This is a genomic window from Lacticaseibacillus brantae DSM 23927 (genome assembly GCF_001436115.1).
In the GTDB taxonomy this organism is placed as follows: domain Bacteria; phylum Bacillota; class Bacilli; order Lactobacillales; family Lactobacillaceae; genus Lacticaseibacillus; species Lacticaseibacillus brantae.
Map to the genome: position 1 here is coordinate 518,090 of NZ_AYZQ01000001.1, position 57,265 is coordinate 575,354.

Annotated in this window: 63 protein-coding genes, 1 tRNA gene and 1 other annotated feature (2 of these 65 cut by a window edge); of the genes, 8 read left to right on the forward strand and 56 right to left on the reverse strand. The window is 48.1% G+C overall.

The window, feature by feature from the left end; all coding sequences use genetic code 11:
* The 12 genes from smc to FC34_RS02555 all read right to left on the reverse strand — a co-directional run.
* Positions 1–622: the start of a chromosome segregation protein SMC gene (gene smc / locus FC34_RS02500; protein WP_057893802.1), read on the reverse strand. 2,918 nt of this gene lie to the left of the window's left edge; 622 of the gene's 3,540 nt are visible here — the first part of the coding sequence; its start codon is at positions 620–622; its stop codon lies beyond the left edge, outside the window.
* A gap of 76 nt (positions 623–698) precedes the next feature.
* The gene (gene rnc / locus FC34_RS02505) at positions 699–1,397 is read right to left on the reverse strand and encodes a ribonuclease III (protein WP_057893803.1); all 699 of its coding nucleotides are present in this window, start codon (positions 1,395–1,397) and stop codon (positions 699–701) included.
* Positions 1,398–1,513: 116 nt separating this feature from the next.
* Positions 1,514–3,274 (reverse strand): oligopeptide ABC transporter substrate-binding protein, encoded by a 1,761-nt coding sequence (locus FC34_RS02510; protein ID WP_057893804.1) that lies wholly within the window; start codon positions 3,272–3,274, stop codon positions 1,514–1,516.
* Positions 3,275–3,360: 86 nt separating this feature from the next.
* A complete protein-coding gene (locus FC34_RS02515) occupies positions 3,361–4,263 on the reverse strand; it encodes an ABC transporter permease (protein ID WP_057893805.1) in 903 nt (300 codons plus the stop codon).
* Between the two features lie 13 nt (positions 4,264–4,276).
* Positions 4,277–5,236, reverse strand: coding sequence for an oligopeptide ABC transporter permease (gene opp4B / locus FC34_RS02520; RefSeq protein WP_057893806.1), 960 nt, complete (start codon positions 5,234–5,236; stop codon positions 4,277–4,279).
* Positions 5,236–6,189, reverse strand: a complete 954-nt coding sequence (locus FC34_RS02525) for an ABC transporter ATP-binding protein (RefSeq protein WP_057893807.1) — start codon at positions 6,187–6,189, stop codon at positions 5,236–5,238. The genes opp4B and FC34_RS02525 overlap by 1 nt, the downstream gene beginning before the upstream one ends.
* Before the next feature lie 15 nt (positions 6,190–6,204).
* Entirely contained in the window at positions 6,205–7,212 is a 1,008-nt protein-coding gene (locus FC34_RS02530) for an ABC transporter ATP-binding protein (protein WP_057893808.1), read from the reverse strand.
* A 277-nt stretch (positions 7,213–7,489) separates the two neighbouring features.
* On the reverse strand, positions 7,490–7,732 hold the full coding sequence (acpP, locus tag FC34_RS02535; protein ID WP_057893809.1) for an acyl carrier protein: 243 nt from the start codon (positions 7,730–7,732) through the stop codon (positions 7,490–7,492).
* Positions 7,733–7,790: 58 nt separating this feature from the next.
* On the reverse strand, positions 7,791–8,810 hold the full coding sequence (gene plsX / locus FC34_RS02540; RefSeq protein WP_057893810.1) for a phosphate acyltransferase PlsX: 1,020 nt from the start codon (positions 8,808–8,810) through the stop codon (positions 7,791–7,793).
* A gap of 21 nt (positions 8,811–8,831) precedes the next feature.
* The gene (recG, locus tag FC34_RS02545) at positions 8,832–10,871 is read right to left on the reverse strand and encodes an ATP-dependent DNA helicase RecG (protein WP_057893811.1); all 2,040 of its coding nucleotides are present in this window, start codon (positions 10,869–10,871) and stop codon (positions 8,832–8,834) included.
* Between the two features lie 99 nt (positions 10,872–10,970).
* Positions 10,971–12,638: a DAK2 domain-containing protein gene (locus FC34_RS02550; protein WP_057893812.1), complete on the reverse strand. Its 1,668-nt coding sequence runs from the start codon at positions 12,636–12,638 to the stop codon at positions 10,971–10,973.
* Between the two features lie 53 nt (positions 12,639–12,691).
* Entirely contained in the window at positions 12,692–13,054 is a 363-nt protein-coding gene (locus tag FC34_RS02555) for an Asp23/Gls24 family envelope stress response protein (protein WP_057893813.1), read from the reverse strand.
* A 193-nt stretch (positions 13,055–13,247) separates the two neighbouring features.
* On the opposite strand from FC34_RS02555, the gene rpmB reads away from it, so the two are divergent.
* Complete coding sequence (gene rpmB / locus FC34_RS02560; protein ID WP_057893814.1) at positions 13,248–13,433, forward strand: 50S ribosomal protein L28; 186 nt, start codon at positions 13,248–13,250, stop codon at positions 13,431–13,433.
* Positions 13,434–13,485: 52 nt separating this feature from the next.
* Here rpmB and FC34_RS02565 read toward each other — a convergent pair whose 3' ends face one another.
* The 11 genes from FC34_RS02565 to gmk form a co-directional block, all read right to left on the reverse strand.
* The gene (locus tag FC34_RS02565) at positions 13,486–14,151 is read right to left on the reverse strand and encodes a thiamine diphosphokinase (protein ID WP_057893815.1); all 666 of its coding nucleotides are present in this window, start codon (positions 14,149–14,151) and stop codon (positions 13,486–13,488) included.
* Complete coding sequence (rpe, locus tag FC34_RS02570) at positions 14,138–14,797, reverse strand: ribulose-phosphate 3-epimerase (protein ID WP_057893816.1); 660 nt, start codon at positions 14,795–14,797, stop codon at positions 14,138–14,140. Before rpe ends, FC34_RS02565 begins: the two co-directional genes overlap by 14 nt.
* Before the next feature lie 10 nt (positions 14,798–14,807).
* Complete coding sequence (gene rsgA / locus FC34_RS02575; protein WP_420805031.1) at positions 14,808–15,716, reverse strand: ribosome small subunit-dependent GTPase A; 909 nt, start codon at positions 15,714–15,716, stop codon at positions 14,808–14,810.
* On the reverse strand, positions 15,709–17,652 hold the full coding sequence (gene pknB, locus FC34_RS02580) for a Stk1 family PASTA domain-containing Ser/Thr kinase (RefSeq protein WP_057893817.1): 1,944 nt from the start codon (positions 17,650–17,652) through the stop codon (positions 15,709–15,711). Before pknB ends, rsgA begins: the two co-directional genes overlap by 8 nt.
* On the reverse strand, positions 17,645–18,391 hold the full coding sequence (locus tag FC34_RS02585) for a Stp1/IreP family PP2C-type Ser/Thr phosphatase (RefSeq protein WP_057893818.1): 747 nt from the start codon (positions 18,389–18,391) through the stop codon (positions 17,645–17,647). Before FC34_RS02585 ends, pknB begins: the two co-directional genes overlap by 8 nt.
* 11 nt (positions 18,392–18,402) lie before the next feature.
* Entirely contained in the window at positions 18,403–19,740 is a 1,338-nt protein-coding gene (gene rsmB / locus FC34_RS02590; RefSeq protein WP_057893819.1) for a 16S rRNA (cytosine(967)-C(5))-methyltransferase RsmB, read from the reverse strand.
* Positions 19,730–20,683, reverse strand: coding sequence for a methionyl-tRNA formyltransferase (gene fmt, locus FC34_RS02595; protein WP_057893820.1), 954 nt, complete (start codon positions 20,681–20,683; stop codon positions 19,730–19,732). Before fmt ends, rsmB begins: the two co-directional genes overlap by 11 nt.
* 11 nt (positions 20,684–20,694) lie before the next feature.
* A complete protein-coding gene (priA, locus tag FC34_RS02600) occupies positions 20,695–23,097 on the reverse strand; it encodes a primosomal protein N' (RefSeq protein WP_057893821.1) in 2,403 nt (800 codons plus the stop codon).
* 15 nt (positions 23,098–23,112) lie between these two features.
* Positions 23,113–24,294 carry a bifunctional phosphopantothenoylcysteine decarboxylase/phosphopantothenate--cysteine ligase CoaBC gene (gene coaBC / locus FC34_RS02605; RefSeq protein ID WP_057893822.1) on the reverse strand — a complete coding sequence of 394 codons (1,182 nt, stop codon included), beginning with the start codon at positions 24,292–24,294 and terminating at the stop codon, positions 23,113–23,115.
* A gap of 96 nt (positions 24,295–24,390) precedes the next feature.
* The gene (rpoZ, locus tag FC34_RS02610; RefSeq protein WP_057893823.1) at positions 24,391–24,633 is read right to left on the reverse strand and encodes a DNA-directed RNA polymerase subunit omega; all 243 of its coding nucleotides are present in this window, start codon (positions 24,631–24,633) and stop codon (positions 24,391–24,393) included.
* Positions 24,634–24,656: 23 nt separating this feature from the next.
* Positions 24,657–25,280, reverse strand: coding sequence for a guanylate kinase (gene gmk, locus FC34_RS02615; RefSeq protein ID WP_057893824.1), 624 nt, complete (start codon positions 25,278–25,280; stop codon positions 24,657–24,659).
* Between the two features lie 187 nt (positions 25,281–25,467).
* Here gmk and FC34_RS02620 point away from each other — a divergent pair, with 187 nt between their 5' ends.
* Positions 25,468–25,767 carry a hypothetical protein gene (locus FC34_RS02620; RefSeq protein WP_057893825.1) on the forward strand — a complete coding sequence of 100 codons (300 nt, stop codon included), beginning with the start codon at positions 25,468–25,470 and terminating at the stop codon, positions 25,765–25,767.
* Positions 25,768–25,833: 66 nt separating this feature from the next.
* Here the strand turns inward: FC34_RS02620 and recN are convergent, their stop codons facing one another.
* The 15 genes from recN to FC34_RS02695 all read right to left on the reverse strand — a co-directional run bounded on the left by recN (position 25,834) and on the right by FC34_RS02695 (position 36,584).
* The gene (gene recN / locus FC34_RS02625; protein WP_057893826.1) at positions 25,834–27,531 is read right to left on the reverse strand and encodes a DNA repair protein RecN; all 1,698 of its coding nucleotides are present in this window, start codon (positions 27,529–27,531) and stop codon (positions 25,834–25,836) included.
* 4 nt (positions 27,532–27,535) lie between these two features.
* A complete protein-coding gene (locus FC34_RS02630) occupies positions 27,536–27,988 on the reverse strand; it encodes an arginine repressor (RefSeq protein ID WP_057893827.1) in 453 nt (150 codons plus the stop codon).
* Positions 27,989–28,065: 77 nt separating this feature from the next.
* Positions 28,066–28,884, reverse strand: a complete 819-nt coding sequence (locus FC34_RS02635; protein ID WP_057893828.1) for a TlyA family RNA methyltransferase — start codon at positions 28,882–28,884, stop codon at positions 28,066–28,068.
* Positions 28,885–28,892: 8 nt separating this feature from the next.
* On the reverse strand, positions 28,893–29,747 hold the full coding sequence (locus FC34_RS02640) for a polyprenyl synthetase family protein (protein ID WP_057894138.1): 855 nt from the start codon (positions 29,745–29,747) through the stop codon (positions 28,893–28,895).
* On the reverse strand, positions 29,740–29,961 hold the full coding sequence (locus tag FC34_RS02645) for an exodeoxyribonuclease VII small subunit (protein WP_057893829.1): 222 nt from the start codon (positions 29,959–29,961) through the stop codon (positions 29,740–29,742). Before FC34_RS02645 ends, FC34_RS02640 begins: the two co-directional genes overlap by 8 nt.
* A complete protein-coding gene (xseA, locus tag FC34_RS02650) occupies positions 29,954–31,300 on the reverse strand; it encodes an exodeoxyribonuclease VII large subunit (protein ID WP_057893830.1) in 1,347 nt (448 codons plus the stop codon). Before xseA ends, FC34_RS02645 begins: the two co-directional genes overlap by 8 nt.
* Positions 31,293–32,144: a bifunctional methylenetetrahydrofolate dehydrogenase/methenyltetrahydrofolate cyclohydrolase FolD gene (folD, locus tag FC34_RS02655; RefSeq protein ID WP_057893831.1), complete on the reverse strand. Its 852-nt coding sequence runs from the start codon at positions 32,142–32,144 to the stop codon at positions 31,293–31,295. Before folD ends, xseA begins: the two co-directional genes overlap by 8 nt.
* A gap of 83 nt (positions 32,145–32,227) precedes the next feature.
* Positions 32,228–32,629, reverse strand: a complete 402-nt coding sequence (nusB, locus tag FC34_RS02660; RefSeq protein WP_057893832.1) for a transcription antitermination factor NusB — start codon at positions 32,627–32,629, stop codon at positions 32,228–32,230.
* Positions 32,630–33,061 carry an Asp23/Gls24 family envelope stress response protein gene (locus FC34_RS02665; protein WP_057893833.1) on the reverse strand — a complete coding sequence of 144 codons (432 nt, stop codon included), beginning with the start codon at positions 33,059–33,061 and terminating at the stop codon, positions 32,630–32,632.
* 16 nt (positions 33,062–33,077) lie between these two features.
* A complete protein-coding gene (gene efp / locus FC34_RS02670) occupies positions 33,078–33,641 on the reverse strand; it encodes an elongation factor P (protein WP_057893834.1) in 564 nt (187 codons plus the stop codon).
* Positions 33,642–33,717: 76 nt separating this feature from the next.
* Positions 33,718–34,776 carry a M24 family metallopeptidase gene (locus tag FC34_RS02675; RefSeq protein ID WP_057893835.1) on the reverse strand — a complete coding sequence of 353 codons (1,059 nt, stop codon included), beginning with the start codon at positions 34,774–34,776 and terminating at the stop codon, positions 33,718–33,720.
* Between the two features lie 66 nt (positions 34,777–34,842).
* Positions 34,843–35,133, reverse strand: a complete 291-nt coding sequence (gene rpmA, locus FC34_RS02680) for a 50S ribosomal protein L27 (RefSeq protein WP_057893836.1) — start codon at positions 35,131–35,133, stop codon at positions 34,843–34,845.
* Between the two features lie 29 nt (positions 35,134–35,162).
* The gene (locus FC34_RS02685; protein ID WP_057893837.1) at positions 35,163–35,504 is read right to left on the reverse strand and encodes a ribosomal-processing cysteine protease Prp; all 342 of its coding nucleotides are present in this window, start codon (positions 35,502–35,504) and stop codon (positions 35,163–35,165) included.
* 11 nt (positions 35,505–35,515) lie between these two features.
* Entirely contained in the window at positions 35,516–35,827 is a 312-nt protein-coding gene (gene rplU / locus FC34_RS02690) for a 50S ribosomal protein L21 (RefSeq protein ID WP_057893838.1), read from the reverse strand.
* Between the two features lie 27 nt (positions 35,828–35,854).
* Positions 35,855–35,924, reverse strand: a sequence feature (ribosomal protein L21 leader region).
* Between the two features lie 51 nt (positions 35,925–35,975).
* Positions 35,976–36,584 (reverse strand): TetR/AcrR family transcriptional regulator, encoded by a 609-nt coding sequence (locus tag FC34_RS02695; RefSeq protein WP_057893839.1) that lies wholly within the window; start codon positions 36,582–36,584, stop codon positions 35,976–35,978.
* Positions 36,585–36,650: 66 nt separating this feature from the next.
* Here FC34_RS02695 and FC34_RS02700 point away from each other — a divergent pair, with 66 nt between their 5' ends.
* Positions 36,651–36,890 carry a hypothetical protein gene (locus tag FC34_RS02700; protein ID WP_157052206.1) on the forward strand — a complete coding sequence of 80 codons (240 nt, stop codon included), beginning with the start codon at positions 36,651–36,653 and terminating at the stop codon, positions 36,888–36,890.
* 90 nt (positions 36,891–36,980) lie between these two features.
* Here FC34_RS02700 and FC34_RS02705 read toward each other — a convergent pair whose 3' ends face one another.
* Positions 36,981–37,235: a hypothetical protein gene (locus tag FC34_RS02705; protein ID WP_057893841.1), complete on the reverse strand. Its 255-nt coding sequence runs from the start codon at positions 37,233–37,235 to the stop codon at positions 36,981–36,983.
* A 62-nt stretch (positions 37,236–37,297) separates the two neighbouring features.
* Positions 37,298–37,371: transfer RNA gene (locus tag FC34_RS02710), tRNA-Arg, on the reverse strand.
* Between the two features lie 223 nt (positions 37,372–37,594).
* Between FC34_RS02710 and FC34_RS02715 the strand changes: the two genes are divergently transcribed.
* The 3 genes from FC34_RS02715 to FC34_RS02720 all read left to right on the forward strand — a co-directional run bounded on the left by FC34_RS02715 (position 37,595) and on the right by FC34_RS02720 (position 41,060).
* On the forward strand, positions 37,595–39,976 hold the full coding sequence (locus FC34_RS02715) for a Xaa-Pro dipeptidyl-peptidase (protein ID WP_057893842.1): 2,382 nt from the start codon (positions 37,595–37,597) through the stop codon (positions 39,974–39,976).
* 37 nt (positions 39,977–40,013) lie between these two features.
* The gene (locus FC34_RS09595) at positions 40,014–40,151 is read left to right on the forward strand and encodes a hypothetical protein (protein ID WP_157052207.1); all 138 of its coding nucleotides are present in this window, start codon (positions 40,014–40,016) and stop codon (positions 40,149–40,151) included.
* A gap of 75 nt (positions 40,152–40,226) precedes the next feature.
* Positions 40,227–41,060 (forward strand): class I SAM-dependent methyltransferase, encoded by an 834-nt coding sequence (locus FC34_RS02720; protein ID WP_057893843.1) that lies wholly within the window; start codon positions 40,227–40,229, stop codon positions 41,058–41,060.
* 36 nt (positions 41,061–41,096) lie between these two features.
* Here FC34_RS02720 and glnA read toward each other — a convergent pair whose 3' ends face one another.
* The 4 genes from glnA to miaA form a co-directional block, all read right to left on the reverse strand.
* Positions 41,097–42,437: a type I glutamate--ammonia ligase gene (gene glnA, locus FC34_RS02725; protein ID WP_057893844.1), complete on the reverse strand. Its 1,341-nt coding sequence runs from the start codon at positions 42,435–42,437 to the stop codon at positions 41,097–41,099.
* A gap of 27 nt (positions 42,438–42,464) precedes the next feature.
* Positions 42,465–42,809: a MerR family transcriptional regulator gene (locus FC34_RS02730; RefSeq protein ID WP_057893845.1), complete on the reverse strand. Its 345-nt coding sequence runs from the start codon at positions 42,807–42,809 to the stop codon at positions 42,465–42,467.
* Between the two features lie 136 nt (positions 42,810–42,945).
* Positions 42,946–44,202 (reverse strand): methionine gamma-lyase family protein, encoded by a 1,257-nt coding sequence (locus FC34_RS02735; protein ID WP_057893846.1) that lies wholly within the window; start codon positions 44,200–44,202, stop codon positions 42,946–42,948.
* Entirely contained in the window at positions 44,203–45,132 is a 930-nt protein-coding gene (miaA, locus tag FC34_RS02740; RefSeq protein ID WP_057893847.1) for a tRNA (adenosine(37)-N6)-dimethylallyltransferase MiaA, read from the reverse strand.
* A 63-nt stretch (positions 45,133–45,195) separates the two neighbouring features.
* Here miaA and FC34_RS02745 point away from each other — a divergent pair, with 63 nt between their 5' ends.
* The gene (locus tag FC34_RS02745; RefSeq protein ID WP_057893848.1) at positions 45,196–45,375 is read left to right on the forward strand and encodes a DUF3042 family protein; all 180 of its coding nucleotides are present in this window, start codon (positions 45,196–45,198) and stop codon (positions 45,373–45,375) included.
* A 49-nt stretch (positions 45,376–45,424) separates the two neighbouring features.
* Here the strand turns inward: FC34_RS02745 and FC34_RS02750 are convergent, their stop codons facing one another.
* From FC34_RS02750 to FC34_RS02770, 5 genes are all read right to left on the reverse strand, one after another.
* Positions 45,425–45,832, reverse strand: coding sequence for a rhodanese-like domain-containing protein (locus FC34_RS02750; protein WP_057893849.1), 408 nt, complete (start codon positions 45,830–45,832; stop codon positions 45,425–45,427).
* A 13-nt stretch (positions 45,833–45,845) separates the two neighbouring features.
* Positions 45,846–46,805, reverse strand: a complete 960-nt coding sequence (locus FC34_RS02755; protein WP_057893850.1) for an ROK family glucokinase — start codon at positions 46,803–46,805, stop codon at positions 45,846–45,848.
* Positions 46,795–47,031, reverse strand: a complete 237-nt coding sequence (locus FC34_RS02760; protein ID WP_057893851.1) for a YqgQ family protein — start codon at positions 47,029–47,031, stop codon at positions 46,795–46,797. The genes FC34_RS02755 and FC34_RS02760 overlap by 11 nt, the downstream gene beginning before the upstream one ends.
* Entirely contained in the window at positions 47,031–47,693 is a 663-nt protein-coding gene (locus tag FC34_RS02765) for a rhomboid family intramembrane serine protease (protein ID WP_057893852.1), read from the reverse strand. The genes FC34_RS02760 and FC34_RS02765 overlap by 1 nt, the downstream gene beginning before the upstream one ends.
* A 208-nt stretch (positions 47,694–47,901) precedes the next feature.
* Entirely contained in the window at positions 47,902–50,034 is a 2,133-nt protein-coding gene (locus FC34_RS02770; protein WP_057893853.1) for a peptidoglycan D,D-transpeptidase FtsI family protein, read from the reverse strand.
* A gap of 140 nt (positions 50,035–50,174) precedes the next feature.
* Here FC34_RS02770 and FC34_RS02775 point away from each other — a divergent pair, with 140 nt between their 5' ends.
* Positions 50,175–52,799, forward strand: a complete 2,625-nt coding sequence (locus FC34_RS02775) for a YfhO family protein (protein WP_057893854.1) — start codon at positions 50,175–50,177, stop codon at positions 52,797–52,799.
* Positions 52,800–52,892: 93 nt separating this feature from the next.
* Here FC34_RS02775 and FC34_RS02780 read toward each other — a convergent pair whose 3' ends face one another.
* From FC34_RS02780 to mltG, 7 genes are all read right to left on the reverse strand, one after another.
* The gene (locus FC34_RS02780) at positions 52,893–53,192 is read right to left on the reverse strand and encodes a HesB/YadR/YfhF family protein (RefSeq protein ID WP_057893855.1); all 300 of its coding nucleotides are present in this window, start codon (positions 53,190–53,192) and stop codon (positions 52,893–52,895) included.
* Entirely contained in the window at positions 53,189–53,833 is a 645-nt protein-coding gene (locus tag FC34_RS02785) for a response regulator (RefSeq protein WP_057893856.1), read from the reverse strand. Before FC34_RS02785 ends, FC34_RS02780 begins: the two co-directional genes overlap by 4 nt.
* Complete coding sequence (locus tag FC34_RS02790; RefSeq protein ID WP_057893857.1) at positions 53,830–54,897, reverse strand: sensor histidine kinase; 1,068 nt, start codon at positions 54,895–54,897, stop codon at positions 53,830–53,832. The genes FC34_RS02785 and FC34_RS02790 overlap by 4 nt, the downstream gene beginning before the upstream one ends.
* The gene (gene liaF / locus FC34_RS02795; RefSeq protein WP_057893858.1) at positions 54,894–55,613 is read right to left on the reverse strand and encodes a cell wall-active antibiotics response protein LiaF; all 720 of its coding nucleotides are present in this window, start codon (positions 55,611–55,613) and stop codon (positions 54,894–54,896) included. Before liaF ends, FC34_RS02790 begins: the two co-directional genes overlap by 4 nt.
* Positions 55,614–55,750: 137 nt before the next feature.
* Positions 55,751–56,227, reverse strand: coding sequence for a transcription elongation factor GreA (gene greA / locus FC34_RS02800; RefSeq protein ID WP_057893859.1), 477 nt, complete (start codon positions 56,225–56,227; stop codon positions 55,751–55,753).
* Positions 56,228–56,313: 86 nt separating this feature from the next.
* Positions 56,314–56,952 (reverse strand): uridine kinase, encoded by a 639-nt coding sequence (gene udk, locus FC34_RS02805; RefSeq protein ID WP_057893860.1) that lies wholly within the window; start codon positions 56,950–56,952, stop codon positions 56,314–56,316.
* 72 nt (positions 56,953–57,024) lie between these two features.
* Positions 57,025–57,265 carry the 3' portion of an endolytic transglycosylase MltG gene (mltG, locus tag FC34_RS02810; protein WP_057893861.1) on the reverse strand. The gene runs 917 nt beyond the window's last position, so 241 of the gene's 1,158 nt are visible here — the last part of the coding sequence; the start codon falls outside the window, past its right edge — the gene reads right to left on this strand; its stop codon occupies positions 57,025–57,027.

The following is a 57,265-nucleotide window of genomic DNA, read 5'->3' on the forward strand; positions in this document are numbered from 1 at the left end:
GCTCCCGCAGCGGTTCCACTTGCCGAGTCAATTCAGTCACAATATCTGAGACCCGATCGAGGTTGTCAGCGGTCGCCCCTAATTCAGCTTCAGCCCGCTGCTTTTGTTGCTTATATTTGTAAACACCCGCGACTTCTTCAATGATTCCCCGGCGTTCTTCAGGTTTACTGTTGAAAATTGCTTCAACCCGCCCTTGCGAAATAAAGGCAAAGCTCTCTTTGCCTAAGCCCGAATCCATGAAGAGTTCTACGATATCGCGGAGACGGACATTTTGTCCATTCAACAAAAAGTCGGTCTCGCCATCACGATACAGCCGTCGGGTGACGGTGACTGTTTGCGGTTGTTTTGGCAAATAGCCATCAGTATTGTCGAACGTCAAAATGACCTCGGCCCGGTTTAAAGGCGCGCGATCAGCCGTGCCGGCAAAAATCACATCACCCATCCGCTCACCGCGCAGACTCTTGGCACTCTGTTCACCTAGTGCCCAACGAATGGCTTCGGTAATATTGCTTTTGCCACTCCCATTAGGTCCAACGATGCCGGTTAACCCTGGGACAAACTCAATCAAGGTTTTATCAGCAAACGATTTGAACCCATTAATGGTCAACGTTTTGAGCTGCATTGTTCATACTCCATTTCGTCCATTAAGTTAAAACACCACGTCAATCATTACGATTAGCATGGTGTTTCGTCTGTCTTCACTTGCTTTCAAGCTGTGCCAAAGCTGCTTTGGCCGCAGCTTGTTCTGCCGCTTTCTTGTTTGTGCCCAAGCCGTGGCCCAATACTTTGCCATCCACTTCGACATCAACATGAAATTCGCGGGCATGCGCGGGACCATCCTCACCCAGCAGTCGATAGTTGATGGTAACTTCCCCCGATTGTTGAACAAACTCCTGCAAAGCAGTTTTGTGATCGGTGTCAGTTGAGAATTCTCCAGCATCAATTTTGGGGAAAATCACTTGTTCAGCGAACTTAATGACCGCTCCCCGCCCTTGATCAAGATATAGGGCGCCGTTAAAGGCCTCGAAAAGGTCTTCTAACAGTGTGAGCCGTTTACGCGCCCCAGCATTTTCTTCGCCTTTACCCAGTTTGATGTACTGATCGAAATGAGCTTCTTTTGAAAAAGAAGAAAAACTCTTTGTCTGCACAATGGCAGCCCGCATACGGGTGAGCTTGCCTTCGGGTAAATCTGGATATTTTTTGTATAAGTAGTCAGAAACGGTGAGTTCCATCACCGCATCCCCAAGAAACTCGAGCCGTTCATTATCACTCAGCCCCAGTTCTCGGTGTTCGTTTACATATGAGGAATGCGTGAACGCTTCGTCAAGGACAGCCAAATTGTTAAATTCGATGCCGTACCGTTGACGTAATTCACTAACGAATTCTGAAGCGACCATTGATAAGCCTCCTTTAGATATCTATTTAATTATACTAGAGACCATCAAAAAAGCCACCGTATTCGCAGGATTCAGAAAGTTTAATTTCCAAATTCTACGACACGGTGGCAATTAAATTACTTGGTCATCGCAACGTCAGCCCAGCTTGCGCTTGGAGCTAAACTTAAGTTCTTCACTTGAGGACTTACCGCGACTAAGGTCTTGGTGGTCAACGTTGGAATGACATAAGCTTCGTCGTGCATATATTGTTGCCATTGATTGAATTGATCAATCCGGTAACTGGTGTCAAAAGCCTTTTGGCTATCAATGTTGTTCAATAATTCAGTATTCTTCGCCGTCACAAAGTGCGTGAAGTTGAAAGGTGCTGATGCTGAGTACAAGTCTGATGGTGAAGGTTCTGAGGACAAGCTCCATGAACCATCAAACATATCATAATCGTTAGAACCGGAAGTCAACTTGTCTTGGTAAACAGAGAAGTCGACAGGCTTACCAGTGGCATAAACCACATGTAAACCAATTTTCTTGAAGGCTTGCATGTAAGTTTGGTTGATGGCATCGGTGTTGGAGTTACCAGTGGTGGTCAACCAACGAATTGTCATCTTCTTGCCATTCTTATCCGTCCGGTAACCATCGGAGCCCTTCTTGTAACCAGCATCGTCAAGTAACTTTTCAGCCTTGCTTAAGTCATAAGCGTAAGCCTTAACAGACTTGTCATGGTACTTACCAAAGGCAGCTGGAATTAAGGTTGAGGATTGTGAACCCGTGTTAGGGTAGATCTTCTCAGCGACTTGAGCCACGTTCATCGCGTAAGCCACAGCCAGCCGTAAGTTCTTGTCGGCGAAGAGTTTCTTGTCGTCCATGACATTAGTACTCTTAGCCGCATCGTACTTCCCTAAGTTAAAGGTCATGTAGCTGTAAGATAAAGAATCACGGCCGAGGACTTTGACGTTCTTGCTGTCCTTAATCTTGGCATATGATGTCGGTCCAATGCCCAAGTAGTCATACTTGCCCTGAGCAGCAGCTGTTGGCGCTTGGTTTGGTGAAATCACTTCAACAGTGATCTTACCCAGTTGCGGCTTGTCCCCGTAGTAATAAGTATTTGGTACCCATTCAATTGATTGGCCAGAAACCATCTTCGAAATCTTGTATGGTCCAAAGAAGATTGGATTCTTGCGGACCTTATCAGAAGAAATCAACTTATCGAAAGCCACATCCTTGAGATAGTGATAAGGTTCAGCATTTTCCCAGAAATAGCCATTCCCAGAGAATTTCATCCCAGGCTTCATTTCCTTGAACTTGATGACAACGGTCTTCCCATTCTCACCATCAGGTGTTGTAATCCCAGAAATATTGTCCCCAGATTTGCCATCGTGGTATTCGGTCAAGCCAACAATGTTCTGCAAAGCACCGGTGTAACGTTGGCTCTGTGATTTAGGATTGGCAATAATCTTATAGGCGTAGACAATGTCCTCGGCCACAAGTGGCTTGCCGTCAGACCATTTCACATTTGGATTGATTGTGATGGTTGCTGTCTTAGCAGAATCATCAAGTTTCAAATTAGCCGCCCCGCCGTCAACGATTTGATAGCTATCATTCACTTTAAATAAGGGCTCATTCCCAAATTGAGAAATGTCAGTATCAGTTGCCTCAGTTGACAGTTCATTGGCAAAAACACCTTTAAACGGAGAGACCAATTGATAACCGAACTTAAAGGTCGCGCCCTTAACGGTGGCCTTCTTGTTGGTTGTGGCTTGCGCCAAAGTTGAAGTTGATGAATTGCTGCTTGAGCTCGACTTGCTACCACTACCACAGGCAACTAACAAAGTTGTTAATGCAGAAACCAGGAGCAGACTGCCCACAAGGGTTTTCTTTTTCATGTGATTTCCTCCAAATGTAAATATTTGATGAATTTATAGTAACTTAACGATGAGGACTTTGCAACTATTTTCTCATAATTATTTCATTAGGTTCTTTGACGTGAGTCAGCTGCCCGCCGCAGCGCATTACCGAAAGCATTGATCGACAAGGTTAAGACCAAGAGCAGTAAGGCTGCTGGCAGCCACATCCAAGGCGAATTCAGAATTAAATCTGGATCGTTTGCATAGGCAATCATGGTCCCAAGACTTGGCGTATCAGGTGGTAGCCCAAAGCCCAAGTATGAAAGCCCAGTTTCAACCCCAATATTACCGGCAACCGCCAAGACGAAATCAGTAATTATTAAAGAGCTGATATTTGGCATCACTTCGCCAAACATAATCTTCCAGCTCGGTGTGCCTGATGTTTTGGCAGCGGCCACATAGTCACGTTCTGACTGAGACAGGACTGCACTGCGAATCAAACGAGTTGTGCCCATCCAACCAAAAGATGAAATGATCAAAATCAGTGACAAGGCATTAAAGTTAGGCACGATGGTGACTAAGATAATAATCATCAGTAAGGTTGGTAACACCATGAAGAAATCGACAACCCGCATGACAACTTCATCCAGAATGCCACCAAAGTAACCGGCAGTAATCCCGATAATAATTCCCAGAACTTCCGTGATCACCGCGACTGAGACCCCAATGCCAATAGAATTCCGGGCCCCGACAATCAAATACTTCAAAATATCACGGCCGCTACTATCTGTTCCGAGGATGTGCCCATTGACGCCAGGCGCGCCTAGACGATCCAAAATGTTGGCATCAACCAGGTCAGAATGTGGAATTACAAAACCGCCAATAATCGTCGTGAGTAAGATTAAAGCCACAACGACGACGGCAACAATGGCCCCTTTATCATGTCGAAGTTCCCGCAACACCACTTTGAACCCTGAAGGCGGATTGGCTGGGATTGTGACTGCTTCTGTATCAGATACTTTATCCATTCCGTAACCTCCTCTACTCTACTCGGATCCGTGGATCGACGATTGACATAATAATATCGGACAACAAATTCCCTAATAAGGTTAAAAAACCAAACAGCAATGTCAGTGACGTCATCGTCGCATAGTCCCGCGTGGTCATGGCATCAACAGCTAACTTACCCATCCCAGGATAAGAGAACACACTTTCAACGAACAAGGAACCAGAAATCAGGCCTGTAATGGTGTTCCCCATGAAAGCAGCAATTGGCAACAGGGAGTTCCGGAGAATATGTTTATTGAAAATCACCTTTTCTGGGACTCCTTTGGCGCGGGCTGTCCGTACGTAGTCTTCAATGGAGTTATCAATAATGCCACTCCGCAAGTACAGAATAATCCCGGTCGTCCCGAGAAATGCCTGCAAGATAGCCGGAAGCACCATATGATAGAGACGACTCATTATGTAGCCAACTCCACCGGAGGCATCCAACGCCACTGAACCGGTTGTTGGGAACCATTTTAATTGGTAGCCAAAAATCAGTAAGGCAATCAGATAGAAGACAAAGCTAGGAATCGCCATCACACTATAAGCATACAGAGAGATCCCAGAATCCAAGCGAGTCCCTTTGAACCGACCGGCTAACACCCCAAGTGGCACGCCGATTAGGTAGGTCAAGATCACCGCAAACAATGAAAGCCAAATCGTGTTGCTTGCCCGTTCAGCAATCAAACTGATGACCGGCCGCTTATACGCGTAACTCATGCCCAAGTCTCCGTGGAACAGGTTACCGATCCAACGGAAATATTGAGTCCACAAGGGATCATCCAAGCCTAGCTGGCGCCGTAAGCTGTCAATTTGCTTCGGATCCATCTGCGGCGTGATTTGACCAGAGAATGGATCCCCCGGCATAAGTTTAGCCAGAAAGAAGACGATCACGGACAGCAGCAAGATTTGCGGAATCATAATCAGAATCCGTCTAAGAATTGTTTTCCACATTAGCTTTGTCCCCCTTCAACAACAGGATCTTGGATGGCAACTGAATGGGTTGGCGAGACCTGCTTGAGGTCGAGCACCTTACCATCCGGGCCATAGTACTTCGATGATTCTTCTTGATAAAGGGCTTCAACGCGTTTCCGGTTACTCTTATCGATCATCCGCGATGCCGGCGTAATTTTTGGAATGGCAGACAACAACCGCTGCGTGTAAATATGTTGGGGATGTTGGTAAATGTCTTCACGAGTACCCACCTCAACAAAGCGACCCCGAGTCATAATCGCCATATTCCGACACATGTGCTTGACGACCCCCAAGTCATGCGAGATAAACAAATAGGAAATATTAAATTCCTTTTGAATTTCTTTCATGAAGTTCAAAACCTGAGCCTGAACAGACAAATCTAAGGCTGAAACAGGTTCATCGGCGACAATCAACTTGGGGTTGGTCGAAACTGCTCTGGCAATCCCAATCCGTTGGCGCTGGCCGCCTGAGAACTCATGGGGATACTTATACATCGCATCGGCTGGCATCCCAACAATATCGAGTAATTCCTGCACGCGCTTAGTCTCATCTGCCGGTGCCAAATGTTCAAAGTTTCGAATTGGTTCAGCAATAATGTCCTTAATCCGCTTCTTGGGATTAAGGGATGACAGTGAGTCCTGGAAGATCATCTGCACATCGCGATTGTATTGCAACTTCTTGCGATTTCGCGGTTTAGTGACGTCCTCCCCTTTATAGAGAATTTGACCACTGGTCGCCTTTTCCAACCCCACAATGGCTTTACCAGTTGTCGATTTACCAGAGCCAGACTCACCGATGAGCCCGTACGTTTCGCCCTCTTCAATGTCAAAGTTGATACCATCAACGGCCAGAACATGGTCCGTGACCCGATTGAAGAACCCCGAGCGAATGGGGTAATGAATTTTTAAATCCCGAATTTCAATTAATGCCATAATATCCCTCTCCCATTACGCTTCTGCTTCGTCATTAAAATGGAAAGTCTTGTAGCAGGTGCAGCGAACAAAGTGCCCAGGCTCAACTTCATGCATGGTTGGATGGGCTTCATGAGCGGATGCCGGAATCCACGGAATGCGCGCCGCAAACCGGCAATCATCTGTTTGCATGTGTTTCAAATCAGGCACCGTACCCTCAATCACGTATAAATCATCGCTGTCATTGTCCGCTTGGGGCATCGACCGTAACAAACTTCGGGTATACGGATGCAAAGGATGTTCAAAAATGGCTTGGACGGTTCCCTGCTCCACAATTTGACCCGCGTACATCACAGCCACGCGATCAGCTGTTTCTGCGACCACTCCAAGATCATGGGTGATGAGAATAATTCCGGAATGTGTCTCCTGCTGAATATTCTCCAATAAGTCCAAAATCTGGGCTTGAATGGTCACATCAAGCGCCGTCGTCGGTTCATCAGCAATCAGAATTGGCGGCTTGCAGGCAATCGCAATAGCGATGACGACCCGCTGCCGCATCCCTCCTGATAATTCATGGGGATATTGTTTGAACACGCGCACAGGATTGGGAATGCCAACCTGCCCCAACAGTTCAAGCACCCGATGATCACGTTCTTCTTTGTTCAACTTCGTATGATAAAGCAGGGTTTCACCAATCTGTTCACCAATCCGCATCAACGGATTCAGTGCGGCCAAGGGATCTTGAAAAATCATCCCAATATCGTTCCCGCGAATCCGGTTATACAAGGTTTCATTCAAGCCGACCAAGTTCAAATCGTTATATAGGATGTCACCAGTAATTTTGGTATTCTGCAAGTTATGTAACCCGATCACACTGGTGGCCAGGGTACTTTTACCTGAACCGGATTCCCCAACGATGGCCAGAATTTCATCGCGATTCAAGGTTAGATTCACATCTTCGACAGCATCATAGAAATCATCCCCAACACGAAAGGCGGTATGGAGATGTTGAATATCAAGAAGCTGATTTTCGGGTTTGTCCAAAGCAATTCCTCCTAGCTAAAATGAGGTAATAATGAGAATTTGAATTAATTGGCTTAATTATATAGAACGTGTTATTCAAAAGCAAGCCATTACCCACGGGAAACTCACGGAATCATCTGATGGTTTTCACATTTTAGTCGTAAAAATCTCGAATTGAATCTGCCATTTTAAGGAAATTATGAGAAAAAAGAAGTCTACTTTCGACTAGCAGCGAAAGTAGACTTCTTTTATTTGTTGTTTATTTTAACGACTCAGTCAATTCAATGTGACTGACACCTTACTTGGCGTGGTCGTGGATATAGTTAACTGCATCTTGCATTGTAATGATCTTCTCTGCATCCTCATCAGGAATTTCAGCACCGAACGTATCTTCGAGTTCAAGAACAAATTCAACAATATCAATTGAATCTGCATCTAAATCGGTCTTGAAATTCAAACCAGGGGTAATCTTGTCCGCACTGATTTGAAAATGATCCTGAATCAAACGAGAAATCTGATCAAAAATTTCTTGCTCGCTCATCGTTTTCCTCCTTGTTAATCACGCCTTATAGCATACCGGTTGGCCGTCCAAAAGGCAATCATTCTTCGGCCTTTTTCGGCTGAATATCATGACTTTCAAAGTAACTAACCACTTGAGGAATTGTCTGGGCTTTAACCATAGCTTCAATCTGCTTCACAGTATAATAAACCGCGTCAGCATCAGCACCGCCGTGGGCTTTGATTACTGGGGCCTTTAACCCTAACAACACCGCGCCACCGTATGAGCTGACATCAAACTTGCTGGCTAAACTGCGTAAGCTGCCTTGCAAGAATAGGCCACCTAATTTGCCTTTAACCCCACCATCAGTGATGGCATCCTTGACCAAGTGCAAAATGGTCCGAGCAGTCCCTTCGATTGACTTAAGGGCGGCATTCCCGGTGAACCCGTCAGTCACAACGACATCGGCCTTACCCAGGAGTAATTGGTCTGACTCGATATTCCCGATAAAGTTCAAGTCGGCATTCTCGCTGAGTAATTGATAGGCCTCTTGGTGCATAGCGTCGCCTTTGTTCGCTTCACTACCGTTGTTCAAGAGTGCAATCCGCGGATTAGTCACGCCCCGCACATCTTTAGCATAAAAATTGCCCATGATGGCATACTGCAACAGTTGGTAAGCCCGATTATCCGCATTCGCGCCAACATCTAACATCACAAAACCAGTGTCATTCGTCGTGCTTGGCATCGTTGGCATCAAGCCAGGCCGATCAATCCCACGAATCCGTCCAACAATGAAAAGCCCTGCGGCTAACAAGGCCCCTGTTGACCCCAGTGAGAAAACTGCATCAGCCTGACCATCTTTAACGGCTTGGGCCGCCAGAATCATGGACGCTTGTTTTTTACGGCGCACCGCGCGAACTGGTTCATCGTCACTCTCAATCTTTTCCGTAGTGTGCACGATCGTCAGTCGACTTGCATCCTTAATCAAGGGCTTAATTTTGGTTTCATCCCCGAAAAGTGTCACTTCTAAGTCAGGCAACTCATTCCGTGCCCGTTCTACCCCAGCAATCACCACGTCTGGCGCATTGTCGCCACCCATTGCATCTACTGCCAATTTCATTGTTCTGCCTCCAACTGGCGCTTAATCCAAGCTGCCATTTTTTTGTCGTATCGAATTGAGATAGCGCTGAATCATCTTGTGTTCAGGTTGCGCTAAAGTCGGGTCCTGCGCAAAGATTTGGCTCGCCACTTGCTGGGCCACCGCCAAGCTATTGAAATCGCCCACTGGATCACCGAGTTTAAAGCTAGGCAATCCTGACTGGCGATCACCAAAGATTTCACCTGAACCTCGCAGCTCCAAATCTTTCTCTGCCAGCACGAAGCCATCATTGGTTTCAGTCATGATGGTCATCCGTTCGACCCCTTGCTCATTTTTCGGATCAGCCACCAAGATACAATAAGCCGCCTGATGCCCTCGCCCAACACGACCGCGCAATTGGTGAAGCTGAGCGAGGCCAAACCGATCCGCATCCATGATTAACATCACAGTGGCATTAGGTACGTCCACCCCAACTTCGACAACGGTAGTTGAAACAAGTACTTGAATCTCGCCATCACTAAAAGCACGCATAATTGTATCTTTTTCTTCCGCCTTCATTTGACCATGCAACAGGGCGACTGAAACTTGTGGACCAAGTTCCCCCTGCAAATCGGCAAAAAGCTGCTCCGCATTTTGAAGATCAACCTTTTCTGACTCGGCAATCAAGGGGGTGATGGCAAATGCTTGGCCCCCCAATCCGAGCTGAGTCTTGATTGTATCCAAGGCCTGCCGAAACTGATTCTTACGAATCCAGGTCGTCGTAATCGGCTGGCGGCCAGCGGGCAGTTCATCAATAATGGACACATCCATTTCGCCATACGCCGTAATAGCCAGCGTGCGGGGAATTGGTGTTGCTGTCATGGAAAGTAAGTCGGGCTTTAAACCTTTTTCTTGTAAAATTTTGCGCTGGTTGACCCCAAACCGATGCTGCTCATCAATAACCACTAAACCAAGACTGTGGTAATTGACGGCCTTTTGGATTAAGGCATGAGTCCCAATGATGAAATCAATCTCACCACTTTCAAGGCCAGTCAGAATACTGCGCCGATCTTTAGTAGAAGTTGACCCCGTCAGTAGCGCAATGTTGACAGGAAATCCCTGAAACAAAGCGGTCAGTTTAGCATAGTGTTGTTCGGCTAACACTTCCGTTGGCACCATCAATGCGGCCTGATACCTGGCTGTGACTGCCGCGTACATGACAATCGCAGCGACGATGGTTTTCCCACTCCCAACATCGCCTTGGAGTAAGCGATTCATATGGGTTGGTGCCTTCATGTCAGCACAGATTTCATTAACGACTTTCTTTTGTGCGCGAGTTAATTCAAACGGTAATGTCGCAATTAAGGCTTTCAAAGCTTGATTATCATAAGGAATCATTAGCCCATTACTCGTAGCGTCGGTTTGCTGGCGAAGGGCCTGCAGTTGCAACTGGAACAAGAAGAATTCCCGGAAAACAGCACTCCGTCTCGCTGCCGAGGCTTGTTCAGGAGTTTGGGGGAAGTGCATCCCCGCCACAATTGCCTGTTCTGGCAACAACTTATACTTAGCCCGAATATCATCGGGAATCATCTCAGGTAAATTCTGGCCGTCGCGGTCATACGCTTGCTTCACCAGCTCAACTAGCCAAGACTGGCGCACATGCTTATTGACCGGATAAATGCCCGTAAATGATGGATGTTCACTATTTTGAGTCGCTAAGACTTTCATGCCTGTCAGTGTGTGACGTAATGCATCCCACTTGCCATAAACTGCGGCTTCGTCACCCATCTCGAACTTATCTTGCAACCACGGCTGATTGAAGAAAGTCACCAACACAACCGTGTGCTCAATCTGAATCTTGACATTCAAGCGGGTTTTCCGAGGGCCAAACCGGGTGACAATCGGTGCAGCCACTACTACCCCTTTCAGGGTCACTTTCTCTTGGTCGGCAATCTCGTCAATCGCCTTAACCTTCAAGTCATCGTAGCGGAATGGGAAATAATACAATAAATCGTAAATGGTCGTAATGCCCAATTCGGCCAGGCCTTCAGCGCGCTTCTCGCCCACACCCGATAATGTTGTGACTGCATCTGTCAACACCAGTTAACCCTCCCTTCGCAATCGGACGAAGGGGGTTGTAATCTAGCCTCTGCCAGATTACAACCCCTCTCCTATCCGAAACTTATTATCGTGCTAAAGTCACTATTCCACAGAGACCAAGTATGGATAAACTGGTTGATCCCCATGATGGATTTCAACTTCTAAGTCGTCATTGTCTGCGGTGATGGCATCAGCAATCGCATTGGCCTCGTCTTCAGAACCGTCTTCGCCGATGATGAGGGTAATAATCTCGCTATCGTCGGAGAGCATGGCTTGAATCATCGCAATCGCCGCCGCCTGTCGATCAGGATTGGTAATCTTGATATCGCCATCAATAATCCCCATCCAATCGCCATCGTGAATTTCTAGGCCGTCTAAGGTCGTATCCCGAATTGCCTGCGTGACTGAACCGCTGACAACATTTTGCATGGCTTCAGACATTTCAGCTTGGTTCTCAGCTAAATCAGCATCCGGATTGTAACCCAGTAGGGCTGTCAATCCTTGAGAAATTGTCCGACTACGAACCACTTCCACATTCACATCAGCAGCCTTAGCCGCCGCATCAGCCGCCATGAAAATATTACTGTTATTTGGTAAAACTAAAACGTTCTTTGCGTTAGCCCGCTTAACGGCATCCAAAATGTCATTGGTACTTGGGTTCATGGTTTGGCCACCGTTTAAGACATAGGTCACCCCAAGGCTCTTAAAGAGTTCAGCTAAACCATCTCCGGCCGCGATGGAAACGACGCCGATTTCTGCTTGTTCAACAGGCAAGTCGGCCGCTTCTTCATCGCGTTCAATGATGCTTTCATGTTGCAGTCGCATATTGTCGACTTTAATCTTCATCAAATTCCCGAATTGTTGCCCATAACGGAAAACTGTGCCTGGATGTTCAGTATGGACGTGGACTTTAACGACTTCATCATCTGCCACAACCAACGTGGAATCACCCAGGTCATCAAGGTAGTGCCGGAAGGTTTCATAATCGAAAGGCTTCTTGCCATCCCCTTGACCCAAGGCCACCATCATTTCGGTACAGTAGCCATACACAATGTCTTCAGGATTCAATTGTGATTGGGCCCCTTGCCGGTGAGTCGCGTTGACCATTTCGTTCATCTCTGCTTCATCAGGCACATAAGCGTCGCTGATATTCTCACCAGAAAGGCCTTCTCGGAAACCTTCATAGATGAAGACAAGCCCTTGACCACCAGAATCGACCACGCCGACTTCTTTCAAGACGGGCAATAGATCTGGCGTCTTGGCTAAGGCCCGTTTAGCACCCTTAACGACGGCGCTCATCACAACGATAGCGTCATCGGTGTCAGTGGCGGCCTTCAAGCCAGCCTTTGCCCCTTCACGAGCAACCGTCAAAATCGTGCCTTCAACAGGCTTCATGACCGCCTTATAAGCCGTCTCAACTCCAGCAGCGAACGCATCCGCTAAATCTTGAGCGGTGAGGGTCTGCTTTGGTTCCACAAACTTGGCAAATCCACGGAATAATTGGGAACTAATCACCCCAGAATTCCCGCGGGCGCCCATCAATAAGCCTTTACCAAGACCTTTCGCCAGTTCACCCACGTGATCGGCGTCATTTTCAAGCACTGCTTTAGCACCACTTTGAAAGGTGAGATTCATATTCGTTCCGGTATCCCCATCGGGAACTGGAAAGACATTTAATGAATTCACGAATTCAGCGTTTTTGTTAATGCGGTGAGCAGCAACCCGAATCATGTCTTGGAATTTGCCCGCATTAATTTCAGTTACTTCCACAAAAAAATCCTCCTTGTTAGACGTCAAAAAAGGCTGCCCTTTTTGGCGAAAACCTAATCACCTAAGACTTTAACGCCTTGAACAATCACGGTGACAGTATTGGCCGTTACGCCCAACATCGTTTCTAGATTGTACTTGACCTTGTCTTGAACATTCCGGCACACTTCAGAAATCTTGGTGCCATAGCCGACAATAATATTCACCTCAACGTTGACGCCGGCGTCTTCTTGACGCACGACCACACCGCGAGCGTAGTTTTCTCGATTTAAAATGTCATTTAAGTTATCTCGAATTTGGTTCTTGCTGGCCATGCCGACAATCCCATAGATATCGGTAGCCGCGCCACCAACGATTGTGGCAATCACGTTATTTGCAATATCAATCGTGCCGAGCTTGGTCTTAATTTTTACTGCCAAAGTGATACCCTCCTAACTTTGCTTACACGTAAGTTTAGCATAGGGGGTGACCTTTTGAAAGATTTGACGGGTAAAATCAGTAGCTGTCAAGTAATTTTCCTTTGCAAAAAATCTTGCATTCGCCGCTGGCCTATGATAAGTTATTTGAGTGAGAAATTCGAGGGCAACCTTGAACAAGCAAGGAGGTCATATCATGGCAAAAGATGTTATTACCGGACGTCATACAGTATTTGGTAACAAGCGTTCCCACGCCTTGAACTCAAGTCGTCGGAGCTGGAAGCCAAATTTGCAAAAAGTTCGCATTTTAGTTGATGGCAAGCCAAAGCGCGTATGGGTTTCCGCACGTGCTCTTAAATCAGGTAAAGTGACTCGGGTTTAATCCTGAGACTAAAAAAAGCGCCCACCCTTTACGGTGAGCGCTTTTTTTGTGTTCAATTGTCGGTTTGCTGGCCGCGTAGATCCCGTGAATAGATAACCGCCACGATGCCGCGCTCAAACTGAATGGTCGCCGGCTGCTGACCGACAAATTCGTTTGAGGCGAAGCTATATGGCGCTTGATTAGACCAATCGGTTAATGGATATTTCGCCCCACTGATTGTCAGGTGGGCCACTGCCATCATCGGCACAATGCCCAAATAGCGATAATCATTCTGCGCTCTTAATTGATGCTGACCCGGGCGATAATAATCGACCCGATTCTGACGGTCCACAAAGTGAATATTCTCAACATTAGCCAAAAATCTGCTCTGTAATGGGACAAATAAGTTGGACAGCAAATGGTCAAGGCGCCCACCCGTCGCGCCATAAATCGTGACTGCATCGGCGCCGTACTGGTCAAAGGCCAGTTGCAAGGCTAATTCCGTGTCGGTGTCGTCTTTTTCGGGAATTGAATAGTGGATGTCACTAACGGCCGCTTCAACTTGGTGACGCTCAGCGGCCGTTAAGGAATCAAAGTCCCCCACGGCAAAAGCCAATGGGAGGTGCTGCTGAACTAGGTGGAAAGCCCCCCGATCTGCACCAATCCACGGATAATTGCTGGGTAACTGCTCAGGCAGACTGCTATTAGGCCCACCAACTAGTAGGTTAAAGTTTGTCATGCTCAATCGCCTTTAAGGTATCAATTTGGGCGGCCGGATCATCGGCATTATAGATATAAGAGCCCGCCACAAAGATATCTGCACCGGCATCAAAAACGATTGGAAGGGTTTGATCTGTAATCCCGCCATCGACTTCAATCGCAAAGTCCAAATCGGCTTCACTACGCATGGCAGCGAGTTGGGCCACTTTATCCGCCATATCGGGCAAGAAAGCTTGGCCACCAAAGCCGGGATTAACCGTCATGATGAGCACCTGGTCGACCAGACTCAAGATGGGTTCAATCATCGTCAGTGGTGTGCCAGGATTGACCACCACGCCAGCCTTAACGCCGTTTTGGTGGATAAGTTGCATGGCACGATGAATGTGTGGGGTTGCCTCCACGTGCACCAGTAAGGTGTCAGCACCTGCCTGCGCAAATTGAGGAATCCATTGCTCTGGGTCGTCGACCATCATGTGCACATCCAAAGGCAAACTCGTCACCGGCCGGATAGCCGCGACCATGCTTGGTCCAAAGGTTAAGTTCGGCACAAAATGACCATCCATAACATCAACATGTAACAAGTCAGCGCCACCGGCTTCGACAGTTTGAATGTCACGAGCCAAATTGGCAAAATCTGCGCTCAGAATTGAAGGTGCAATTTTCATCATAATCCCCCTATTTCTTATAGACTGGTCGTTTACCAGCCAGTTCATCCCGAAATTGTAAGTAATTATCATACCGACTTTTCATAATCGTGCCCGCCTCAACACCAGCCTTAACCGCACAGCCGGGTTCGGCCACGTGCTGGCAACTGCGGAACTTACATTGATTAGCAATCGCGGCAAAATCAATAAATCGATCTCTTAAGGTCTCCAAATCGACGTCGAGTAGGCCCAAAGAAGAGAACCCTGGGGTGTCAGCCACTAAGCCCCCGTCCACTTGGAAGAGCTCCGTGGTCCGCGTGGTATGTTTCCCCCGGTTCAAACTTTTACTAATTTCACCAGTAGCCAATGCTAAGCCTGGTGCCAAATGATTAATCAACGTCGACTTACCGGCCCCGGTTTGGCCGGTGAAAATCGTCAAGCGATCGGCGAAATTAGCCCGCACTTGATCCAAAACGGCTGCATCAAAGGCCGGTTGATGACTAAAAACGTCATAGCCCATCGCTCGGTAGCCTTCTAAAGCCTGATTGATATGGGCGAATTTCTGCGCGTCGATTAAATCTGTTTTGGTGAGATAGATTTCTGCATGAATCTGCTTTCCTTCCAAGTACACCAAAAAGCGATCTAATAGGTTCAGTGAAAAATCAGGTTCCGCGGCTGCAACCACCAGAATGGCTTGATCAATATTAGCCACCGGAGGCCGCACCAAGGCATTCTTTTGAGGCAATACTTTCAGCAAATAGCCTTCATCATCGTCATAACCGGGAATGAATTCGGCAAAATCTCCCACTAAGGGCGTAATTTTTTGTTGCCGCAAATTGCCTCGGCCCCGCGTTCGATAAACGGTGCCATCATGTTCAATATCATAGTAGCCACTAATAAGTCGGATAATCCGACCCTGCATCGTTTCTTCTTTAGTCATCAGTCACATTGTCCTCTGCTGCGATTTCTTGGCCATCTCGCAAAATCTTATAACTTCCCGCTTGTCCGGGGTTCAAAATAAAGTGCAAGGTGACGGTCTCATCGCTTGTAATGGTCATTTGTTTATATGGTGACGACATAGAATGTTTGCTGTCAGACAAATAAATCACAACCTTATTCCCAACACTACCACTTGTTGATGCATCTGGGGCAGCATAAGGTATCGTCACTTCTTTATCAAATTCGCTGGTGCTACTACTTGAACTCGACGCACCGTCTTGCCCTTTGGACATCACAACCGTTAACACGTCACCTTTGGTCATGCTGGCGCCGCTGCCTGGGTCTTGACTGATTACCGTGTCCTTAGGCACAGAATTTGAGAAGGCCTGACGTAAATTCAACTGCAGCCCCATTTCTTCGGCATAACCTTCGACACTTTTCTGATTGTAGCCTGACAGATCTCGCAATTTAAATTGTCGTGGTCCGGTGGAGACGGTAAAGGTGATAGTCGTGGTTTTGGGATCAACAGCCCGACCAGCATCAATATCTTGGTCGAGGATTGTGCCTGCCGGCTTGGTACTGGTCTTGCCACTGCGTTTAACAGTGAAATTACGATCAGTCAAATCCTGCTTAACATCCGCGTATTCGAGCCCCGTGTAATCCTTTAAAGTATACATCCGAGGACCGCGACTCAGAACAATGTCAACTTGGCTACCACTTTTGACACTTGTATTGCTGCTAGGATCACTGGAAATAATGTGGTTCTTGGCGACTGAATCTGAATATTTCTCAGTCGATTGGCCCAGCTCCAACTTGCGGGCCTGCAAGACACCTTTGGCCTGACTCACGGTCAGACCTGTGATATCAGGAACGGGAATATCGCGATTCCCGCTGGCGTAGGCTGCGCCCAAACCAGTCAAGACCAGTAAGGCGACAATGATGGCTGTAATCCAAGGCCAACGGCGGCGCTTTTTCTTGTTTGGTGCCGGGGTAGGCTCAGTCGGTTGATCAGTCGCCGGTTCTTCAAGTAAGTCAGGCGCCACCTTAGGGAGAATTTTAGTCTCATCCAAATTGGCCGCTGGCCCCGGTTTAAATACTGGTTCACTCGCCCGTCGAGCGCTGAGGGCTGTCGACAGGTCAGAGGCCATGGCATCAGCGCTTGAATATCGGTCAGCTGGATTCTTAGCCGTTGCCTTGAGGACCACATTTTCCAGGGCCTGGGGAATCCGCGGATCAAAAGCTCTGACGGACGGCATCGGAGTCTGAAAATGTTTCAACGCGATTGAGACGGCTGAGTCACCTTCAAATGGGACTGATCCCGTCAACATTTCATACAAGATGATGCCTAACGCGTAGATGTCACTTTGACGCGTCGGCATACTCCCACGTGCTTGCTCTGGTGAAAGGTAATGAACCGATCCTAACATTGAGTTTGTTTGCGTCATGGCATTATCCGCCAAAGCAATCGCAATCCCAAAGTCGGTAATCATCGCATTGCCATTAGCATCAACCAGCACATTTTGAGGTTTCAAATCCCGATGAATCAAGTGATGATCGTGCGCGAGTTGTACCGCCGACAGAATCTGAGTCATCATGTCGACCACTTGCTGATACGGAATTGGGAAATGCTCTACGATGTATTTCTTGAGGTCGGTTCCTTCAACGTATTCCATGACTAAATATTGCTGGCCGTGGCTTTCACCGACATCATAAATGCTGACAATATTGGGGTGATTGAGTTGAATGGTGGCCATGGCCTCGCGTTGAAAACGACGGACTGTGTCCGGATCATTTTGCAAATCCAACCGCAACACTTTGACCGCTACATCGCGATCTAAAATTAAATCATGGGCCAAATAGACATTGGCCATTCCCCCTTCACCAAGTGTCTTGATTAGGCGGTAACGGCCGTTGAGTGTAATTCCTGGCTCAATCATCACCTAACCTCCCTTCCTGATGAATGAGTAAAGCAGTAATATTATCTGTCCCGCCGGCAGCGTTAGCCATCAGAATGAGTTCTTGGGCTTTAGCGCCTAAAGACATGTCTTCGCGTAAAACACCCGCAATCTGAGGATCACTAACCATATTGGTTAAGCCATCTGAACACAACAGCAAATAATCGTCTGGTTCCATGTCGTAAATGGTCACATCGGCGTCAACATCATTGTTCACACCCAGCGAGCGGGTAATGACGTTTTTCTGAGGGAATCGCGCCGCTTCTTCTGGCGTCAATTCACCGCGTTTAACCAACTCATTCACCAAACTGTGATCTTCGGTGATTTGCATCAGGCGTTGCCCGCGATATAAATAGGCGCGCGAATCGCCAATATTAGCCACCAAAAACCGCGTGCCACTGATGATGGTCGCGACAATCGTCGTCCCCATCCCCAATAAATCTCGGTATTGCTGAGCCTTTTCTAAGATGCGCTCATTTTCTTGCTGTAACTCAAAAATTAGCCATTTCACGATCGCTTCAATGTCTGTCGTGGTCGTCTTCTCAAAGTCAAACCCGACATGTGAGACGGCCATTTCACTCGCCACGTCACCGCCGCGATGGCCTCCCATCCCGTCAGCCACTAGGGCTAACTTAGCCCCGGCTTGGTTAGAAAACACGCCGACGTAATCTTGATTATTTAACCGTTTGCGCCCGACATCGGTCCGGTAAGCAAATTCCATCACTGGTCCTCCTAGTGCTTTTTACGCAAGGTCGCGATGAAGAAGCCATCGGTCCCATAATCGTCTGGAAAAATTTGTAAGGCGGGGGCACCATGCGTCTTGAGTGGCGAGTCTGTGTGGACACTCACCTGTTCAAAATCAGGATGCTGCGCTAAAAATCCTGCCACCACATCTTGGTTCTCCTGGGTGACCATGGTACAGGTGCTATAAGTCAACAGGCCACCGACCTTGAGAGTTGGCGCCACACTATCTAAGATCGCCAATTGAATTGTCTGTAAATTCAGCGTGTCTTGGAATTGCTTCTCGTACTTAATTTCTGGTTTCCGTCGAATCAAGCCCAAGCCTGAACACGGGGCGTCAACGAGAATCTTATCAAAGCTCTCAGCCTCGAAGGTCTCAGCCACCTTACGGGCATCCAAAGCCTGGGCACTAATCCGATCAGCTAAGCCCAAACGCTGCGCATTTTGCATAATCAAATTAACTTTGTGGGGATGCAAGTCAAGGGCCGTGACATGACCGCCGGCTTCTGGTTCTAAGTATTGCGCCAAATGGGTCGTTTTCCCACCTGGAGCAGCACAAGCATCGAGCACTTGGTCACCTGGTTGTACTTGCAGACTCGGTGCAACTAGCATGGAACTTTCATCTTGCATGGTGTAGTCACCAGCCGCAAATTCGTCCGTCCCGGCCAGGTGGCCACCAGGGGCAATTAAACCGACAGGTGTCAGCACGCTATCAGCAATATCAGGAATTTGATCGACTAATTCATGCTGTAATGCCGGTCGAGTTGTTTTGGTTGTATTCACTCGAATTGACGCATGGGCAGGCTGATTAATCACATCGAGAATCTGTTCAGTCTTAGCCTGGCCGAGTTGGGCCACTAAAGTCTCAACCAACCATTCAGGTGTGCTACTTTCAATGCTCAACCGAGTCAATGGGGCTTCAATTTGATCAAAACTGGGAAGTCCTTGGCGTTCAATTGCCCGCAATACGCCAGTGACTAATTTGCCCACACCCACGTGCCCACGCTGCCTGGCAATCTCGGTTGTATCAAAGAAAATCGCCCGATTCGGGACTTTATCCAGGTAAACCATTTGAAACACTGCCGTCCGCAGTAACACTTTCACCCATGGCTGTAACTTCTTATCGCCAACAAAAGGTTGCAAAAAGAAATCGAGCGTCAATTGGCGCTGAATCACGCCATATACAATTGTCGTCAATAAATTCCGATCGCGATCACTCAAATTATGCTCACGAATCGTTGCGTCCAAGGTTAGATTGGAATAACTGCCTTGATTGACAACTTTACTGAGAACAGTAACCGCCAGATTTCGAGGATTATCAGGCTTCATCTGTAATCACCTGATCCCCAACTGCCAGCCCATGGCCGGCGCCGTTTAAGAAGGCAGCAATCGGTTGTTTCGCTTTGCCGGCGGGTTGGACTTCATCAATCGCCAACACGGTGCCTGCCCCGGCCGCCAGATACAAGTGCTTTTTGTCGACTAAGACGACTTGGCCAGGTTTGAGAGTAGTCGTTTCGCTTAACGGCGTCGTTTGCCAAAGTTTCAGCCGCTGACCATTAAACCAGACGTAGCCACCGACCGCTGGCCGGAGGGCGCGGACCCACTGGTCAACCGCTTTAGCCACTAAGGTAAAGTCGAGTCGTTCTTGCTCTTTGGTGATATTCGGTGAAAAAGTGACCAAATCAGGATCTTGTGGCGTCTTAGTGGCTGTTCCACCCATAATCTTTGGCAAAGTCGCTAAGAGAAGATCCCGGCCAATCACACTGAGCTTATCAAAAACAGTTCCGGTGTCGTCAGTCGCAGTCAACGGCAAAGTCGCTTGCGCATACATGCCACCAGCATCCATCGCTTTAACCATTTCCATAATGGTCACACCCGTTTCAGCATCACCGTTAATGATACTGTATTGAATCGGAGCGCCACCACGATATTTCGGCAACAATGACCCATGAACATTCACTGGGGCAATCTTAGCCGCGTCCAAGAAACGTTGCGGCAAGAATTGCCCGTACGCTGCGGTAACAATGAAATCCGGATTCAAGGCAATTGCTTGATCCATTTCTTCACTGCCGCTGAGTTTTTCAGGTTGCAAGACCAAAAGATCATGCGCTAAAGCGGCCTCTTTCACGGGTGTCATTTCCAACACCTGTTTACGGCCAACTTTGCGATCGGGTTGGGTTAAGACGGCCAGAATATCATAGTGGGCTTCGATAAGTCCTTCCAAGATAGGAACACCAAACGCTGGTGTGCCTAGAAAAATTACTGATGTCATTAGCAAGTCTCCTATATGAATGATTGAGGTTCCCGATCAAAACTAATTTGAAATCCTTGGCGGCTGCTGGTTTGAACTTGGTCACGCAGCGTGTTCAAAACTGTCACCAAATGATCGGGTTGTTTGTATTTCAAAACGATTTGATAGTAGTACCGATTCTTCAATCGAGCGATTGAGCCCGGCGTGGGACCAAGCATGATGGTGTCATCCCCCAGGGCGCTTTTCAACGACTTCGCCAAACTGAAGGCTGCTTTAGCCGCTTCATTCTCGTCTTCGTGACTAATGGTCGCTTTGACCGTGTAATAGTACGGTGGATAGTCACCTTGATGCCGCAAAAACATTTCTTGTTGGTAGAACCCTTCGTAATCATGATGCTGAGCAAATTGAATGGCATAATGCTCCGGATTAAAGCTTTGGATAATCACTTCGCCTGGCTTATCTGCCCGCCCGGCGCGACCACTGACCTGAGTGAGCAACTGAAAGGTATGCTCACTGGCCCGAAAATCTGGTAATCCCAACGCGGTGTCTGCATTAATCACCCCAACTAGAGTCACATCCGGGAAGTCCAAGCCTTTGGCAATCATTTGCGTCCCTAAAAGAATATCGGCTTCATGCTGCCCAAATTGTTTCAGCAGCTTTGCATGAGCCCCTTTTTTCTTCGTTGTATCGACATCCATCCGCAGAATTCGAGCCTCAGGCAATAACGTCTTCAGCGTGGTTTCAACTTTTTGCGTCCCGGTGCCGTAGTAGCGAATTTGGCGGCTCCCACAATTGGGACAAGTGGTTGGAATAGCTTCTTCGTGCCCACAGTAATGACACTTGAGCCGATGGGTATCCATGTGCAAAGTCAGTGAAATGTCACAGTTGGGGCACTTCTTGACGAAGCCACAATCACGACACATGACAAATGAGGAGAAGCCCCGGCGGTTCAATAGCAACACGCTCTGCTCGTGGCGGTCGAGCCGTGTTTGCAAAGCTTGCAGCAGCGCCGGGGAAAAATCGCCTTGAAGTTCGGCCCCAATTGCTCGCATGTCAACGATTGCCACTTTAGGCATGGGGCGCTGATTAATCCGATTCGGCAAGTTCAGTAATGTATAGACCCCTTTTTGGGCTCGAGCCCGCGATTCCAAAGCCGGGGTAGCACTCCCTAAGACCAGCGGAGCGTGGTGAAACCGCGAGCGCCAGGCTAAGACATCGCGAGCATGATAGCGAGGATTATCTTCTTGCTTATAACTGGTTTCATGTTCCTCGTCCATAATGATGACACCAATATTGTCTAACGGCGCAAAGGCAGCCGAGCGCGCCCCAACGACCACTTGGACCTCATGGCGCGCGATTCGCCGCCATTCATCGTATTTTTCACCGTCGGATAAGCCTGAATGTAAGACCGCTACCTGTGAGCCAAACCGGCCCTTGACTCGATTAACCATTTGAGGGGTCAAGGCAATTTCTGGCACTAACATCAGGGCGGTTTTACCCGCTTGCAACGCAGCCGCCATTGTTTGCAGATAGACCTCGGTTTTACCTGAGCCAGTGACCCCTTCCAATAAGAAGGTTTCAGCGCGATTAGCTGAGACCGCCGCCACCACTTGATCAACCACCTGACTTTGGTCCGCAGTCAATGTCTTAGGCTGGGTCGCCGGAAATTGTTCTGGGTAAGGATTGCGATAAACCTCTTGTTCGGTTAACTTAAGCCACCCCTTCGCTTTGGCCTGGTTGAGTTGAGCACGGGAGAATTCAGCCGCAACCTCTGTTGTCGTGGGGCGTTTCTGAGAGTTGGAGAAGGCCAACAAAGCATCGAGCAGGGCAATTTGTTTGGTGGCACCTTTGCGAACTGAAGCCAAGAATTCATCATGATTGGCTTCGGTCACCAGGGAGTCAATTACTATGACATGTTTCGCGTGCCCTTTCTTAGCGACCCGGTACACTGTCTCAACCTCACCGGCCTGTTCGAGCGCCATGAGTTGTTTCAGTTGCACGATATCGGTGATGTCGGCAATATTTAATGCCGGTTGTTGACCAAACATTGCCTGAACTGCTTCAGAGTGAGCGACAGGAATGGCGAGCTTTTCCATATTGGCCTTCATCATGGCGGGCAACATTGTTTGAATACTGGTAATCCGGAAGGCAAAAGTTGAAGTGGCAAGCCAACTCGACAATGCCAACATTTCCGGCGTCAGGACCGGAGCAAGATCAATCACAGAGACAATTGGCTTCACCTCGCCCGCAAACTCGGGTTCTTCAGCTAAGTCTACGACCATGCCAGTCACTTCACGCTTGCCCTTACCAAAGTTCACGACAACTCGCATGCCCGGTTTAACGACAGCCGCTAGGTCGGCTGGAATCAAATAGTCATACGGCTGGTCGGTTTGCATGGTTGGCACATCCACAATCACTTTTGCAATGGCTGCCAAATGCCCACTCCTCTCTTAGTTATCTTGTAAGATGATCTCCAAAATCTGTTTTGCAATCGTCAATTTATCGTTTTTCGGTAACGGCAGAGGCGGCTGCTCAGGTCGAAGTAACGTGACCTGATTGACATCGACATTAAAGCCTGAATCTGGTACCCCAACCTGATTCGCCACAATCATGTCCGCACCTTTTTCGGCTAATTTCACACTGGCGTTGTGAATTAAATCGGTTGTTTCAGCCGCAAAACCAATCACTTTTTGGCCAGGGCGTTTCTGATGACCTAAGGCAGACAGAATATCGGGATTCTTGACTAAATCCAAATGAAACTCATCATTGTCAGCGGTTTTCTTAATTTTATTGGTGGCAGTCGTCACGGGGCGGAAATCTGCCACAGCGGCAGCCATCACCACGATGTCAGCAGGCTGCGCTAACATGGCTTGCGCCAATTCCTGTGCCGATTCGACTGAAACAACTTGCACATTTGGCAAAACTGGCACGGCTTTAGTGGTGACCAAAGTCACTTCAGCGCCAGCGGCAGCAGCAACATTGGCTACAGCTGCGCCCATCTTACCGGACGAATCATTGGTGAGATAACGCACTGGATCGAGCCGTTCGCGCGTGCCACCGGCGGAAACAAGCACTCGTTTGCCTGTCAGGCCAGTCAGGTCAGCCTGCGCATTGACCCACAGCTGAATAATCTCAGGTTCAGGCATCCGTCCAGGGGCTGCATAGCCTTCTGCCAAAAAGCCAGTCGCTGGAGACAAAACCTGGACCCCTTGGTCAATCAAATGGGCAAGATTTGCCTGCGTCTGCGGGTTGGCCCACATATGATCATTCATCGCTGGCACAATCATCTTAGGCGCAGTCGTAGCCAACAAAGTGGTTGTCACCACATTGTCCGCCAGACCCATGGCTAACTTGGCAATCGTGTTGGCCGAGGCGGGGACCACAATCGCGATATCCGTCCAGCGGGCCAATTCAACATGAGCGACGTGTTCAGGATGTTCAAAGCTGTTGGCGTCAGTTAAGACAGTTGCTTTCGTCAAAATCGCCAAGGTGTCTGCCGTAACGAATTGTTCGGCCGCGGCTGTCATGGCCACTCGCACCGTGTCGCCCTGCTTAATAAATAATCGCGCCAGCAGTGGCACCTTATAGGCAGCTATGCCACCCGTCACAAATAAAGTGATATGTCGTCCCATCTCATCGCGTCCTTTACCGTTTATGTTGACCATTATAACAGAAAAACAACGGGCATTAATGATGGATAGCCACCACTAATGCCCGTTGCGTATAATTTAATCTTGATGATCAAGTTTCTCGGCGTCACGTTCAAGCATCTTCGACGTTGGGTCGATGATAACATCGCCCTCAGCAATTTCTTCCAATGCCTGACCGACAGTCTTAGGTGACTTGTAATCACCTAACATTTTAATCGCGCCAGATTCGATTTCATGAGCCCGCTTCGCTGCCAGAACAGCCAAGGAATAACGGGAAGGAACGTTGTCTAACAACTTATCAATAGAAGGATATGTAATCATGGATAATGGTCTCCTTTATGGTCTTAAACCTGGTCGGCGTGCTTCAGCATGCCTTTATAGCGATCAATCACGCGCGGAACGCGTAAATGTTCGCTTTCGATAATCTTTTCAATCCGATCAACTGCTAAACTTACTTTATCATTTACGACAGCATAATCATAGTTTTCCATCATGGCAATCTCTTCACTGGCCGTCTTAATCCGCTTATCAATCGTCGCCGCATCATCAGTGCCACGATTAGTCAGGCGTTGCTTGAGTTCAGCCAAATCAGGAGGGGTTAAGAAAATGAACACCCCATCAGGACACTTCTCACGAACTTGCATCGCACCCTTGACTTCGATTTCAAGCAGCACATCGCGGCCTTCATCCAGAGTTTGATTCACGTATTTGAGCGGCGTGCCGTAATAATTGTCAACATACTTCGCGTACTCCAGCATGCCACCGTTAGCAATTTCCGACTCAAATTCAGTCTTGGTCCGGAAGTAATAGTCCTGCCCATCGACTTCGCCAGGCCGCATTTGCCGCGTTGTCATTGAGACTGAGTATTGAAAATCACGAAAATCATCGGCCAACATCGCTTGGCGCACAGTTCCTTTACCGACCCCGCTGGGACCTGATAAGACAATTAGCATTCCCCGTTCGGGCATGTTCTTACCTCTTTCGTTTTTGGTTTAATGACCATTTTGCACTTTTTTAAGCCTAATTTCAAGCCTTTCCTGAGCTTAACGCCTTGATTCGGCCAGGGCCCATTTTTTTGCTGCAAATAGTGCTTGCTTTTGGGAACGTCTGTTCGTATAATGAAGATACAAACAAACGTTCGGAGGCAAATTAATTATGGAAAACAAAGCCCGCAACCTATCTTCTGTCAGTCAAGCCATTCGTCAAACTTATCGGGACTTCTTTGATCTCAATGAACCCCAAGCCGTCATGCCATTGGCTCAGCGCGAGCTCTTTGTTGACCAAGCCTTCGAGCGGCACTATCGAATCGCCATGTTTATGGCCAACCAAGAGCAACCCATCGCTGGTCATCTAGTTCGCCGTCTACGCGATGGTCGCTTTCTTCTGGCAGAATTCCAAAGTAATGTTACTGCCATCATCGATCTCGCCCAAGTGACAGCTATCCAACGCGTTTAATTGCCCTAAAAAAATAGATCCTGTGTTCTGACACCACTGTCAGCACAGGATCTATTTTTTTAGGGTTCATTGTGCTGCCAAACTTTGACGCGTTTTAGCTGCCATTGCCAGTAATTCCTCAGCATGTTCGCGCGTCAGGGTGGTAACTTCACTGCCCGCTAACATGCGCGCAATTTCATCCACTCGCGCTTTAGCAGACAGCTTGTCAACGCTTGTGGTCGTGCGGCCGGAATGGACTTGCTTTTGAATCAGATATTCGTGGTCGCTCATGGCCGCCACTTGGGGGAGGTGCGTAATACAGAGCACCTGCGAATGCTGGGCAATTAGACTAATTTTGTTCGCAATTGCCTGGGCAACTCGGCCAGAGACCCCTGTATCCACTTCGTCAAAAATGATGCTAGTCACACCATCAGTCTGCGCAAAAATAGTTTTTAACGCTAACATCAAGCGTGACAATTCACCGCCTGAAGCAACCTTCGCTAACGGTTTGGCGGCCTCACCAGGATTGGCTTGAATATAAAACTCAAGGGTGTCTAACCCATCAGGTCGAATCACTTGTTTTTGTTCGAAATGGACTTCAAAGACTGTTTTCTCCATGTACAACGACTTCAACTGATCGTGAACGGCGTTTTGGAGCGCAAGGGCAGCCTTGTGGCGAGCCTGCGACAGTTGTTGGCCCACGGTGAGTAAATCTTGCCGCAATTGATTGACCTGTGTTTCAAGATCACCCTCCCCTGCTTCATTTGCCTGCATTTGGGCTAATTCAGCATGAGCCTTGGCGCCATAAGCGATAATATCACTCACCTGATCGCCATACTTTCGTTTCAGTTGGGTGATCAAGTCCAAACGTTTCTCAATCACGTCTAGTCGTTCGGGATCCCACGCCAGTTGGTCCATTTGCCGAGACAAATCACCCTGGGCTTCCTGCAACCCATAATAAGCACTCTGCAAGGCGGTCGCGATGGCGGCATAATCTGGATTAAATTGGGCAATACCCTGTATCGACTCCATCGCATTGCCAATCGCGTCAATCGGACTAAAGTCTTCGCTGTCGAGCAGTTCATAACTCGTTTGCAGGGCGTCACTGACTCGTTGAAAGTTAGCCAATTGGTCGCGTTCTTGGGTTAAGGTCACATCTTCATCGGCCTGCAAATCGGCGGCATCAATCTCGCCCACTTGAAACTGCAGCATATCCAAGCGTTGCGCCCATTCTTGCTCGTTGGCTTGTTTAGTTTGAAGCGTTTTTTTCGCTTGTTGATAGGCAGTATACGCGGCTTGGTAAGTTGTCAATTGCTGATGAACAGCGCCATCCGCGAATTGATCTAACAAGCCAAGGTGCGTTTCAGGATGCATTAGCTGTTGATGCTCATTTTGACCGTGAATATCGACTAAGGTTTCACCGATAGCTCGCAACGTCGAGGTATTGACCAGCCGGCCATTCACCCGACAGACGTTGCGACCGTTAGGATAAAGATCCCGTTGGAGCAGAACCGTTTCATCGTCCGTATCAAGGCCAAACGCAGCTAACTGCTCATTCGTGCGGGGATTAGTCGTCGCATCAAATAAACCCTCAAGGCTTGCCTTAGCGGCACCAGTCCGGATGAAATCTGTAGACCCCCGACCGCCCGCCAGCAATCCAACCGCATCAATAATAATTGACTTACCAGCACCGGTCTCCCCAGTTAGCGCGGTCATGCCGGCATCAAAACTCAACGAGAGCGACTCAATAATCGCAAAATCATGAATTACCAATTCTTGAAGCATGTTTTCACCTCGAAATCTGCTCAAACTCCGCAAATAAAGCCTGCGCATCAGCAGGCGTCTTGCAAACAATCAGAATTTTGGCATCATTACTCACCGTCGTAAAAATCCGAGGATCAGCGAGCTGATCAATTAAATCTCCAATTGCTGGTGCAGTCCCTGGCTGAAAGCGTAAGGCGAGCATTTCATTTTGGCGGTCACCGGCCAGATAAGCACTGGCAAATGTCCGCTGCAATTTAGCTAATGGTGGTAATTGCGTCTCTGGGGGCAAACTATAGCGATAGTGACCAGCAGTTGTTGGCACTTTAACAAGTTGCATTTCTTTGATATCACGAGAAATCGTAGCTTGAGTGACAGGAACGCCCTCAGCGGCCAAGGCTGAAACGAAGTCTTCCTGCCGCTCAATCACCGTTTCAGTGATGAGTCGTCGAATTTGTGCTTGTCGTTGTCCTTTGTGCATGTCTGATCACCCTTTCGTTGCGCCTAGCATATCGTACCACTTATAAATATGCCACTAAAACGCATAATTATTCAAGGCTATCGGGCATTGAGTTCCGCATAGGCTGCCTGCATGACGCCTTCAACGCTAACATTTTCGTCCAGAATACCAGTTTCGCCGCCGTTACGAAGATGAATGAGGAATTCGATGTTACCCTCGCCCCCCTTAATCGGGCTGAAGTCCAGTCCCAAAACGTCGTAACCGTGCGCCAAGCTGAAATCAACAATCATCTGCAAGACCTGACGATGGACAGCTGGATCTCGAACAATCCCCTTTTTCCCAACATTCTCCGGCCCAGCTTCAAACTGGGGTTTAATCAAGGCTACCGCATCGCCACCAGGAATGAGAATCGCCTTGAGTGGCGGCAGAATCAATTTCAGCGAAATAAATGACACATCCGTCATAGCAAATTCAACTGGACCCAACGTGAAATCTTCTGGTTTACTGTAGCGGAAGTTGACGCGCTCCATCACTTCAACCCGCGGGTCTGCACGCAATTTCCACGCCAACTGATTGTAACCAACGTCCAGCGCATAACTCATTTTGGCCCCATTCTGTAAGGCCACATCCGTGAACCCCCCTGTGGAGGCCCCAATATCAAGCACCGTTTTGCCAGTCAAATCAATCCCGAAACTATCCAGGGCCTTCGCTAATTTAAGGCCACCGCGACTAACATATGGCATTGTCTTACCCTTCACGTGCAAGACGCTGTCATCAGCAATTTTGACACCTGGTTTGTCCAAGCGTTCATTGTTTTGGTCATACACTTCGCCAGCCATGACTGCGCGCTTCGCCTGCTCTCGAGATAAAAACAGGCCTTGTTCTACTAATAAAACGTCAACTCGTTCTTTTTTCAACTTGTCCCTCACTTTAAATAATTTAAAAATTGTTGCAGGGGTGTCGCATCGACACTCAAACGGGCCAAAGCGGTTTGCGCCAATCGCACCTGTTCCGCTAACGCCGCTTGCGCACCTTCCAGGCCCAGCAATGAAACAAAGGTATTTTTGGCTTCTGCGACGTCTTTATTGGCTGTTTTGCCTAGCATTGCTGTTGAGGCTGTCACATCAAGGATGTCGTCATGAATCTGAAAGCCTAAACCAAAGGCCTGGCCAAAAGCACTTAGCGCCTCAAAGTCGGCGGCACTGACCTGAGCCAGCGTGGCGCCCATTTGAATGGCTGCCAGCAACAAGGCCCCAGTCTTTTGTTGGTGGAGGCGTTTCAAGCCGGCTAAATCTAGCACGACATGTTCCCCATCCAAGTCGCGCACCTGCCCTGACACCATCCCATGGCTGCCCGCGGCCTGTGCCAACAGCGCCACTAACCGGATTCTCAGGTCTGCCGCAATATCACTTGTCGCAATGATGCCAAACGCGTCCGTTAACAAGGCATCCCCCGCCAGAATTGCCTGAGCTTCACCGAACTGTTTATGACTGGTTGGCTGACCTCGGCGTAAATCATCGTTGTCCATCGCCGGTAGATCATCGTGAATCAGCGAATAAGTATGCACAAATTCCAAACCTGCAGCGGCCGGTAAAGCGGTCGTCACCGAACCATTAAAAAGGCTGACCACAGTGAGTAACAATAGCGGGCGCACGCGCTTGCCGCCAGCATTAATCGAATACGCCATGGCAGCTTGAAGATGGCTGTTGTCGATCTGGCCAAGTTTCTGGGCCATAAAGGCATCCAACGCTTGCAAAAGTGCTGACTCGGCCTTAGTCATTGTTTGGGTCAAAGGCGACTTCTTGGTCGTCTGTGGTCATCATCTTAGTGACCGTTTCTTCGGCTTGCTTGAGGGTCTGATTCAACTGGTTACTCAAGGTAATCCCAGTTTTGAATTGGGCTAGTGCTTCCTCAAGTGGCACATTTCCTTGTTCCAAATTCGTGACAATCGTTTCTAATTTGGTTAAATTCTCTTCAAAAGTTGGTTCACTCATCTGTTTTAGTCTCCTTTACTGTCACTGTTGCGGTCCCATCCGTTAAATGAATGACGGCGGTTTGCTTTGGGTGCAAATCGGCCACTCGCTTCAGCATGTGATCTGACTCATCTGTGACATAGGTGTAGCCACGACTGAGAATTTTCAAAGGGCTAAGATAGTCCAATGCTTCAATCGTTGTCTGTACCTGCTTTTTAGTCGTCGCCAGTTGGGTTTGCATGCTGCGTGTCAACCGGGCCGAAGCCGTCTGGACTTGCTGACGGAGTAGGACCACCTGCTGCCGGAGTTGTGTTGGACTCAGCCGCTGCTGGGCTAACCCAACTCGATGTTGTTGCTGACTGAGTTGTTGCAGCATAGCATTCCCCAACCTAACCCGCAATTGATCGACATTTTGCGCATACTGTTCGTAAAGCCGTTGCGGTTGGGTCAAAACAACGCTATTCGTCATCCGATTTAAGCGCTCCTGTTGCGCCCGAATGCGATTTGTCATCGCCGTACTCATCCTGGTTTGACTCTGCTGGATAAAATTCAATGTATCAACCAGCGTCACCGGGGTGACTAATTCCGCGGCGGCTGTTGGCGTTGCTGCCCGCGCATCGGCGACATAATCAGCAATAGTGGTGTCGGTTTCATGCCCAACCGACGAAACAATTGGCATAGGCAGATCTAACATCGCTTTGGCGACGCGTTCTTCATTAAATGGCCAGAGATCTTCAATCGAACCCCCACCACGACCAATAATGACCGCATCAAAATCAGCTCGCGCTCGAATACGCTGTAGCTGGGTCACCAGGCTGTCGGCGGCTTGATCACCTTGAACCACCGCCGGATACAAGACAATTTGCGTCAGCGGGTAGCGGCGAGCAACGGTCGTCATGATATCTTGAATGACAGCCCCACTGGGACTTGTCACCACAGCGACACGTTTGGCGAATCGAGGTAACGGTCGCTTAGGTCGGTCAAACCAACCTTGTTGCTGTAATTTCTGCTTCAGTTGCTCATAAGCCTGGTACAAAGCCCCCACGCCATCTGGTTCCATGTGCTCAATCACAATTTGATAATCACCAGAAGCCTCGTACATAGTCACACGGCCAACCACCAGGACCTTCATCCCCTCTTCAGGGCGAAATTTCAACTTATCAAAGGCACTCTTAAACATGACCGCTTTAATTTTTGCGTGGTCATCCTTTAACGAGAAATACTGGTGACCAGGTCGAAGACGGAAGTTTGAAACTTCGCCCGTCAAATAGACCTTGGCGAGATACGGATCTAAATCAAACTTTCGCTTAAGATATTGGCTGAGGTCACTGACACTCAGATACTCGCTTGCTTCAACCATTTAATCGCTTCTTTGCTAAATTGACTGTTTGGATCATGAGACTGGCAATCGTCATTGGTCCAACCCCACCTGGAACAGGTGTAATGGCACTGGCAATCGGTTCAACGTTGGCAAAGTCAACGTCCCCAACCAGTTTGTTCTCAGCATTCCGATCCATGCCGACATCAATGACAACTGCACCTGGTTTCACCGCCGCTGCTGGAATAAATTCAGCTTGCCCAATCGCCACGACCAAAATATCGGCGGTTTTGGTCAAGGCAAATAAATCTTGCGTCTGACTATGCGCAATGGTCACTGTGGCATTAGCATTTAGCATCAAGCCCGCTAACGGACGGCCAACGATATTGGAACGGCCGACAATGACAACCGACTTACCAGCGACGTCAATCCCATAGGCGGCCAATAATTGCATAATGCCATAGGGCGTCGAGGCCACAATACCCGGCAGATTCGTCCAAAGGCGGCCCATATTCATTGGATGAAAACCGTCAACATCCTTGTCGGGGTCAATGGCTTGAATGACCGCTTGCGCATTGATTTGGTCAGGGAGAGGCAATTGAACTAAGATGCCATCAATGCTGGGATCCAAATTGAGCGCATTCACTTGATCCAGTAGCTCCTGCTCACTCGTTGAAAACGGCAAATGATAGATGACCGAATTAATTCCCAAACTCTGAGCTCGTTTTTCTTTATTACGCACATAAATGGCACTCGCAGGGTCATCACCCACTAGCACCACAGCCAAGCCGGGCACCACGCCTTGGCCAGCAAGGGCGTCCACTTGCGTTTTCAAGTCTGCCATTAGCGCGTCGGCAGTTTTTTTGCCGTCTAAAATGGTTGTCATTCTGCACCACTCCTTATTCCAAAAAAGGCTGGCCAAAACAAATGTTTTGCGCGCAGCCTCTAGAGAGTCAAACTCTTGTTTTATTAATCAGCCGATTTTACATAATGAGCCAGGATGCCATTAACAAACTTGGCGCCCTGGTCATCATCATATTTCTTGGCTAACTCGATTGCTTCGTTAATCGCAACGCGATCGGGCAAATCAGTTTCATATTGAATTTCATACAAGCCCAACCGCAAGACAATAAGCGCAGGCTTACTCAACCGGCTTAATTGCCAACCGGCTTTCAGGCGACTCGTAATTTCTGAGTCCAGCGCTGTTTGGTTATCCAATACACCAGTAACCAACGTCTGTAAATATGGAGACGGCGTTTCATCTTCAGGGAGCACCGCCGTATACACGGCGTCACGATCCGCCTCAGGATTCGCGTTTAAAGCAAACAACGCTTGAAAAGCTGCCTCGCGCGTTTCGTGTCGACCTAACATTTATTCTTCATCCTCAGTTTCGTCATCTTTGAACAGATCTTCTGGGTCAATCTTGGCCGCCTTTTCAGGCACAACGCCGACGACATGAACATTCACTTCAGCCAATGTTAAGTCGGTCATATACATCAATTGTTCGCGCAGGGAAGTCTGCATCGCCAAAGCAACCTTGGGCACAGAAACCCCGTAGTTTAAATAAACATACACATCAGCAATAATGCGGTCTGCTTCAACAGTCAGGTTCACACCTTTACCATGGTTAGCGCGACCAAACCATTCGTTAATCGATGCAGCTAGTGAACCGCGCATTTGATAAACGCCATCAACTTGCACGGCAGCAATACCTAAGATTACTTCTAAAACCTCAGGAACGATTTCAATGGTGCCTTGAGCGTCTTCGCGGTTTGCTAAGATAATGTTTGTTTCTTCAGCCATACTCCTACCTGCTTTCTTATGAGTTCGCGCGGGAAATATACGAACCGTCTGTCGTGTTAATCGTCAACACATCGCCAACATTGATAAAGAATGGCACTTGAACCACTAAGCCAGTTTCAAGAGTCGCTGGCTTGGAACCACCTGATGACGTATTCCCACGAATACCAGGGTCAGTAGCGGTCACTTCTAAATCAACGGTATTCGGTACTTCAAGTCCCAAGGTTTCTGCACCGTGCATAATAATTGAAACCGTCATGTTTTCCTTCAAGTACTTCAATTCATCCCGAATTTCGTCACCTGGTAAGGTCAATTGATCATAGGTATCAGTATCCATGAATACGTAGCTGTCACCATCTGCATAAAGGTATTGCATTGATTTGGTGTCAATTTGTGCCTTTTCAACTTTTTCAGTGGAGCGGAAGGTCTTTTCTTGAACGGCACCAGTCCGCAAGTTCTTCAAGGTTGAACGCACAAAAGCGCTCCCCTTACCTGGCTTAACATGTTGGAATTCAACAATGCGCCACAAGTCGCCATCGACTTCGATGGTTAAGCCGTTTTTAAAGTCATTTACAGAAATCATGAGAATCCTCCATTGTCGTTTAAAACCTACAACAACTATAGCAAGCACACTACGGTCTTGCAAGCTGTTGCTGGTATCATTTAATGATTAAAAGTTCAGGTGGTGCTTGGGGTGAAAGCTGCCGGCTTCCCGCTGCAGTGATGAGGAAATCATCCTCAATGCGGATGCCACCAATCCCAGGTAAATAAATCCCGGGTTCAATCGTTTCAACGTTACCAGTCGCCTGATTGGCGTGCTTATACGGCCGCCAAGCGCCGGGCCCTTCGTGAATTGATAACCCAATTCCATGCCCGGTGCCGTGCCCAAAATACTTGCCATAGCCAGCCGTGTCAATCACATCACGCGTCGCTTTGTCGATGGCTTGACCAGTGACACCTGGAGCCAAGCTTTTGGCGCCTGCCTGTTGGGCCGCAAAAACAATTCGATACGCTTCAATTAAGCGCGTATCGGGTGCACCCACGGCAAAAGTCCGCGTGATGTCGGCCATATATCCCTGGTATTGCGCCCCAAAGTCCAAGGTAACCACATCACCTACAGCAATGATTTTGTCCGTAGCGGCGCCATGAGGCATGGCGCCACGGGCACCAGAGGCGACGATGGTTTCAAAGGCAACGCCCTCAGCCCCTTGTTCGCGCATAAAGAACTCTAGATCATTGGCCACCGCTTGTTCCGTCATTCCCGGCCGAATCGTTGCAATCACATGTTCATAACCAAGCATCGTGATATCAATGGCTTTTTGCAATAAGGCAACTTCGCCTGCATCCTTCACTTCGCGAATCTGGCCGACCAAGTTGGTGGTAGCCACCCAAGTCCCATGTTGGGACATCGCCGCATAATCACTGTAGCTCACGGTATCCTCAAAGCCAATCCGGTGTAATCCGTCGCGATCGATTAGGTCGGCAATCGTTGCTGTCAGCCCTTTCGTCTGAGTCATAAATGGCGTCTTAGTTTGCAGTTTGGCCTGCTCAACAAAGCGACTATCCGTAATCAGTAAGGCGGCATCTGGCGTGACCAGTAAGTAAGTCTCTTCACCAGTGAAACCTGTCAAGTACCGGACATTACTCTGCTCAGTGACGACCATACCGTCGAGCGCCTGTCTGGCCATTTGTTGCTGAAGTTGCGCAATGCGTGTCATTTGAATCCCTCCCACCTGAATATGAACAAAAAGGGTACCCCGTCGCCGGGATACCCTCATCCATAATTATTCAGCTTTAGCGGCTGGATATACGGAAACCTTCTTCTTATCGCGACCGAACCGTTCAAACTTAACGATCCCATCAGCAGTAGCAAACAAGGTATCATCACCACCACGGCCAACGTTTTCACCTGGGTGAATCTTTGTTCCGCGTTGACGGTAAAGAATATTACCAGCGACAACAAATTGACCATCGGCACGCTTGCTTCCCAAACGACGACCAGCAGAGTTACGGCCGTTAGAGGTTGAACCGCCCCCCTTATGGTGAGAGAAGAATTGTAAATTCATCATTAACATATTCGTACACCTCCGAAACAGTGAGTTTTTTATTTTTGCCTAGTTTCAAGTGAGAGATAATCGCCGTATTGCGCTTGGATACTTTGCAAAGAAAGCACCATGTTCTCGAGAATAATCTGGACAATATGCATCTGCTCGCCAGTCAGTTCCTGATCAACAGTCATCTGTAAATGACCACCGTTGACTTCATCAGCATCGACGGTCGGTTCAAAGCCTGCGAGGGCTTCAATCCCATTAACGGCACCGATTGAAACAGCTGACACCGCCGCACACACGATATCCTTACCGTAATCACCAGAATCGGCATGGCCGGTTAAGGTGAAACGGTCGATATTCCCTTGTTCATCACGTTCAATAACAGACTTAATCATCTTTACCCTTCTTAGGCGTTGATTGCGTCAATAACAACCTTTGTATATGGTTGGCGGTGACCCTTCTTTTGATGGCTGTGCTTCTTAGGCTTGTACTTGTAGGTAACAACCTTCTTTTCGCGCCCTTGCTTTTCAACCGTCCCAGTAACCGTTGCGCCATCAATGGTTGGTGTGCCAATCTTGGCATCGCCTTCACCACCGACGAGGATTACTTGATCAAAAGTAACTTTTTGGCCAGCTTCAATTTCAAGCTTTTCAACGTAAAGTGCTTCGCCTACTTCAGCTTTGTATTGCTTACCGCCTGTCTTAATAATTGCGTACATCTTGTGCACCTCCTATGCCCTAAGGCTTAATCCCCTGAGTACTCGCCAAATTAGGTGCTATGCTTTAAAACCTAATGATGAGCGGTTGCAGTCGTGGGGTGACAAATACAACGAAATGAGTATATCAATTCTTGGCGTCCTTGGCAAGCTATTCGCCAATAAAAAAGCCATTCAGACTTTCGGCACCCGGAATATGCAACATACTGATTTCTTTAAACAACTGGGCAAGTGCCATTGGTGACTCTGGATCTTCTAAAATCGCCCAGCGCCACGCGAAATCGATGAAATTGGTACTCAAGAACCGGGTTAACATCTCCAGTGGCAAGTGATTAATGATGTCTGGGATTGCGTTAATTCTCGTGAATTCGTTGATATACCCCATCAAGAGTTGCTTGAACCCGGCCAAGAAGCCTTCACGGTCAACGTTGATTAACGCGAGCAGGTCCAAGCGGTGCTGACTCAAATAAAAGAATGCGCGCTGCAAATTAAAGACCGGATAGTCAGCATACTGATCTGAATAAGTGTAAGTGACACACGCTTCAAAGAGACCTTTGGAGGCCGTTTCGATGGCAGCGTCCAAAAACGTCGCTTTATCAGGATAGTGCAGATAGAAAGTACTCCGTGTCACACCTGCCGTTTGGGCAATCAAAGCAACTGTCAATTGATCAAAATCATGGGTTTGATTCAAAAGCGCGAGTAACGCCTGATAGAGTTGTCCGCGCGTCTTTAGCGTTCGGCGATCTGTTTCAGTAGCCAAAAAAATGCCTCCTGCTCCTTGGTTGCTTGTTGACCACCGGTTCTTCGTTTATACTTTCGCCAGGAGGTGTTTGCAACGTTACTTGCTAGTTTAATGGTCTTAATTCTCAGTGCTGGGTTGTTATTTGTCACCACAACCCAGATTAATCATCCGCTGAATTTGGTCGTCGATGTGGTTATTATCCTTGGACTGACCCTTATCAGTAGTCATTTCTTTGGGTTAATCAGCTGGTTTACCATCTGCTACTTCATTGTGATGATTCTCGTCGTCACCGGCCTCTATTTCTGGCGGGCGCGCACAGTTTAACTTAGGGCAATCATCTTGGAATCATTTGAGCCTTTGACAATGATGTCAAAGGCTCTTTTTTTTGCCGCTGTTTCAACCGCTGAAACCTATTTAGTTAGCTTGGCGTTTCGTAGCTTGAAATTCATACCGGACCACATCGCGGAAATTATATTCGCGACCGTCAGCGGCTGTAAGACTGCCGCGTTTGTCGCGAAGTTGCTGCAATAAGGTATCGTGGTTCTTCATATTGTCTTCAGTGACATCGACTGGTAATTCAAAGGTTGTGCCATCAGTAAAGGTAATGTAGAAGTATTCGAAAGTTTGTTTCTTGGCCTTAAGCATTTGTTTCATCGTTTTTTTCTTCATTATAATCACCTATCTCCTATATTTGGCGCACTGTCATCCAACTAGCGCAGCGCGGCAGAAAATGCTGCAGATGGGATTCGAACCCATGACCGATGGTTTAGAAGACCATTGCTCTATCCAACTGAGCTACTGCAACGATTAGAACTATTTTAGTATAGGTAACACGCTAGTTACCTGTCAATGCTAATTACGCAATGGTATACTATGGTCCTTGGCAGGGGCAAGGGGTCTCAGACAAAACTAATCATTTGTCTGGGGCCCCTTTTTCGTCTGGTCGCATCAATCAGGAAAGTGCTTGCAACTCCTGGGCGATGTCAGTACACTAAATTTAATCATATTTTAAGAATAGAGGCATTGTGATGAAATTGAATCAGTTTGCGCGCTTAGACCCCGATTTAGCGACAAAGCGTCAGGAATTAGCTAAGATTGGCCTGCTCAATTCGACCATTCAAGAGCTTAATCGTTGTATTCAAATCGTCTATCCAAAGCTTTTCCCTGAAGCTTACTCAAAAACAGCTAAACATGAAGCAATGGCGGCGATTGCCGTCACCGCAGACCAAGACTTAGCCTCTTGGTTGGCAACAAACCCGACGCACATTTCCCGATCTGCTTTTTACACAGCGGCTCTCCAACTTTTGGGGTTTGAAGCCGGCACCGATTTTGATTTAGACGCTCCGCAGAAATTTATGGATGAAACTAAATTACCTTATGTAGCGGCCGACATTCAGACCACAGAAGATTTCGTCAACGCAATTTATTTACTTTTAACTACTAGAACCCCTCATCTCGTCAACTATCTTGACGATTTGGCTAACCGTGGCTTCTTTAAGCAATTCCATAAAAATCCGGGCTTCGTCATTTTTAATGGTAAGGTCCAACAAACCTTTAATCCTGATGAAGTCTTACGCGAAGTTGTGTGGATTGAATCTGACCTAGACTCTGATCACGATGGCAAAAAAGATTTATTAGAAGCAACCATTTTCAGACCTGCTGCCACCGGGGTTGGACTCAAAGTCCCTACTCTTTTCACGGCTAATCCTTATTTCCATGGAACCAATGATAAGCCAGATCTTACCCACGAAGCCGAGAATGTTCTTAAGGTTAAGACCACCAGCCATTCCAAGGCTGACGTGAGCTATACACCAGCGGCATCGGAGAACCTAACTGGTCAGACCATCACTGGTTCATCCCAGACAGTTGAGGTCTACGGCGCAGAAAATGGCATCTATAGCTTGAATGATTACTTCTTGGCGCGAGGGTTTGCTGTCGTCTATTCTGGCGGGATTGGCACTCGCGGTTCTGATGGTTTTCGGAGCACAGGTGGCGCGGATGAAACCGCCTCTGCCGTGGCCGTAATTGAATGGCTGACTGGCGCGCGTCAGGCCTTTACGAATCGGACCGATGGCATCACGATTGATGCTTGGTGGTCCAATGGTAATGTCGCCATGACTGGCAAATCGTATTTGGGCACCTTGGCCATCGCGGCTGCCACCAGCGGCGTGAAGGGCCTCAAGACGATTATCTCCGAAGCTGCCATCTCCAGTTGGTATGACTATTACCGTGAAAATGGGCTGGTTGTTGCTCCTGGTGGTTTTCAAGGTGAAGATGCTGATGTCCTGGCCGAAGAGACTTTTTCTAGACAAAAGCAAGGCGGCGACTATTTGAAGGTACAAGCCGCCTGGAAAACCCATTTAGCTGCCATTACTCGCGACCAAGATCGCGAAACCGGCGACTATTCCGCCTGGTGGGACGAACGCAATTATCGCAACAATTTAGCCAACATCACGGCTGACATTGTCAGCGTTCATGGCTTAAATGACTGGAATGTCAAACCAAAGAATGTGATTAAATTCTGGGAGGGCATTCAAGACCTGCCGGTGGCTAAGAAGTTGTTCCTGCATCAAGGTCAACATGTCTATTTGAACAACATTCTCTCATTAGATTTCACCGATATGATGAACCTGTGGCTCAGTCACGAATTGCTCGGTGTCGATAACCATGCAGATACCGTGTTGCCCGATGTCACCATTCAAGACAATCTGAAAGCTGAAACCTGGGACACAGTCGCAAACTTTGGGGAACTTAATCCCGACGTGACCGTTGTCAAAACACCGCTGGTGGCATTCGACCGGCCTAGTGATAGTTTTGTCGATGGTGCCAAGGCCACATATGTGAAAGCCGCTGACACTCCCGCCACTTTTGAGCGCGCGATTATCCAACCGAAGAGCGAGTATGCCAATGACCGATTAGTGCTGACGTTACCCCAATTGACCCATGACTTAATTCTTGAAGGTACGCCAAGCATCGATTTACGTTTGAGTATCGATCAACCGACAGGCATCTTAAGCGTCCGGTTAGTTGATCTCGGCCCAGCGACCCGGTTTACTGAAACACCGGCGATTGTCGCCGGTAAAGGCTATCAGTTGGCTTACGATTACAAAACCGATAATATTTTAGAGTTTAAACCGGCGGCTAAACCAACAGCTGTTAAGCTCATTTCCTTTGGCCATATCAATCTCCAAAACCAAGCCAATAGTTACACAAGTGCTACAATAATTCCCGATGAACCATTCACGATTCATCTCGACTTGCAGCCTACTCATTACCACATTCCGGCTGGTCGCCAACTGGGGCTGATTATCCACGGGGCGGATATGGCGCAAACCATCCAACCAGATCAGGCCGTCGCTTTCCATTTCGATTGGCAGCAAAGTCAAATTACGCTACCACAATATAAGTAGCGGGAACAAAGAAAATTATGATATCGAGGTGTGTACGATGACTAAATCTCCGATTAAACGTATCATTGCATTAATCGCGTTGATTATTGCCGTTGTTGTCTTCTTCATGGGTTACGACAAAACGACAGTCTTATTCTTAATCATTTCTGCATTTGTCGCGTTCGCCCTCAAATAGTCAGACAAACAGCGGCCCCAACAAACAAATCGTTTGTGGCACCGCTGTTTTTTTTAAGCCTTAAGGAGGCACTATATGGCAAATCCTGCAGTTAACACAATTCTAGCGCACATGTTACACGATGAGACCAGTGACATTCAGGCCGTCCAAACGACTCATCGCTTGGCCCTGATTGACGCCTGGCAGATTCAACCGGGCGAACACATTCTTGAAATTGGGTCCGGCCAAGGCGATATGCTCGCAGCCTTAGCCTATGCGGTCGGCCCCACTGGGCAGGTCACCGGCGTCGATATCGCCAGCCGAGACTACGGCGCACCTTACACAATCGGTCAAGCCATTGATGCCTTACTGGCCACTGACTACGGCCCACGGTTGCGGGTCTATTTTAATCGCGATATCAGCCAAGGGACAGACTTTTTGAATGAGACTCACTTTGATCGCGTGGTGTTGGCCCATTCGTTGTGGTACTTCGACTCATTGGCCCAACTCGCTGAAACACTGCGCGTCGCCAAAGCGCTCAGCTCAGAGATTCTGTTAGCCGAATGGGACCTTGAAATGACTGCAGCGGCTCAGCAAAATCACTATATCGCCGCCAGCGTTCAGGGCCAGCTCCGTTTGTTCAGTCCGCACTCAAAAGCCAACATTCGCACGCTAATCACCAAACCTCAAGTCAACGATTTGGCCAGACAGCTGCAACTGACCGTTGCCGATCAGGGTGTAGTGGTTGATCCGGCCATGCAGGATGGCCAGTGGGAAGTCAGCTACGTTCAAAGTGCTTTTACCCCTGACAAAGTGATAAATCGGGGCGCCTCCCCTGAAATCGCGACTTTTCTCACCGATCAGGTGGCCTTAATTCATGGTCGCACCGTACCGTTAAACACCTTCTGGTTTCGACTGCAAGATCACTAAAAAAACTTGGACCGCCATCGGGCGATCCAAGTTTTTTTAGTAAAGTTCCAAGTATTGTTCACGTTCCCAATCAGAGACTTCTTGGCGATACGCCGCCCATTCTAAGTCCTTAGAATCCATGAAACTTTGATACAAGTGATTCCCCAACGCACCTTTGACGACTTCATCGTTAGCCAGTGCCTTCAAGGCATTGTGTAAAGTAGATGGCAAATCTTGAATGTGATTGGCCTTGCGTTCATCGTCTTGCATGCGGTAAATATTCCGATCAACCGCTTCTTCTGGTGTGACCTGATGTTCAATCCCGTTGAGGCCAGCTTCCAAAATTGCAGCGATTGCCAGATATGGATTAGCAGTTGGGTCAACGCTCCGCAATTCTAAGCGAGTCGACAAGCCCCGAGATTGTGGCACCCGAATCAGTGGTGAGCGGTTCTTCCCCGACCAAGCCACATAGACTGGCGCCTCAAATCCAGGCACCAATCGCTTGTATGAATTAACAGTAGGATTGTTAATCGCCGTCAACCCACGAGCATGTTGCAACAAACCACCTAAGAAATGCATCGCGGTTTCGCTCAATTGGTCTTCGCCGTTTTCATCAAAGAAAACATTCCCAGTCTCGTTGAAGAGACTCATGTTAATATGCATCCCGCTCCCGTTAATCCCATGTAAGGGCTTTGGCATAAAGGTCGCATACAAACCGTGTTTCCGCGCTACCGTCTTAACGACTAACTTAAACGTTTGAATTTGGTCCGCTGCCTTCAGGGCATCAGCGTATTTGAAATCAATTTCGTGCTGACCTGGGGCCACTTCATGGTGAGATGCTTCAACTTCAAAGCCCATTTTTTCAAGTTCTAAGACGATGTCCCGGCGGCAATTTTCACCTAAATCGAGAGGCGCAAAGTCAAAATACGAGCCTTTATCATTCAATGTCAATGTGGGATGGCCATCTTCATCCAACTTAAATAAGAAAAATTCGGGTTCTGGTCCAATATTGAAAGCACTGTAACCAGCAGCCTTCATTTGATCCAGGATGCGGATCAAATTATTCCGAGGGTCACCAGCAAACGGTGAGCCATCAGGCCGATGAATCGAACAAATCAGACGCGCAACCTTGCCGTGATCATTCTCCCATGGGAAAAGTAACCAGGTGTTCAAATCTGGGAAGAGTAGCATGTCACTCTCTTCAATCCGGACAAAACCATCAATTGAAGAACCGTCAAAGGCAATCTTGTTATTAAGCACCTTTTCAAGTTGGCTGATGGGCACTTCCACGTTCTTGATGATGCCGTTGACGTCGGTAAACATCAACCGAAGGAATTGAACATTCTCATCTTTGACAATCTGACGAATCTGATCTGCAGTGATTTCTGATTTGGCCATAAGGGTTGCTCCTTTATTATGTAGTGGCTAAAAGCCTTGTTTGATTCGAGGGGCTGGGGTAAAACGACTTTGATTCAAGAGTTCCTCACGCAACATCTGTCGAGCTTCCGCATCACTGGGATGTGGAACACTCTGATCTTGCAGGCGTTTGATTTCGCCTAGCGTCAACCCACTGGCCAATTGTGCCTTAATCGCAAGTAAATCTTCTACGTCGACCAATGCATAAAGCCGGTGATTGCCGGCATTACGCTGCGGCTGAATAAGTCCTTGTTTCTCGTAGTAGCGAATCTGACGGGCACTCAATTCAGTGAGCGCAATAACTGTACCAATCGGAAGAACAGCCCGCTGACGAACATCGTGAATCTCAGTCATTACCCAGCCCTCCTTCTCATGTGCTTCATGATACCAATCTGAAAAAGGCCTGTCAATTAATCATGTCAGATTATCTGACATCAGTGCCTTGTTTATAAAAAAAGAACCCGACCATCTGTCGAGTCCCATTGCGAGGCTAGTCGTTAAAGAAGGTATCTTGGGCCGCCCCTAGAATCGCTAATTTAATATGTGCATACGTCAAGCCGCCTTGCAGATAAAGCGTGTATGGCGGCCGAATTGGGCCATCAGCGGAGAACTCAATCGTCGAGCCTTGAACAAAAGTCCCACTGGCCATAATGACTTCATCTTCATAACCAGCCATTCGCTCAGGAATAGGCGTGACAAAAGAATCAATGGGCGAATACCGCTGAATGGCTTCTGCAAACTTCACCATCGGGTCTTTAGCTCCAAAATTAACTGTTTGGACGATATCAGTTCGCGGCGCATCCCAACTTGGGCTGACCGTTAACCCCAAGGCTGCCAGCAATGCGGCTTCAAAGATTGCCCCCTTAATGGCTATTCCGGTTGCTTGGGGTGCCATAAATAACCCCTGATACATGCCAGCTAAAGCCGACCCGGTCGCCCCTTCAGCACCACCAAGGCCAGGCACAGTGAAACGATAGCTCACTCGCTCAACCAAATCCTTACGGCCGACAATGTAACCACCGGTGGGCACAATACCACCGCCGGCATTTTTGAACAGCGAACCCGCCATGAGATCAGCCCCGACATCCAGCGGTTCCCGAGTCTCTGAGAACTCACCATAAGCATTATCAACGAAAATCCACGCGTCCGGATGCACTTCCCGAACCGCTGCAATCATAGCTGCAATTTTGTCGATGGTAAAAGAATCACGGGTCGCATAGCCTCGAGAGCGTTGAATAGCAACCACTTTAGGCTTGCTAGCCAGGCGGGCTTGAACGGCTGGCACATCGACTTCACCCGCCGCAGTCAACTCAACAAAGCCCGTTTTGATCCCATATTCAGTTGGGCTGCCCACGCCATCTCCAGCCATGCCCAGGACCTCTTGAATCGTGTCATAGGGTTCACCGGTAATATACAGAATTTCGTCACCGGGCCGCACTAAGCCTAGCAAACCGACACCAATGGCATGCGTGCCTGAAATAAATTGTGGCCGGACCAGCGCATCTTCGCCACCCAGCACTTGCGCAAAAATCATTTCAAGCACATCGCGCCCCTCGTCGTTGTGGCCATAGCCGGTTGAGCCATTCAGATAGCTTTCAGCCACATGATGATCTCTGAAAGCCTGGAGCACTTTAGCTTGATTGTCGAGCACCTGCTCATCAATAGTCGCTAATTGCGGCTGAATTTGTTGATCAACTTGCTCAAGAACCTTCAATAATTTCGGATCTAGATTATCACGATACCCCATTTATTCTCCTCCGTTTAACCAGGTTTGTACCTGAGTTTCAATTGCGTTCAATTGCATTGGTTGCTGTAATAAATCAAACCAGTGCGTCGGCATTTGGTGCCGAAAATACGTTAATTGCCGCTTGGCGTAATGCCGCGAGTTTTTTTGAATCGTCGCCACCACATCTTCTAGGCTGGTTTCACCGGCAAAATACGGCAAAAATTCTTTATAGCCGATGGCCTTAAGCGCCTGCGCGTCCGGTCCCGCTTCCCGCAGCACAGCACGGACCTCGGCCTCTAACCCGGCTTGCATCATCACCAGCACCCGGTGATTAATCCGCTCATACAACAAGGCGCGCTCAGTTTCTAAGCCAATCACATCAGTATCAAACGGCACCAGTGGTTCTGGCTGATTTGAAAAAAGTTGGCCAGTCGCAATCACTTCAAGCGCCCGAATCACGCGCCTGGTATTGGCTGGCGGAATATTGGCCGCTGCCGCCGGATCCACGGCATTCAGCTGCTGCCACAACCATTGGTCACCCTTTTGCGCCAATTCAGTTTGCAACTTGGCACGCAATGGCGTTGGCGGCGCGGCGCCACCCAAGGGTAATCCAAGCCTGAGTGCGTTTAAATAGAATCCCGTTCCGCCGACAATAATGGGCAATTTGCCTCGGATGGTAATATCCGCAATGGCTGCCGTAGCTTTAGCTTTAAACTCGACGACTGAGAACGGATCGCGCACGGACACCAAATCAACTAAATGATGTGGAACACCTTGCGTTTCAGCCGGCGTGACTTTAGCCGTGCCAATCGCCATCTCGCGATAGATTTGGTACGCGTCACCATTAATGACCTCACCGTCAAATTTCTTCGCTAAGTGGACACCTAAATCTGTTTTGCCGACGGCTGTTGGTCCAACAACCATGAGCACTTTCGGTTTGTTATTATTCATTTCATCACCTGAATCTAGTATAATGAAATTAGCAACAAAGTTCAGCAATTGGAGGTGTTTTTCATGAAACACAAATTTGCCAAAGGATTCTTTGTCGGGACGCTAATGACAATCAGTGCCGTTGCCGGCAGTGTCTTTGCTTTCAAGAAGCGTTACATCGAACCTGTTGAAACCAAGGTTGATGAAATCAACGATAACCGCAAGAAAGCTAATCGCAAGCGTTTATCAGCCCACCAAGGCTAACCCAAAATAAAAAGCGTTGTGACAAAACATGTTTTGTCACAACGCTTTTTTAGTCGACTTTTTTGTTAGCTTTGGTTTTACCGGACCATTCATTATAGCCCTTCTTCAACCAGGAAACCTTCTCAAAACCAGCTTTTTGCATCCGTCGAGCGGCCCGCACCGACAGGGACCCAGTTGTATCATAAAGGTAAACTGGTAAATCCTTTCGCAATTCAGCCATGCGATCGCGCAACTGCGTGTACGGTAAGCTGCGCGCCCCGAGAATGTGGCCAGCATCGAATTCGTTCTTTTCACGTAAGTCAATGATTTGCGTTTTGCGCATATCCGCTTCAAATTCTGCGGCATCGATCTCGCCACCAATGGCACGGACTTGTTGTTTCTGCCAGGCAAGATAGCCCCAGTTGCCGGCCCATAAAATGAGCGCAGCACCAACGATAATCAGTAAAATACTCAGCAATGTCTCGACTCCTCTACTTCAATGCCAATGAGGCTGCCCCAATGACTCCGGCAGTATTACCCAACGTTGCCAAACGCAACTTGGTGGTTTCGCGGACATTTGGGAACGTGAATTGCTTAAAGTAAGCATCGACCCGAGTCAACAAGAAGTCCCCAGCAGCAGAAACCCCACCGCCGATGACGATATACTTAGGATTTAACATGTTACCCACGTTACCCATGGCTAAGCCGAGGTAGTAGCTGACCTTATCAACTACCATGAGGGCTAACTTGTCGCCTTCTTTGGCGCAATCAAAAACAATCTTTGAAGAGATTTCGTCGCCGTCGTCAAGAATTTCTTTTAACTTCGAGTTGCCAGCAAATTCTTCGGCCATATCCCGAGCCACGCGAACCACACCAGTGGCACTGGCAACAGTCTCTAAGCAACCATGCTTCCCACAGGTACAAAGATAGCCATTAGGATCAACAGTGACGTGGCCTAGTTCACCAGCGGAACCGGCAATCCCGTGCAACAGGTTACCGTCAGCGACGACCCCGCCACCAACACCAGTACCCAAGGTAACGAAGGTGACATCAGGATTATTATCACCGGCACCCTTCCAGCGTTCACCTAAAGCAGCCACATTGGCATCGTTATCGATAGAAAATGGAATCCCAGTGCCCTTTTCAATATCTTTTTTAACGTTTTGCTTGGTTTTCCAGTTCAGGTTAAACGCGCCTGTGACTGTGCCAGCTTCAATATCAACTGAGCCAGGCGAACCCATCCCGATTCCAACAAAATCTGCGGCTTGCATGTTGTACAAATCAAGATGTTCATTAATCGAATCAATGATGTCAGGCACGATATGACTACCTTCATCCAAGATATTGGTATCAATACTCCACCGTTGTTGAATGTCGCCATCCAAAGTTAAAATTGCGAACTTAGCGGTCGTGCCCCCAAGGTCGACCCCGATTAATTTCTTATCTGCCATGCTGATTCCTCCGTAATTGTGAATTTAAAGGTGTTTTTTCTTCTTGCTCATGTTCATGCCGCAAAATAATTTTGGCCGTTGAATAAGTCTTATGATCAATCATGCCTGCGGTGTGCAGACGGTCAATCTCCAGTGCGGCTAACTCGATATCCCACAACCGTTCGCCAACATGAATGTAAGTGCCGAAACGTTTTAATAACTGCAAAATATCATAATAAGTTTTCATTAGCCGCGATACCCCAGCACCAGTAGCGCCGCTGCAGCCAATACGAACAGCCCGCCGGTCAACCACCGACGACTGACTGAAATCTCGCCTAAGTTTGGGGCCCCGACGGCACCAGCAACTAAGAAGCCACCGACTAAGCCACCAATGTGCCCACTAATGTCAATCCCTGGCGAGAACAGATTGAACACTAAGTTCAAGCCAACTAGTAATAGATATTGACGTGACAACTGCCGTACCGCGACATTGTCCCTGAAAACATCACCCAGCAATAAGAAAGCCCCTAACAACCCAAAGATTGCCGTGCTGGCACCAGCTGAGAGACTATTTGGATTAAAAACAAAACTGGCAATGTTACCAGCAATCCCACTCGCTAAATAGATTACTAAGAAGCGCCAGTGACCAAAAATGGATTCAGTCATTAACCCTAAATAGTAGAGCGAAACCGCGTTAACGACGAGATGCATCAAGCCAATATGCAAGAACATTGGGGTGATGAAACGCCACCACTGACCTTGCAGAATTGACAAGTTGTACCGAGCCCCAAAGTTTAACAGTACTAAGCTGTCTTGAGAGCCCCCCGCTAACACTTCCAAGATAAAGACAATGATTGTCACTGCTAACAGCCCATACGTGACGTAGGGCATGTTGTTTAATCGCCTCATCAAGTCATCCTTTCTGTGTCTGTCATAACAAAACGCAACACCCCAAATCAAAACCCGATTCAGGGTGTTGGCATTTGATTATTACTAAATCCACTGCGCACTGACGCCACCATCCAAACTGGCTGGTGTCAGACAGCCACAAGGTATTCCTCAAACTGGTTTATACCAGCTATTCTTGTAGTAGTGTAGCATTTTTTTAAAGCGCTGCCTAGCCATTAATAGAAGTTTGATGCGCGGAATAACTGGAATCTGCTTTGATATTGTTCATGGCATAATAATCACTGAACATTTGCTTGGCAATCGTCAAATTATAACCTTCAGGATCATTTTGTAAGTTAGGAACGACGACCGCAATGGCAATTTTGGGATCCTTTGCTGGCGCGAATCCAACGAAACTCAAAGTCGTCGTTTCGATTTGCTTAGAAGTCGAATCATCTGGGTCAACCCGCGTAAACGTTTGGGCCGTCCCAGTCTTGCCGGCAACCCCTGGGTTGAGCGTATTTAATGGCGTGGCGGTGGTCCAACCGTTTGTCCCGTGGACAACCTGCCACATTCCCTGCTTCACCAAATCAATCTGCGATTGGGTCGAGCCAACTTTGGCAAGGACTTTAGGTTGGGTGGTGGAGAGAATTGGTCCCTTTGAGCCATCGCTTAACATTTGACTGATGGACTGAACTAGGTAGGGTTGCATCCGGTAACCATTATTCGCAATAGTCGAAATATACTGAGCCATCTGAATCAACGTGTAGGGATCATAGTTCCCGTACGACAAGTCTAACGCCGACCCAACGGCTAACTTACCATCGGAACTCTTGGTTGGCCCGGGAAAGCTGCTGGCTTCGCCGGGTAAATCAATCCCAGTTGCCTGGCCTAAGCCAAACTCAGAGAAATACTTCCGCATTTTGGTGAAAATATCGTTGTCTAAGCTCAGGTAGTTCGATGGGCTGTACTTTGCATGACCTTCAGCCATCGCCAAACGCATCATATAGATGTTAGACGAAACGGATAATGCCATTGGGGCATCCAAGGATGAGAAGGTCCCCACTGGGTACACGGACTTCTTCACCGGCGTGCCAGGAAGATAGATTGGCACATCAGAAAGGGTGTTATTGTTAACGGAGATGACGCCATCTTGCAACGCACCTAAGACAGTTGCCCCCTTTACGGCAGACCCCATAACGAACACGCGATTAATCGCGCCCAGAGCATCATCAGTCAGTTCATGGGTTTTGATATTCTGGTTCTCACCCGCCAGGGCTAGAATTTTCCCAGTTTTTGGATCCATGGCCACTGCGTAGGCGCCATCAGAATAAGTCGCATTCCCGGCTGCCAACGCTTGCTTGAAGGTGGACTTGAGAATGGCCTCGACTTTAGCCTGGTATGCCGAGTCGATGGTCAAATTCAGGTTAGCGCCTTGTTGGCCCTTAAATTCTTGGATTTGCTGCACAATTTGATTGTTATTGCCGACTTCGACTTGGGTCTGACTCTTAGCCCCTTTAAGAACATTTTCGTATTCTTTCTCCAGGTAGCTGGTTCCGACACGGTCGTTACGGGCATAGCCGTTCGCCAAGTAGGTCTGTAACCCGTCAGCTGGCAACCCGGCCTTCTCGGTCGACACACGCCCGATGATACTGGTCATCGAATCGCCATTCGGGTAATTGCGCTGCCAATCAGTGCCCAGATTAATCCCTGGCATTGAGGTCAGGTTTTCGCCGACAGTCGCGACTTCAGTTTCGCTTACATTCTCACTTTTGATGTAAACCGTTGAGAGCTGTGTCGCCCCGTTCATGATTTTGAAAATTGCTGCCGCCTGCGCCACCTTGGCTTTGTCGGCAGGTAGATGGGCTTTCACATAATCGACTTGGGCCGTGTAGAAATCAGTCGGCTTGGTTGTGGCTAGTGCTTGATCGGCTTTGGAGAGGTGCGTCGTAATCTCCTTGGCATAATCATCATCAGCCAAGTAGTAGTCTGCGTAATCACGTGGCTGCAAGCCGTCGGTTGGTTCAGAAATGTACGTGGCCAATTTATCAGCCAACTTACGCATTTGTGCGCCAGTCACACCCACACTCTTGGTGTATGTGATGGCGCTATTCGCTTTATTCGTCACTAAAGGCCGCCCTTGACTATCAAAAATCAAGCCCCGGGGCACATTCCCCGTGACGACTAATTTATCAGTGCGGTCAACTTCAGCGACAAACCGGCTACCATTGAGAATTTGCAGGTAAGCCAGTTGGCCAACCAATGCGGCGAACAACAAAAAAACAATGAAAAATAAGAAATTCAAACGAAAAGGGATTTGAGACTTTTCGCGTTTAGGTTTTGGCGTGCGAATATACTTCAAAACGAGACTCCTTTGTCACTGCACGGTAACGGCGTGTTAATATGAGTATTATACCTTACTTAGCAGGTGAATGTTACCGGTTCTCATGGTTTATAAAAGCTTTAACCACTCTTCATCTGTCACTTTGTCTGGAGGATCCTATGCACACACGACGCACCCAATGGCCCTGGTTTGGGGCCGCTTTTTTATTACCAATTGTCATTATGGCCAGTTACTTTGCGGCTCGAGGGGTGTTTCCCTTTGGCAACCAAAGTATCTTAACCGTTGATTTAGGCCAACAGTATATTGATTTCTATAGTTATTTTCGACAAACGATTCTAGGCCATCCAGACCAATTTCTCTATAGTTTTAACAAAGCCCTTGGTGGCGACATGCTGGGCGTTTGGACCTATTATCTGATGAGCCCGTTCAACTTAGTCCTTGTGCTTTTCCCTAAGGGCATGCTGGATTCTGGCATTGTCGTGCTGACGTTACTCAAGTATGGCGCAGCTAGTTTGACAATGGCCATCTACTTACGCCATCACCACGTCCAGAAATGGTGGCTGCTCTTATTTGGCCTCGCCTACGCGTTGTCTGGGTGGATGTTGGCCAATCAGCTCAACATTATGTGGCTAGATGGGGCCATCTTACTCCCCTTGGTGGCCCTCGGGATTGACCGCTTACCGAATCGTTTCCCGGGGCAATACATGTTGTGGCTAACTGTAGCCTTGATTGTTAATTACTACATGGGTTATATGATTTGCCTCTTTGTTATTGGTTATTTCTTCTATGCTAGTGTTCGCGACTGGCAATCCTGGCGAGCATTTGTCCGCCGTGGTGTGAAATTTGTCGGGGCCTCCTTGGTTGCTGCAGGTATCAGTGCTTGGCTGTTACTACCAACCTTCTTTCAACTGACCCAGTCGAAGGGAACCTACACGGTTAAAACCATTCACTGGCAATTGGAGTACGCCCCCGCCAAAATTTTTGGGAAACTAATCACCGGCTCATTTAATTTTGACCAAATGCCTAGTGGCCAACCCAATATTTTTGTCGGGAGTGTCGTGCTCTTACTCGCCTTAGTGTATTTCCTGGCTAAGCGCATTCGTTGGCAGGAAAAATTAGCTGCTGGTCTGTGGAGCGCATTTTTAATTTTTTCGATGATGTTTGAGCCCCTCGATTTACTTTGGCACGGGATGCAATTTCCCGTGTGGTATCCGTATCGGTTCTCGTTTGTGGTCACTTTCTGGTTAATTCTCTTGGCTGCTCGAGGTCTACAATTCCTGCCCGATGGGCTGAGCACCGTTCAAATGTTGGTTCTATTAGTTGCTACTGTCAGTCTGGGCTTGTACGTGGGTTTGAATCTCGATAATTTCAGCTATCTTGATACCCCACAACTGATTATTACTTTGAGCTTCATGGGCTTAACCCTGATTATGCTGACGTTATACAATGCCCAAAGTCACTTGGGCCCGAGGCTGTTTGCCCTGGTTGGGATGATTGAACTGGCAACCAATGCAGTCTTGACGCTCAATCAACTGAGTTATGTCAGCCATTCGGATTACCACACCTATACCGAGAGCCTTCGCCAAGCGGTCAATGAATTGCCAAATGATTCGAGTTTCTATCGCGTGGGCAAAACCGTTTTGCGCACTAAAAATGACGCCATGCAGATCGGGTACAATGGTACCGATCAATTCAATTCAATGTTTGAACCAGCCGTGCCGGCGTTTTACGGCGAAATTGGTCAGCCTGCAGGCGACGGGTTTGTCGCCTATACCGATGGCACCTTGATTACAGATGCCTTACTGGATCTCAAATACTTCATCGATCGGACCCCGCAGCTCCAATCTGGTCTCAGTGGCGCCTTCTTGCCGAGTGTTTCAGCTCGACCTGACTTCAACGACTACGAACGCATTGGCAAAACTAGCAATCTCGCCTTGTATGAGAATCCCTATGCTTTGGGGATCGGCTTCATGGCGAGTGCCAATATTCTCAAAACGAATCTTTTTGCTGACGCGCCATTGGCCAATCAAGAACAAATCTTGGCCGATCTCACCGGCCGGGCTTACCAACCGCTGTTTAGTCGCGTCACCACCACAACTTCGACCAAGGGCGTCAAAAAACAAACCAACGGAACCACGATCACGTATACCAAGGATCCGTTGACCAAAACAGCCAGCATCACCCTCCACTTCACTGCGACAACCAGTGATCCATACTACCTGACCATCGGCCGCGCCTTTACTGACAACGCGGCCAGTATTACACTCAATGGCCAAGCGGTTCCGGTCTATGACACTTTCCGTGACACTGTCGCACTCAATGTCACTCCCAGCGCGTTAAACAAATCCCAAAGCCTGACAATCACTTTGAATAATTCCAGTCTAGACTTTCGGGATGTGGCCCTATACCGCCTTGATCGCGCACAGACCGTCAGCGACCTGAATTCACTGAGACAACAACCACTCAAGGTCACTCAGACCAATAGTCGCAGTTTAACAGGCACAGTCACTGTCGCCAAGTCACACCAAGTGCTCATGACCACCATTCCAGCAGCACCTGGCTGGCATGTGACTGTCGATGGTAAGCCGCACAACACTAAGACAGCTCTTGGTTTATTTCAAACCATCGCGCTCACACCTGGTAAGCATGTGATTCACTTTAGTTATTGGCCACCTTATCTCAACCTGGGACTTATGATATCTGTGACCAGTTTGACGATTACAGGCCTATGGTGGCTGTTTAGCCCTAAACCCGGCCGCCATTTCAAACGTCACAAACGATAACAAAAAAAGAGCCTGCGACCCTGCCATATTCTGGCGAGTCACAGGCTCTTTGTGTCCACTTAATTACCGCATTTTGTTTAAATGTCACAGCAATCAAAGCTTTTCAAAGATATATTTCGGTTCATCTTTTGTCGGATCAAAATCCACAGTCAGATTCAGATTATTGAAAAACCAGGCATCACTGTCAGAGACAACGTAGCGAACGCCGTCTTTTTCAGTTTCAGTAATCACTTGGGTCGGTTGATCATCCCGGGTCATCCCAACACTAAAACCATCATGGACGTTAGTCTTGCCATAAACTTTACCAAAGAAACGGATCGCGGCACCAGAGGCAGGTAGATCCAACTCGGATCGAAACCAGCGACTAGCCTCGTCAGTTACAGTGATGCTCATGATTGATCCTCCTTCACTAAGCCATGTTTAAACGCATAGATTGCCGCCTTCGTGCGGTCTTCAACCTGCAGTTTGGCCAGAATGTTCGACACATGCGTTTTCACGGTCTTGAGGGTAATAAACAAGGTCTCAGCAATTTCTTGGTTCGACTTGCCCTGGGCAATCAATTGCAACACTTCCCGTTCGCGGTTCGTCAAATCGTCATATAACGCCGGCTGCGGTGGATTGGCCATCCGATTCATCATCTTGGTGGTCACTTCCGGTTCCAGCACAGATTCACCAGCGGCTGTTTGCCGAATCGCTGCTGCGATTTCGTCTGCGGTGGCTGTCTTGAGAATATAACTCGCCGCCCCGGCTTCAATAGCAGGATAGACCTTTTCATCATCAATAAAACTAGTCAAAATAATGATTCGCGCTTGCGGCCAGGCGGCTAAGATTTTCTGGGTGGCGGTAATGCCGTCCATCTCAGGCATCACTAAATCCATCAAAATAACGTCCGGTTTCAAAGCCAACGCCATATCAAGGCCTTGTTGGCCATTTTCGGCCTGGCCCACCACCTCCAGGTCAGGTTGCACGCCTAGGTATGTGGAAATACCCAGGCGCACCATTTCATGATCATCAACAATCAATACTTTTATCATTTTCCAACATCCTTCGTCACGGGAACGCGCACCTCGATACTCGTGCCTTGATTTTTGAAACTAATCACCTTCGCAGTCCCACCAATACTGGTCGCCCGTTCTTGTATATTCTGTAAGCCATAACTCCCGTTTTCATTGGCAGTTTTGACATCAAAACCCACACCATCATCGACGACTCGTAGAATAACGTTTTGGTCGACTTGCTTGAGGTAAACTTCCAGCGACTTGGCCTTAGCATGCCGCAATGTATTACTTAATAGCTCCTGAACAATCCGAAACAAATTGTCTTCGACAGCGGCATCAAGATGGACATCTTCTAAATTCCAGTTAATTTCAATTTTGATTTTAGTTTGCAGTTCCTTGAGGAGAGAAATAATCCCATCTTTAAGGGATTTCCCTTCAAGATTGGTTGGCCGCAAGTGAAGCAACAGCGCTCGCATTTCTGCCTGAGCTTCATTGATAACACTTTCGATGGTGCTCAACTGTGACAGATAAGTCGAATCTGGATCCTGCTGTGTGACCACACTACTGAGCGCAGACAGCATCATCATTGCTGCAAATAATTGCTGGGAAACAGAATCATGCAGTTCGCGGGCCAATCGGTGCCGTTCCTGCTCCAATATTTCCTCTTTGCTTTCCCCACTGACACGTACAGGGACATTACTGTAGCGCTGAATCTCACGTTGTAAGCGTATCATTTTTTGGCGTAAGGTTTCAAGCGTCGTTGCAATCTCAGGGCCAAGTGTTGTGGTTGCTTGCTTTTGCTTCGCCAGTAACGGCGCTTCATACTGGCCCACAGCTAACAAGGTCAGCCGTTTACTCATCTGATTCTGCTGCATTCGTAAATCAACTGAGATCACCAGACTAGCAATCCCTGCAACCACAATAGCTGCCACTCCCAAATAGGCGATTAGCGGGGCGGCGAGCACAGTTTGTAGCAAGCGATCAAAATAATGCGCAGTCTGATGGTCTAATGACAGGACCAAATAGACAACCCCAAGCATAACCGCAAAGACGAGCAAGGCAATCCAAGAAAACAATCCCAAAATTCGTCGTCGAGTCATACGAACATCACCTCCACATCACCTACAATGGTGGACGTGATTAAGCGGATCCGACGCGGCGCAGTATCAAAGTCGTCAGAATATTGCACCAAAGTTTCATTTTGCATCAAATAATCAACCCCATTGACATGTAGCTGACCATGAATGGCCGAATGGTTGATTTCAATACCAACGCCAATAGGCACCAGAATCCGGGTCTTGCCGAAGCCTTTACGAATCACAATTGCATTGTCATTGGGGGGCAACAGTGTGTTACCCAGATCAATAATGGTATCCCCTGAGAAAACAGTCATGTTAATGTCATCCCAAGCAAAAGCCTGATCCCCAATTGTCGTGTCCCCAAACCAAGCATGGCGGGTCCGACTGCCGTTGCGCAAAGGCGGCTCTTTAGTCTTTAAAGTTAGGAAGTGCTTCTGAACCCAGGGCATTGGCCAAGTGCCAGCCGGATTGGCCCCCCACATGGAGGTGGCAAAAAAAATCATCGCTACGGCCAACATCATCCAGATGGCCGCATTGGTTGCGACAGCAAGCGTCAATAACACGCCCCCGACTAATAACGCCACTCGCCGGCCAAAATGACGTTTTGTGCCCCAAAGAAGCAGTAGGCCACCGATGATGGTCATGGCCAATGCAACTGGCGTGGTGAACATTTGATATAAGAAGAAGAGACCCAAAAGTCCTTCAAGTAAAATAAAAATCTGCCAGCGCTGTGACATCGGTCGACCTCCTCAATTAATCTTGCTTTTATTATAGCGTTTCCCTATCGAAATAGTATGCGCCGGAAGTCCGATTTTGATGGTTAAAAAGGCTGTGACCAAACTAAATTGTTTGATCACAGCCTTTTATCCGGCAATTAGCCTTCAACCTTGGTAATTTCAACAGTCATGGTGCCACCTGGGGTCGAGATATCGACCTTTTCACCCTGATGCTTGCCGATTAGGGCCTGGGCAATTGGTGAGTCGTTACTAATCTTGCCATTGAAGGCATCGGCTTCAGCTGCGCCCACAATCGTGTAACTTTCTTCTTCATCATCGCCGACTTCAACGAAAGTTACGGTTTTACCCAAGGACACTTCATCTGCAGCCACAGCGTTTGCATCAATGATTTGCGCATAACGGAGCATGTTCTCAACTTGCACAATCCGTGTTTCAAGGGCTGCTTGTTCGTCCTTGGCGCTTTCATATTCAGAGTTTTCCGATAAATCGCCGAACCCGCGGGCGACTTTAATCCGTTCAATTGCTTCTGGGCGTTTAACTAATTTTAAATTTTCTAACTCTTCCTCCAGCTTAACCTTGCCTTCGGCGGTCATTGGAAAGACTTTATCTGCCATAATGTTTTACCTCGCTGTCATTTTGTATCACGTGAGTCATGTTAAAAATAATTGTAAACAATGTCAACCACTATTTGGCGAATGAATTATTCTTCTAAGCCGCGCTCAGCCAAAATTGCTTTGATTTTGGTCACCAATAAATCGATGGCCACCTGATTCTCGCCGCCTTCTGGCACGATGATGTCGGCATAGCGCTTCGTGGGTTCAACGAATTGATGATACATCGGTTTCACAGTGGTCAAATACTGGTCAATGATGTTGTCCAGGGTTCGACCGCGAGAAATCAAATCGCGTTTAATCCGGCGAATAATCCGAATGTCGTCGTCCGTATCCACGAATACTTTGATATCCATCAAATCACGCAGACTCTCATCCTCAAGAATCAAGATACCTTCAAGAATGATGACATCTTTTGGCGCGACATGTTCCACCTTGTCGGAGCGATTATGATCAGCATAATCATAGACAGGCTTCTCAATCGCTTCCCGGTTTATCAGTTGTTGTAACTGAGCCTTCAACAGCGGTGTATCGAACGCCAATGGATGGTCATAGTTGATTTTTTTGCGTTCGTCAAACGGCAAATCACTGTGCTTATAATAGGCATCTTGCTCGAGCAATAATAATGAGTGCCCCGAAAAGTGATCGAAAATCGCGCGACTGACACTGGTTTTACCACTGGCCGAGCCGCCGGTCACCCCAATCACGATTGGTTTTTGGTTCGCCAAACTAGTTCCTCCCCTAAATAAGAACCCGGGGTTTTGGCCCAGGTTCAATGTCCATATTGTGCTGGATGGCACTTAGTTTGTCCCGTTATCGGACGCAAACTTGGCCGTATTAACATCATGTTGTTCACGCGTCGTCGCGTACAAGATTTCACCGGTCTTCAAGTTAGCCACGAAGTATAGATAATTCTTATCACGGTCAGTTGGACTCAAAACGGCCCGAATTGACTGTAAACTTGGCTGGTTGAACGGCCCGGGCCCATAGCCCGTGTGCTTATAAAGGTTGTACGGCGAATCGACACTCGTATCTTTGTTC

Bases quoted from the DNA above. Each gene is read 5' to 3' on its own strand.
- rnc (WP_057893803.1), bottom strand. From the start codon at position 1,397: ATGGTCGCTTCAGAATTCGTTAGTGAATTACGTCAACGGTACGGCATC.
- FC34_RS02510 (WP_057893804.1), bottom strand. From the start codon at position 3,274: ATGAAAAAGAAAACCCTTGTGGGCAGTCTGCTCCTGGTTTCTGCATTA.
- FC34_RS02515 (WP_057893805.1), bottom strand. From the start codon at position 4,263: ATGGATAAAGTATCTGATACAGAAGCAGTCACAATCCCAGCCAATCCG.
- opp4B (WP_057893806.1), bottom strand. From the start codon at position 5,236: ATGTGGAAAACAATTCTTAGACGGATTCTGATTATGATTCCGCAAATC.
- FC34_RS02525 (WP_057893807.1), bottom strand. From the start codon at position 6,189: ATGGCATTAATTGAAATTCGGGATTTAAAAATTCATTACCCCATTCGC.
- acpP (WP_057893809.1), bottom strand. From the start codon at position 7,732: ATGAGCGAGCAAGAAATTTTTGATCAGATTTCTCGTTTGATTCAGGAT.
- plsX (WP_057893810.1), bottom strand. From the start codon at position 8,810: ATGAAATTGGCAGTAGATGCAATGGGTGGCGACAATGCGCCAGACGTG.
- rpmB (WP_057893814.1), top strand. From the start codon at position 13,248: ATGGCAAAAGATGTTATTACCGGACGTCATACAGTATTTGGTAACAAG.
- FC34_RS02565 (WP_057893815.1), bottom strand. From the start codon at position 14,151: ATGACAAACTTTAACCTACTAGTTGGTGGGCCTAATAGCAGTCTGCCT.
- rpe (WP_057893816.1), bottom strand. From the start codon at position 14,797: ATGAAAATTGCACCTTCAATTCTGAGCGCAGATTTTGCCAATTTGGCT.
- rsgA (WP_420805031.1), bottom strand. From the start codon at position 15,716: ATGACTAAAGAAGAAACGATGCAGGGTCGGATTATCCGACTTATTAGT.
- pknB (WP_057893817.1), bottom strand. From the start codon at position 17,652: ATGATTGAGCCAGGAATTACACTCAACGGCCGTTACCGCCTAATCAAG.
- FC34_RS02585 (WP_057893818.1), bottom strand. From the start codon at position 18,391: ATGGAATTTGCTTACCGGACCGATGTCGGGCGCAAACGGTTAAATAAT.
- rsmB (WP_057893819.1), bottom strand. From the start codon at position 19,740: ATGAAGCCTGATAATCCTCGAAATCTGGCGGTTACTGTTCTCAGTAAA.
- fmt (WP_057893820.1), bottom strand. From the start codon at position 20,683: ATGACATCAGTAATTTTTCTAGGCACACCAGCGTTTGGTGTTCCTATC.
- coaBC (WP_057893822.1), bottom strand. From the start codon at position 24,294: ATGGGACGACATATCACTTTATTTGTGACGGGTGGCATAGCTGCCTAT.
- rpoZ (WP_057893823.1), bottom strand. From the start codon at position 24,633: ATGATTACATATCCTTCTATTGATAAGTTGTTAGACAACGTTCCTTCC.
- gmk (WP_057893824.1), bottom strand. From the start codon at position 25,280: ATGCCCGAACGGGGAATGCTAATTGTCTTATCAGGTCCCAGCGGGGTC.
- FC34_RS02620 (WP_057893825.1), top strand. From the start codon at position 25,468: ATGGAAAACAAAGCCCGCAACCTATCTTCTGTCAGTCAAGCCATTCGT.
- recN (WP_057893826.1), bottom strand. From the start codon at position 27,531: ATGCTTCAAGAATTGGTAATTCATGATTTTGCGATTATTGAGTCGCTC.
- FC34_RS02630 (WP_057893827.1), bottom strand. From the start codon at position 27,988: ATGCACAAAGGACAACGACAAGCACAAATTCGACGACTCATCACTGAA.
- FC34_RS02640 (WP_057894138.1), bottom strand. From the start codon at position 29,747: ATGACTAAGGCCGAGTCAGCACTTTTGCAAGCGTTGGATGCCTTTATG.
- FC34_RS02645 (WP_057893829.1), bottom strand. From the start codon at position 29,961: ATGAGTGAACCAACTTTTGAAGAGAATTTAACCAAATTAGAAACGATT.
- xseA (WP_057893830.1), bottom strand. From the start codon at position 31,300: ATGGTTGAAGCAAGCGAGTATCTGAGTGTCAGTGACCTCAGCCAATAT.
- folD (WP_057893831.1), bottom strand. From the start codon at position 32,144: ATGACAACCATTTTAGACGGCAAAAAAACTGCCGACGCGCTAATGGCA.
- nusB (WP_057893832.1), bottom strand. From the start codon at position 32,629: ATGTTAGGTCGACACGAAACGCGCGAGGCAGCTTTTCAAGCGTTGTTT.
- FC34_RS02665 (WP_057893833.1), bottom strand. From the start codon at position 33,061: ATGGCTGAAGAAACAAACATTATCTTAGCAAACCGCGAAGACGCTCAA.
- efp (WP_057893834.1), bottom strand. From the start codon at position 33,641: ATGATTTCTGTAAATGACTTTAAAAACGGCTTAACCATCGAAGTCGAT.
- FC34_RS02675 (WP_057893835.1), bottom strand. From the start codon at position 34,776: ATGACACGCATTGCGCAACTTCAGCAACAAATGGCCAGACAGGCGCTC.
- rpmA (WP_057893836.1), bottom strand. From the start codon at position 35,133: ATGTTAATGATGAATTTACAATTCTTCTCTCACCATAAGGGGGGCGGT.
- FC34_RS02685 (WP_057893837.1), bottom strand. From the start codon at position 35,504: ATGATTAAGTCTGTTATTGAACGTGATGAACAAGGGAATATCGACCGT.
- rplU (WP_057893838.1), bottom strand. From the start codon at position 35,827: ATGTACGCAATTATTAAGACAGGCGGTAAGCAATACAAAGCTGAAGTA.
- FC34_RS02705 (WP_057893841.1), bottom strand. From the start codon at position 37,235: ATGAAGAAAAAAACGATGAAACAAATGCTTAAGGCCAAGAAACAAACT.
- FC34_RS02715 (WP_057893842.1), top strand. From the start codon at position 37,595: ATGAAATTGAATCAGTTTGCGCGCTTAGACCCCGATTTAGCGACAAAG.
- FC34_RS09595 (WP_157052207.1), top strand. From the start codon at position 40,014: ATGACTAAATCTCCGATTAAACGTATCATTGCATTAATCGCGTTGATT.
- FC34_RS02720 (WP_057893843.1), top strand. From the start codon at position 40,227: ATGGCAAATCCTGCAGTTAACACAATTCTAGCGCACATGTTACACGAT.
- glnA (WP_057893844.1), bottom strand. From the start codon at position 42,437: ATGGCCAAATCAGAAATCACTGCAGATCAGATTCGTCAGATTGTCAAA.
- FC34_RS02730 (WP_057893845.1), bottom strand. From the start codon at position 42,809: ATGACTGAGATTCACGATGTTCGTCAGCGGGCTGTTCTTCCGATTGGT.
- FC34_RS02735 (WP_057893846.1), bottom strand. From the start codon at position 44,202: ATGGGGTATCGTGATAATCTAGATCCGAAATTATTGAAGGTTCTTGAG.
- miaA (WP_057893847.1), bottom strand. From the start codon at position 45,132: ATGAATAATAACAAACCGAAAGTGCTCATGGTTGTTGGACCAACAGCC.
- FC34_RS02745 (WP_057893848.1), top strand. From the start codon at position 45,196: ATGAAACACAAATTTGCCAAAGGATTCTTTGTCGGGACGCTAATGACA.
- FC34_RS02755 (WP_057893850.1), bottom strand. From the start codon at position 46,805: ATGGCAGATAAGAAATTAATCGGGGTCGACCTTGGGGGCACGACCGCT.
- FC34_RS02760 (WP_057893851.1), bottom strand. From the start codon at position 47,031: ATGAAAACTTATTATGATATTTTGCAGTTATTAAAACGTTTCGGCACT.
- FC34_RS02765 (WP_057893852.1), bottom strand. From the start codon at position 47,693: ATGAGGCGATTAAACAACATGCCCTACGTCACGTATGGGCTGTTAGCA.
- FC34_RS02775 (WP_057893854.1), top strand. From the start codon at position 50,175: ATGCACACACGACGCACCCAATGGCCCTGGTTTGGGGCCGCTTTTTTA.
- FC34_RS02780 (WP_057893855.1), bottom strand. From the start codon at position 53,192: ATGAGCATCACTGTAACTGACGAGGCTAGTCGCTGGTTTCGATCCGAG.
- FC34_RS02785 (WP_057893856.1), bottom strand. From the start codon at position 53,833: ATGATAAAAGTATTGATTGTTGATGATCATGAAATGGTGCGCCTGGGT.
- FC34_RS02790 (WP_057893857.1), bottom strand. From the start codon at position 54,897: ATGACTCGACGACGAATTTTGGGATTGTTTTCTTGGATTGCCTTGCTC.
- liaF (WP_057893858.1), bottom strand. From the start codon at position 55,613: ATGTCACAGCGCTGGCAGATTTTTATTTTACTTGAAGGACTTTTGGGT.
- greA (WP_057893859.1), bottom strand. From the start codon at position 56,227: ATGGCAGATAAAGTCTTTCCAATGACCGCCGAAGGCAAGGTTAAGCTG.